The following is a 57,039-nucleotide window of genomic DNA, read 5'->3' on the forward strand; positions in this document are numbered from 1 at the left end:
AAACGTAGCGGCCCTCGTCGAGGCGGTACGGTCCGTATGACAACCGCCCTGGATCCAGCAGGCCAGCTGAAACTGGTCATTTTCGACTGTGACGGCGTTCTCGTGGACAGCGAAGGCCCGTCCTGCCAGGCCACGGCGGAATTCGCCCGATCCAAGGGCATGTCCATCTCCGACGAAGAGGCGCATCAGCGTTTCGCAGGCATGGCCCTCCCGCAGATCGTAACCGAACTCGAACACGAAATCGGTCATCCCCTGCCGGACGAAACGGCAGTCATCCTGCGCGAAAATCTCGTACAGATGATGCAGAAAATCGCAGAACCCGTAGGCGGTGCGCCCGAAATGCTGGCAGGCGTACGGTCTTCGGGACTGCCGGTTCGCGTCGGCTCGAATTCTTCCGTCCGTGAGATGGAAGCCAAGTTCGAAAAAACCGGAATGTCCCAGTATTTCCCCGAAAACCGCGTCCACTCCGCTAACGATATGGGCTGCCCCAAGCCCGCTCCGGACGTCTATCTGTACGCCGCAAAAACCGAAGACGTTCTGCCAGAATGCTGTGTCGTCATCGAAGACAGCGATACTGGAGCAGAAGCTGCCTGGAAGGCTGGCATGGCCTGTGTGCTGCTTCGTCCCGAAGACATGCCCGCACCGCCCTTCTGGCCCGTCGAAGGCTCGGTCCGCATCGCCCATCTGGACGAGCTGGTACCGCTGCTGCGCCGGACGCTTGAAAGCCAGAAACACGCATGACCGACTTTCTCGCGACGTATCAGAGCTGGATCCTGTCGGTGCACATCATGGCGTTCATCGCCTGGATGGCCGGAACGTTCTATCTCCCGCGCCTGTATGTCTATCACTGTCAGGTGGTACCGGGCTCTGCCGAGAGCGAGCGGTTCAAGGTCATGGAGCGCAAGCTTCTGCGTCAGATCATGACGCCCGCCATGATCGTGACATTCCTCGCAGGCGGCGCCCTGGCCTCCATTCCCGGGCTGATCGACTGGAACGCGGGCTGGTGGTGGACGAAGCTGATCTGCGTCCTCGCCCTCGCCGGATTCCACGGCGCCTGCGGAACATGGCGTCGCGGCTTCGCCGAAGACCGCAACCAGCACCCGGAAAAATTTTACCGGATCGCCAATGAAGTCCCCACCATCCTGATGATGGTCATCGTCATCATGATCATCGTTCGCCCCTGAGAAAGATCCCGAACAAAAGTTTTTGGGTGTCGCCTTTTTTCAAAAAGGTGACAGTCTTCGAAGCTTTTTGAAAAAAAGCTTCACCAAAAACTTTTATGACTTTCAGATCAGGCCGTATCTTACGCCGGTCATCTGTTCCGAGACGGTCCACAGACGCGCGGCCAGTTCGGGTACATGCGCCAGAGCCGGCAGCCCCGCGATCCCCGGCACGCCACGACGTTCTCCCGGCCCCTGCGGGCCATAATAGCTGCCGTCATGCGCCTGCGGACTGGCAAGAGCATAGAGCAGCGGCCACGCCCCCTCCTCGACCGTCTGCCCCATGGCATGAAACACCGGCCCGGCGACACTGCGCGCCAGACTGCGCATGAACCGCGCGGCTTTGTTGGCGGACTGGTCCAGACTGCCGTTATTCGCGACAATATCACTCGCCGCCCAGCCCGGATGCGCCGCACGCGAATGGATGGGCCAAGGCGCTTTCGCAGCCCGGCGGTTCAGTTCGAGCGCAAACAGCAGGTTGGACAGCTTGCTCTGACGATACCGCACCATCGGATTGTAGGAATGCCGCGCATTCAGATCACCAAACGGGATCTCACCCTTCAGCGCCGCCAGAGACGCCACTGTCATGACCGTCGCATTCCCCGCCGCCAGCAACGGCAGCAGCCGCCCGGTCAGAGCGAAATGCCCGAGATGGTTGGTACCGAACTGCAATTCGAACCCGTCTTTCGTCGTCAGACGCGTCGCAGGCCCCATGACTCCGGCATTGTTCGCCAGAAGATGGATCGGCTCGCCCCGGCTGCGCATCGCGGACGCAAACGCTTCGATCCCGGCCAGCGACGCCAGATCCAGCAGCTCGAACCGCGATTTGACGAACGGCACGCGCTCATGAAGCCGTGCCAGCGCCGCCTGTCCCTTGTCATGACTGCGGCCGCTCAGCACGATCGCAGCGCCCTGCCTAGCCAGCCCGCAGGCGACCTCGAACCCCAGCCCCCCTGTCGATCCGGTGATGAGCGCTGTCTTTCCGTCCAGACGTTCAAGAGAGTCGGTAGACCACTCGGGAGCGGAGGGCTGTGTCATGACGTCTGTCCTTCCAGTCTGTGTCAGCTCGGTTTCTTGTCCACACGCGATTCCTCGCGCTTTTCGTCTTCCTCGGCCTGCCGGAGTGCCTCATCCGTCAGGCGCTTCTCGTTTTTCTTGAGAAAAACGAGCGCCCCGATCAGGCAGCAGACCCCCACGACCGCCATGGCGATCCCGACCGGCCCGGTGATCTTCTCGATCTGCTTGCCAAGCTCATAGGTCACAAAGGCATAGCCACCGGCCCAGCAGATGCCACCGAGCGCATTGAAGAACAGGAACGAATGCCAGGGCATCCGGTTCGCTCCGGCCAGCAATGCCACGAACACCCGCAGTACCGCGACGAAACGCCCCAGAAACACGACGATCCCGCCATGCCTGCGGAACAGATACCGCCCCAGCATCAGCCGCTCTTCGGTCAGACCGACTTTCTGGCCGTGCTTTTTCAGAATGCCGTAACCAAAGTGATGGCCGATCAGATAGCCGATATTGTCGCCCATGATGGCACCGAGCACGGCGGCCAGCGCGATCCAGCGGATTTCAAGATGATGGGTGCTGCCCGCATAGAGCGAAGCGGCGATGATGACGCTCTCCGCCGGAAGAGGAAGGCCCATGCTCTCGAACATGACGGTGATGCCGACGACGCCATAGCCATACTGCACCAGCATGTGATCGAGAAAATGACTGAGATGAAACAGTGTCCTGGTCCTGTTCAAGCTGTGGCGGAAGAGAGTGCCACCGGCTACGATACTACGGCATCGGAGACAGGATGAAAAATGACGCCCCCTTCCCCCTCATCTTCCGCAGCCTTGTCGGAACACTGGCCGTCCTGGGTCACGCCCGAACTCGTGGCCGGACGCACCCTGTCCTTCTCCGAACTGCGCACTGCTGGGGAGTGGATCATCTGGCTTGAAAGCCGCCCTGACGAACAGGGCCGCTCCGTCATCACGGCCCGCGACCCTGAAGGAACACTCCGCGACCTGATCCCGGCGGAATACTCGGTCGGCACCCGCGTGCATGAATATGGCGGCGGCGCATGGGACGTGCGCCTGAAAGACAACGCCAAAGACAACGCCCCGCAGGTCGTCTTCAGCGATCGCAAACGTGGCGGCGTCTGGTTCAGCGACGGCACCATCTCCACGCAATGGGCTACGGCGGGTGAAAGTCCCGAACACCGCTACGCCGACCTGACGTTCGATCCGGCTGCCGATGCCGTGTTCTGCGTGCGCGAAAGCCACGGCGACGGCGTGCCCGTCGCAACGCTGGTCCATGCGCAGGCTGACGGACGCGAAACCGTGCTGGTCGAAGGCGCGGATTTCTACGCCGCCCCCCGGCCCTCACCCGATGGAAATTTTCTGGCCTGGTTCAGCTGGAACGACCCGGCCATGCCCTGGACCGCCACGACCCTTTTCGTCGCCCCCTTCGACCGCACAACCGGCACACTCGGCCCCGTCACTGACCTGAACGGACCTGAACCGTGCAGCATCATCGAACCCTGCTGGTCCCCAGACGGCACGCTCTACGCCACGTCCGACGCCTCGGGCCGCTGGACCCCCGTCCGCTTTTCCCATGACGAGACAGGCTGGCACCCCCATTTCCTCGACGGTGCCAACGCCGAAATCGGCCTGCCGCACTGGGTTTTCGGACAGCGCAGTATGGCGCCCCTGCCCGGAAACCGTCTGCTGGCCCTCGGCATCCGCCACGGCCTCAACCACGTCCTGCTGGAAGACAACGGACGCTGGACCGAACTTGCGCTCGGCACGCCCGTCAATGTCCCCGAACCTCTCGGAAACGGACAGTTCGCCTGGATCGACGCCCCGGCCGATGCCCCCGCCGCCATCGCCTTCGGCCGCCTCGGCGAAGCCTGCGACCGCTTCCGCATCAGCGTCACCCTCCCGCACGGTGTCACGAAAGCCGATATCGCAACCCCCACCCCCCTGAGCTTCCCAACCGCAAACGGCGCAGAAGCCCACGCCCTGTTCTACGCCCCAGCCAGCAGCACCAGCGCCCTGCGGGAGGGTGAAAACCCCCCGCTCGTCGTCATGGCGCATGGCGGCCCGACCGGCCGCGCCAATCCGTCCTTTGCCTTCAAGGTGCAGTGGTGGACCTCGCGCGGTTTCGCCGTCCTTGACGTCAATTATCGCGGCTCAACCGGCTTCGGCCGCGCCTACCGCGAAGCACTGGACGGACAATGGGGTGTCGCGGATATCGAAGACTGCCTCGCCGGCGTGCAGGCTGTGCTCGACCGCGGCCTCGCCGACCCCGCCCGCTGCGTCATCCGCGGCAGCAGCGCCGGCGGCCTGACCGTCCTCGGCGCTCTCGCACAGTCAGATCTCTTCGCCGCCGGAACGTCCCTCTATGGCGTCACGGATCTGCGTGCCCTCGCCGAAGAAACGCACAAGTTTGAAGCCCGCTATCTGGACGGCCTGATCGGCCCCTATCCCGAAGACGAGGCCGTGTATCTGAAACGTTCCCCCATCACGCAGGCCGAGGGGATTACCGTTCCTGTCCTGTTCCTGCATGGCGGCGCAGATAAGGTCGTCCCCCTGTCACAGGCGGAGTCCATGCGCACAAAACTCGAACATTCCGCCCTGCACGTCTATCCGGAGGAAGCCCACGGCTTCCGCGCCCGCGAGACCATAGAAGACGCCCTGCAACGGGAACTCGCCTTCTATCAGCAGGTCTTCACCCCATAGATCCAGGCAAATCCCGGTTTCAGTCGTCGGCAAGCCCGAACTGGCTGGGATAGGGCATGGCGTTGCGGCTGAGCTTCTTCTTTTTCCAGTCTGCCAGCGCCCTGTCATATTCGACATGCCGCAGCGCGAACTGTAGCGCTTCCACATGCCGCTCGTCGGCCGGGTCCATCATGTTCCGGCGCCAGCCCGCCGCAATCAGCCAGTATTCCCCGGCCAGCCGCCAGTCTCCGGCCTCATGATGCTCCAGCGCCAGCCGCTCAAGCCCATGATACTTGTTCTTCGGATTGGCGAGCGCTTCGGGCGTGAGAATGAAATCATCCTCTTTCCAGAGGAACGTCGATTTCATGTAGGGAAACTGCCGGGTCATCACACCCGGATCTCCGAAATGCTCTTTAATCAGCATCGGAACCAGCCTGTCGTAAGACCGACGCCATTCACACTGCACAGATCGTTTCCCTGAAAATCACATTGAAAGAGTGCGGCCTCTATAACGAACAGGAACACCAGAGTCGATTTCTTCAACCTGCCCCAGCCACGCCCTATTCCGTATTAATAACAATATAAATGTTATTAATAAATAAATTTATGTTACCATCCAATCTATACCGTAATTGTCAAAGAAAATATTCGAAGTCCCGGAAACGGGTTTGAATTTCCATAATACTTCTTCTAAGAAGCCTGACCGCAATTACCGATGCCCTATTCAGGCCCGAACGCTCTGTCATGCGTTCAGAGGGCACAGGGTTATTTTTTCGGCACGATTCCTCCTCTCTCCCGTCAGAGTCCCCGAGCCTTATGGACACCAAAACCCTCTTCTCCGGAATGGCCCTGGCCTTCGGAGCATACTCCGCGTTCGCCATCAGCGACGCCTTTTCCAAACTGCTGGACGGGGGTCTCGATCCCTTCGAGGTTGCGTTTTTCGGCGGGGTGTTCGGGTTCCTCATTCTTCCCTTCATCCGCAAATCAAACGAATCCTACCTCGACATCGTGCGCCCGAAACTTCGCGGCATGTGGCTGCTACGGGCTGTCTGCGTCTTCGTCGCCACGGCTGCCAGCGTCGAAGCTTTCATGCTGCTCTCGATGCCCGAGGCGCTGTCGATCACCTTCCTGATGCCGCTGTTCGTTACGATCCTTTCCGTCTTGCTGCTCAAGGAGAAAGTGACGTTCTGGGCGTGGCTTGCGGTCGCTTTGGGCTTTGCGGGCGTTCTGATCGTGCTGCGTCCGGGAATGCGTCCGCTCAATCTGGGCCATCTCTGTGCGCTTCTGGCAGCCTGCGCCAATGCGGGCAGCGTGATCGCCTACCGGATCGCCAGCAAGGAAACCGTGCGCCTGTCGCTCTTCGGGTCCAGCCTGATGGGCGCACTGGTCGGCAACGGTCTCCTCATGCTCGCCCACGCCACATGGCCCTCCAACACAAAGATCTGGTTCTACCTGTTCGGCTACGGCTCCCTGGCCGCCCTCGGACAGCTCTGCATGATGCTCGCAACCGCCAGAGCACCGGCAAACCGCGTAGCCTTGCCGCAATACAGCCAGATGGCCTGGGGTGTCGCGCTGAGCTACTTCCTGTTCAAACAGCCGCTCGATCGCTGGACCTTCGTCGGCATCGCGGTGCTGACAGCATCAGGCATGCTGAACTGGATCCGTCAGCGCATCCGCTACGAAAAGATGGCGATGAAAGAGCGTCTCGAACGTCTCAAGGCGCGCAAAGTCGCCAAGGGAAACCTCAAAGCCGCCAAGCAGAGCGCGCTCTCCACACGCTGACCCCCCGTTCCGCCGCCCCGGACCAGAACACCGGTCTCCGGGGCCGTGCTGACACGCTGAACGACGCGCGCTGAACGACGAACTCAGGGCCTTACGATATCCGGCTCCAGCTTCCGGATGACCCGAAACGCCGTCACCACGGCCAGACTGCCAAACAGCACCACCCCCAGCGACTGCCCGACCAGAATCCCGATCGGCCCATAAGCAGACCCGATCCAGACGAACGGAATGGTCCCCAGCGTCGCCCGGCCCCAGTTGAAACCCGTGGAATAGAACGGGTGCCCCAGATTGTTGAACGCTGTATTGGCCACAAACAGCAGCCCTACAAACATGTAACTCAGCACCAGCCAGCAGCAGAACAGTCGCACGATGTCCACGCCCACACCCTGAAGCTCGAAAAGCTGGATGATGTAAGTGTGCGCCGCCGCCAGAACCAGCCACGTCGTGCCCACGCAAAGCGCCGTCAGCTTCAGCGCTGCCAGAAGCGCCTCCTGCACGCGATGGATCTGCCGCGCCCCAAGGTTCTGCGCCATGATCGGCCCGACCGAGCCCGTCAGTGCAAAAACGAGCGAAAACGCCACCGGCACGATCCGGTCGATGGTCGCCTGCCCCGAAACGGCATTCAGTCCGAACCGCGCCATCGCATGCGTCACAAACAGCGCGCCCGTCGGCGTCGCCAGATTGGTCGCAATCGCCGGAACCGCAATCCCGCCAATCAGCCGCGTGGACGGCCCGAAAGCGGAACGCTGCGGCCATTCCAGCATGGCATGACCCCGAAGGTTCAGAAATCCGCTCGCCGTAATGGCCAGCCGCGCCAGAACCGTGCTGATCGCAGCACCCTCAAGCCCCAGATGCAGCCCGAAAATCATGATCGGGTCCAGACACGCGGACACAGCCGCCCCGGTCAGTGTCACCCGCATCGAGCGTTTCGCATCCCCGACTGCCCGCAGCAGTGACGACAGCGCCATCCCCAGACACACAAGCGGCAGCGCCGGCGACACGATGTGCAGGAAGGTGGCCGCATGCTCCTGCGCCTCGCCATGCGCGCCCAGAAGCCCGAGCAGAGGCATGGCAAAGGTCGCCGTCAACAGGCCCAGAACGGCCGCAATCGCCACCATGACCACCAGAAATGCCGAGGCCATCCGACGCGCCTCGGCATGCTGACACGCCCCGATCAGCCGCCCCGTGCAGGCCCCGAGCCCGATCGTCATGCCAATGGAAACCGACACCTGCACGTAACTGACCGCCGTCGCAAACGCGATCGCCGCCGTCAGTGTCTTGTCATGCAGATGCGAAATATAACCGTAATTGAGCAGATCCACGGCAAACACGGCCATCAGCCCAATCGCCCCGGTTCCGGCCATGGTCACGACATGACGCATGATGCTGCCATGAACGAATCTGGCCGGTCTTACCGGAGAATCGTCAGGAATACAGGGCTTTTTGGGGTCGTCATCTGGCTCTGGCATGTCACTGTATCATGCCTGTTTCAGGGCCGGAGAACCAGAGGCCGCCAGCGTTTTTTCGCCCCCGTCCCAGCCTTGTCTCCGTTCGTAACAACAGGCGAATCTGCCCTTTTTGCGCTTGTAAGGACTTCTTTAATATCCCCTGTGGAATCCTCGGCAGTGATGCTCGGGCATACGACCCGCAGCCTGTTCCATGTCCGGGAGTATGCCATGTCCTCGATCATCAACGCGGTTCACACCGCCGTCAGCGGCCTGAACTCGCAGTCACACGCCTTCAGCGACCTGTCCAACAACATCGCCAACAGCCAGACCAACGGTTACAAGGCCAGCACCACCAGCTTCGAGGACTATGTCACCAACAACAGCCTCGCCAGTGACGGCGAATCCCTGAGCGACAGCGTCGTCGCCACCACCCGCCAGCACAACGACAACCAGGGCATGGTGACGACCTCGACCAACAGCACGGCCCTCGCCATTTCCGGTAACGGGTTCTTCAACGTCGTGCAGGCCACCGGTCAGAGCAACGACAGCACCCCCGTCCTCGGCACACAGCAGTATTACACCCGCAATGGTGACTTCTCGCAGGACAAGAACGGCTATCTGGTCAACACGTCCGGCTATTACCTCGAAGGCTATAACGTCAACGCCTCCACAGGCACCCTGAGCACTACGCTGAACCCCATTCAGGTGCCCTCCACCATCAAGTTCCAGCCGACCGAGAGCACGAAGCTGACCCTGACCGGCCAGATCGGCAGCACCGCCACTTCCAGCGGCGGAAGCGCCACGACGTCGGCCACAGCCTATGACAGCAAAGGCAACGCCCAGACCGTCTCCCTGAACTGGACGCAGGTCGACGCCACCACCTGGACCGTCAGCAACCCCAATGACGCGACCAACAGCGCGACCGTGAAGTTCGATTCCTCCACCGGCGCCATCGCCTCCGTCAACGGACAGACCCAGGCCTCCGGCTCTACGGCCAGCTTCGAATATGACGGTGCGCCCCAGAACATGACCGTCAGCCTCGGAACCATCGGCGGCACGAGCGGCGTCAGCCTCGCAACGGACGGCTCTACCCCGACGGGCGTCACGGGGGTTTCCGACAGCGTGACCACCGGCACGTTCTCCGGCATTTCCATGCAGACGGACGGCTCGGTCATGGCAACCTTCGACAACGGCTACTCCCAGCTCGTCGCCAAGATCCCGCTGACGACCTTCGCCGACCCCAACAGCCTCTCTCCCCAGAACGGACAGGCCTACACCGCCACCTCACAGTCCGGCACCCCGCAGATCAACGCCGTCAATACCAATGGTGCCGGCACCCTGAGCACGGCCTCGGTCGAAGAATCCACCACCGATCTGACAGGTGATCTCAGCAAGCTGATTGTGGCGCAGCAGGCCTATGGCGCGAACACGAAAGTCGTCTCCACGGCCGACCAGCTTCTTCAAACAACCCTGGCGATGATCCAGTAAGCACGACTGAAGGGACACCGGCTCCATGGGACTGAACAGCGCACTCTCGATTGCAACTTCCGGCCTGAATGTCGTTCAGAATGCCATGGCCGTTGCCTCCAACAACGTTTCCAATGCGGGGACAAGCGGCTACATCAAGGAAAGCGCCAACGTCCAGTCGAGCGTGGCTGGCAACACAGGCAACGGTGTCCGCACCGCCGCCACCACACTCGCGACCAACCAGCAGGTCCAGAAGGCGCTTTACGCTCAGAACACGGACGTTGCGGCCTATACGGCCACCAGCAATTCCCTGTCCAACATCACAGCACTTCAGGGCTCTACCAGCGCCACATCCGGCAGCAGCGGAACGCTTTCGGATGAACTGGGCAATCTTCAGTCCGCCCTGACATCCCTGACCTCCACTCCCGACAGCGCCTCGGCCCAGAGCACGGTCGTCTCCGCCGCGTCCACCTTCGCCCAGTCCGTCAACACGCTGGCTTCGGCCTATCAGACCCAGCGTCAAACGGCCCAGAATGCTGTCGTTTCCTCGGTCTCGGACATCAATACCGACCTCACCACGATCGGCACCCTGTCCACCAAGATCATGAACCTCAAAAGCACCGGTCAGGACACGGCTGCGCTGGAAAACCAGCGCTATACGGCCCTCTCCTCCCTGTCCTCCGAGCTTTCCGTCTCATGGTCCGAGTCCGCAAACGGCGACATGACCATCGCCACGGCCGACGGCATCACCCTGCCTACGCGCGACACTAGCAGTTCCAGTGGCGCAACCGTCTCGTCCACATGGCCGCTCACCACGTCTTCTGCCCAGATTTCGGTCAGCACGACCTATCCTGGCACATCGTCCAGCAACACTATCCCCCCCATCACCCTGAATGGCCGCGATGTCACCACCCACCTGACGGGCGGGACGCTGGGCGCAAACATCACCCTACGCGATACAACGCTCCCCACCATGCAGGCGCAGCTGGACTCCCTGTCTTCGACGGTCGCCACCCGCTTTCAGGCCCAGGGCATGTCCCTGTTCACGACATCGGGCACAAACGGCGTCGTTCCGGGAACTTCCCAGACAGACCTTGTTCCTGCCGGCAGCGTCGGTTTCTCGCAGGACATCAGCGTCTCCAGCACCTATTCCAGCGACCCGTCCCAACTGCTTGACAGCACGACGTCGGGCACCCAGACCATCCAGAACGTCCTGAGCTATACGTTCGGAACAACCTCCGATGCTTCCGGAACCGCCCAGACGGCCGCGCCCAGCAGCAATCTTGGAATGACCGGAACCCTGTCCACGGGATACACGGGCAACCAGAAAATCATTTCCCTTGCGACATCCCTGACCGCCAATCAGGCGGCCACGGCCAGCGATGCAAGCAGTGGTCTCGCTCTGTCGCAGACAACGCAGAGCAGCCTGACGTCCAATCTTTCCGGAACGTCCACCGTCTCCATCGACACGGAAATGGCGAATATCGTCACGCTCCAGAACGCCTACGCTGCCAACGCCAAGGTCGTTTCGACCGTCCAGACAATGTTCAGCGCCCTGCTGAGCGCAATCGGAACCTGATCATGACCGGAACCATCTCCAGCTTCGGCTTCGGGGGAATCTCCAGCCAGCTTCTTCTCGGCGTCCAGAATCTGTCGCAGGCGAAAGACTCCCTCCAGCTTCAGGCCACAACCGGCGTTATGGCCAGCAGCTATGCCGATCTCGGGTCTTCGCGGACACAGGCCCTCGCGCTTCAGCCCGCCATCACGCAGGTTGCCGCCTGGAACAGCAACGTCACGAACGCCCAGACGACACTGACCACAACACAGAGTTCCCTGTCCCAGATTTCCACCATCGCCCAGGACCTGACGAGTTCGCTCTCAACTCTGGGCAGCACGCTGTCCTACTCAACCGTCACGACGGCTGCCTCTGCCGCCCAGTCGGCCCTGGCCTCCCTGGGCAACCTGCTCAACACCCGACAGGGCGACAGCTACGTCTTCGCCGGGCAGCAGAACACGACGGCCCCCGTCAGCACGGATCTGGGCACGTCGGACCTCGCGACCCAGATCGCACAGGCCGTCAGCCAGCTCGGTTCGGACGGAGCGCAGAGCGTGCTCGACACAACGGAAAACCTGGCCAGCAATACGGCTGCCGGACAGCCTTTCTCCGCAACGCTTTCCACATCCCCCGATCAGGCGCAGCAGCAGAACACGCGCGTCGTCGTCGGGCAGTCTGAAACAGTGTCCGTCGGGATGGTCGCCACACAGGGCGCGACATCCACGTCCACTACCTCCCCGATCCGCGATCTCATGCGCAATCTGATGGTGGTCGCCTCCCTCGGCTCGTCTTCAACCAGCACTGCGGACTATGCGAGCCTGATTTCCGGCCTTCAAAGCTCCATGAATACGGTCACGAGCGGCCTCGGCACCATGAGCGGCCTGCTGGGTGTCCAGCAGAACAGCCTGACCAACCAGACCGCCATGCTGACCCAGATGTCCTCGGCTTTGACGACCCAGCTCGGTCAGGTGAAAGACGCTGATCTTGCACAGGTTTCCACGCAGGTGACGGATACCAACAACCAGCTTCAGGCGTCCTATTCCCTTATTGCGGACATGAAAGGCATGACGCTGGCCTCTTACCTCTGATCGGGCCACTGATCCCGGTTGAAAAACCGTTTGTGACATCGCATATCCAGATCACTTTCCTGAACGGAGATTGATGAGATGAGTGAAACGAACAACCAGCAGTCCGCCGAAAAGCATGAATTCAGTGCAGAGGTTGGACGGCTGCTGGACCTTGTGGTCCATGCCCTTTACTCGGATCGTGAAATCTTTCTGCGCGAACTCGTCGCCAATGCGGCGGACGCGACGGACAAGCGCCGTTTCGAAGCCCTGACAGACAGCGCTCTGGCGCTTCCCGAGAATGCGTCCATCCGCATCAATCCGGACAAGAGCCAGAAAGAGCTGACAATCTCTGATGACGGCGTGGGCATGACCCATGACGAACTGGCCCAGAACCTTGGCACGATCGCCCGCTCCGGCACGCGCGCTTTCGGAGAAAAGCTAAATTCGGCAAAGCCCGAAGATCGCCCGAACCTGATCGGTCAGTTCGGCGTCGGCTTCTACGCAGCCTTCATGGTCGCGGACCGTGTGGAGGTCACCTCCCGCAAGGCCGGTTCCGATCAGGCCTGGACTTGGTCTTCGGACGGCAAGGGCGCCTTCACGCTGAGCCCCGCGTCCCGCTCCACGCCGGGCACCGACATCGTCCTGCACATGAAAGACGACGCCGACGAGTTCCTCGACAGCTGGCGCCTGAAATCCATCATCCGCAAATGGGCGGACCATATCTCCTGGCCCATCACCCTGCGTGAAACCAAGGAAGACGGCACCACGGAAGATCAGGCCGCCAATGAAGGTACGGCCCTGTGGAGCAAGCCGAAATCCGAAATCACGCCGGAACAGTATGCCGAATTCTACCGGCACATTTCCCACGCTTTTGACGAACCCTATGCGACGCTGCACTGGCGCGCGGAAGGCGTGACCGAATTCACGGCCCTTCTGTTCCTGCCCAGCGCCCGCCCGTTCGACTTCATGGAACAGTCCCGCGAAAGCCGGATCCATCTCCATGTCCGCCGGATGTTCATCACCGACGAAGCGGAACTGGTTCCGAACTGGATGCGCTTCGTGCAGGGCGTGGTCGATACGGAAGACCTGCCGCTCAACGTTTCGCGCGAAATGCTTCAGGCTACCCCGGTTCTGGCCCGCATCCGCAAAGCCGTCACCAAGCGTGTCCTGACCGAGATCCGCAACCGTGCGAAGGACGCCGAGGGTGGTTTCAACACGTTCTGGGAAAACTTCGGCGCGGTCATCAAGGAAGGTCTGTGGGAAGACGCCGAACACCGGACGGAAATCGCCGGTTTCGCCCGTTTCCATTCCACCCAGGGCGACGACCTCGTCACGCTGGACGACTATATTGCGCGCATGAAGGATGGTCAGGACGCCATCTATTACCTGACCGGCGACAATCTGGACGCACTGAAATCCTCCGCCCAGCTTGAAGGCTTCCGTGCGCGTGGCCTCGAAGTCCTGCTGCTGTCCGATCCGGTTGACGGCTTCTGGCCGGAGCGCCTGTCTTCCTACCAGGACAAGCCGCTGCGTTCCGTCGCCCATTCCCATGGCGATCTGGAAAAGTTTGAATCCACGGATGCCGACACAACCGAAGCCGCGGATATCGAAAAGCTGGTTCCGGCCCTCAAGGACGCCCTTGGCGAACAGGTCAAAGACGTTCGCAGCACGGTGCGCCTAACGGGAAGCGCTGTCGTCATCACATCCGATGGCGGCCCGGACCTGACGATGCAGCGCCTGATGCGCCGCTCAGGTCAGGCCATGCCCCCCATGCCGCCAATTCTCGAAATCAACCCGAAGCATCCGCTCATCAAGGCTCTGGCCGAGCGTGTTGCAAAGGACGAGAGCATCACCGCCTATGCCAGCGTCCTGCTGGATCTGGCGCGCGTGCAGGAAGGCGAACCCCTGCCCGACCCGACCGGTTTCGGCCGCTCGCTCGCCACGCTGCTGGCTGGTCCGGCCGTCGGGTGAACGGGGTCTGAACGCAGCATTCGCTTCGTTCCGGTCCATCAAAGGCGAGGGAGTTCATCCCTCGCCTTTTCTTTTTGCTAAGCTCCTGTGAGATAGGGAGCAATGCGCATGACTGAAGGAGACGCAGGCCGTGATCGACGATTTCCGCTTTGGCCGCATGACGGTCATCGGCGACCTGCTGCTGGATCAGTATATTTCGGGCGGCGTCAGCCGCATTTCCCCTGAAGCCCCCGTTCCGGTCGTCCTGCATGATGGCCTGCGCTGCGTGCCCGGAGGAGCGGCAAATGTTGCGGTCAATGCCGCCGCTCTGGGCGCACAGGTGCATCTTGTCGGCCTTGTCGGCGAAGATGACTCGGCGGAGCGGCTGAAAGAAAGCCTGAACCTCTGGCCAACCATCCAGACGGACGGCATTGTCTCCTCCCCGGACTGGACCACCATTACCAAGACGCGCGTCGTCAGCGGTCGCCAGCAGATCGTGCGCATCGACGTCGAAAAACTGACCCCCCTTTCCGAAACGATCCAAAAGCGCCTTATGGAGGAAGCCCTCCGCGCGATAGACGTCTCGGATGTGCTCGTCTGCTCGGACTATGCCAAGGGCGTTCTGACGGATGAGGTCCTGCGGGTTATCATCGCAGCCGGCCGTGCCAAAGGCATCCCGGTCATCGTCGATCCCAAAAGACGCACGCTGGAAGCCTATGCCGGCGCCACACTCGTGACGCCCAACCGGATCGAGGCGGAACAGGCCAGCGGGCTTCCTGCCCGAACCGACGGCGACGTCCTGAAGGTGGCGGAAACCCTCTCCCGTCAGTTCGGCGGCGACGTTCTTGTCACGCGCTCGGAAGACGGCATGACGCTCTGGCAGCAGGATGCGAAACCGCTGCATGTCGCCAGCCGCAAGTCCGAAGTCTTCGATGTTTCCGGCGCCGGAGATACCGTCGTCGCCACCGTCGCCGCAGTGCTGTCCGCTGGTCAGACGCTGGAAACCGCCGTCGTCATCGCGACCGCCGCCGCTGCCCTGTCCGTTAGCAAGTTCGGCACCGCAACGGTATCCCGCGAAGAACTGTCCCGTGAACTGCTTCAGGAAATGCCCGAAACAGGCGCGCTCGTTCCGGTCGAACAGGCCGCGCGTATCGTGGAAAGCTGGCATCGGCATGGTGCGAAAGTCGTATTCACCAACGGGTGCTTCGATCTGGTCCATCCGGGACATGTCAGTCTGCTTCAGGCTGCCGCCCGCGAAGGAGACCGCCTTATCGTGGCGCTCAATACTGACAACTCCGTCAGCCGCCTCAAGGGACCAACCCGCCCGGTCCAGAAGGAAGATGCCCGCGCCAGAGTGATCGGCGCCCTGCGTTCGGTCGATCTCGTCGTGCTGTTCGACGATGACACCCCCCTCGACGTCATCCGCACCCTGAAGCCCGATATTCTCGTCAAAGGTGCGGATTACACGGAAGACCAGGTGGTCGGCGCCGATGTGGTGAAGGGGTACGGCGGCAAAGTGGTGCTGGTGGACCTCGTGGACGGTCAGTCCACCACACGTCTCGTCAAAGAAATGCAGTCAGCCCCGGCCTGAGGCCAGTGTTCCTGGCCGCATAGACGCACGCTGCCGGATTTCGCGTGGCGACGCACCGAATTTCTGCCTGAAGCGGCGGGAGAAATGCGCGGCATTGCGAAAGCCGTGGTTCAGCGCAATCTGCGCAATCGGAAGCGCATCATGGGACGGATTCGTCAGATCCGAATGAATGCGCTCCAGCCGGCGGTTGAGGATCCACCCCGCGACCGCGCCGGATTCCCCGTCGAAAAGCTGGTAAAGCGCCCGCGTCGAAATCCCGGAAGCCTCCGCAATGCTCTGCGGGGTCAGGTCATGCTCGTGCAGGCGTGATTCAATGTAACGGCGGATCTGTTTCTGCCGGTGCCGCCGACGCCCCGCAACACTGACTTCCAGATCCAGACAGTCCAGGATCGTCGTGATCAGCAGATCCGTAACATGCTGCAAAAGGCGCTGGCGCGTCTGCGGAATGGTCCCGTCCAGAACTCCGGATTCAAGCATGGATGCCGCTGACAGCAGAAAAGCGCCGGGCCCCCGCGCCATGTCGAAAGAAAGTGGCGGCAGACCTGCGAGCATCGGAAGATGCCGCAGCACTGCCTGACGCATGACGGTGAGCAGAAAGACATCGGCCGTAGGTTCAATGCCAAGTGGCCGGGTCAGCGTGGAGAACTGGTGCGGATCCAGATACAGTCTTCCCGTGGACTGCCGTGACAGCACCAGAACCGCGCGCCCCTGATCCAGAAGAGACGCGATTGCGGGTGAGAGCGCCGTGCGCAGACGAACGACAGTCGGGTCCATCCCGCGGGGAGATGCGGCAAGAGTAGCCAGCGGAATGATGCGCTGTGCATTCATACTGCCGTGCGGGATGTCAGTCACGACCGCGCTCTGGAGAAGAATGTTGAGATTCCGTTAAACACCATTTTTGGTAGTAAAGCCAATTGAAACAACCATGACGGGCTGGATATAGGAAGAATCAGCCCAAATGGAAATAGTTGGCCCGTATTTCATACTGTGTCGTCAAACAGGAATCTCAGGGCGACTTAAATTTTGTTTTCGGAACAAGTAAATATTTTTTTATAAAAAAATTATATTTCTATAGAATATGGAATTTCTTTTGAATTATTGATTATATACCCGTGGTGGGTAAAAAACAGAACCTGCGTTTTCTCTGAAAGTTCTGCCAGTATCTTCAGTCCTGCGGCTGTGCGCTCTTCGTCAAACGTCACGAACAGATCATCCGCAAGAAAAGGCAGACGAATGCCCCGCGCCAGAGCCTGCTCGACCGACGCCAGACGCAGCGCCAGATAAAGCTGGTCGCGCGTGCCCTCACTCATGGCCTGAACCGGAACGGGCGTCGTGTTTGCCGGGCGCTGCCCCGCCAGAACCAGCCCGTCCGACCCGCTTTCTTCGGTCATAAGCCCTTCATAACGCCCAAGCGTCAGCCGCGAAAACAGGGCGCCCGCCCGCGACAGCAAGGGCCCATGCGCCTGCTGTCGCCCCTGCTCCACCAGTCGTGACAGCATCAGTTGCTGAAGCCGGAGCGACACATACCGGCTGGCCCGCTCGGCAATTTCCGCTTCCGTCTCCTGAATTTCTTCCGCGACCTCATGCACGCCACGGGCATTTTCCAGTTCCGCCAGCACGCCCCGCGCCCGCAACAGCCGTTCCGTGACTTCCGACCTTCGGGCATCGAGCGCCATCGTTTCAGCTTCGATGTCTTCGAAATCCTGCTCAAGCTGCTCCGGGTCCGTCGCACGCGCCTCCTCCACAAGCACCTCAAGCGACCGGCCATTCCCGGCCTGAAGAATCTGCTCCCGCAACTCGTCGCGCCTGTCGCACAACGCCGCCCGCTCCCGCGCGCGGGACAGCGCATGGCGCAGGTCCTCATCCGCCCCAAGCCCCAAAAGACGACGCACGGGGTCCAGCCCCTGCCCCAGTTCCACGATCCGCAGATCGGCCTGCGCAATCTCGTCCGCCAGAGCCCCATGCTGCTGCAGAACGGATTTCCGTTCCCGCTCGCGCTCCTGCTCCAGACGCAGAAACTGTTCAAGCTCCGCCGCGGATTCCTGCCCGTAGCGCTGAAGAAACGCCGTCAGTTCGGTATGGAACGCCGCGATATCGCGTGTCTCGGAATCCTGCTCCTTCTGCTCGCTGTCCAGGCGCAGCCGGATCGTACGCGCCTCCGTCACATCCCGCAGATCAGCCCGCTCCGCCCGCCCCGGATAGCCGCAGTCCCGGCAGGCGCGTGCCCAGTCTTCTTCCCAGAGCGCCAGCTTCTGCTCCACGCCGGATAGGGCTTCCCGCCCTTTGATCAGGGCCTCCTGCCGCTGAAGACGATCCTTTTTCCGCGCCTCCGCCTGCCGCGCCGCTTCCTCGTCCCGTTCCAGCAAAGACGCGGCCTGCCGGATCTGAACCGCCAGCCGCTCGGACGCACATTCCGCGGCAAAAACCCGCAACCTTCGGCTCATATCGGCCCGGCTGTCCGTCGCGGCCTGAAGCTGCCTCCTTGCGCTCTGCAAAACCTCTTCGGCTGCCAGAGCCTCCTGCCGCCGAACCACCCAGACCTGCAAAGACGCGGGAGGCAGCACCGGCGCTCCGAATGTTTCCAGCAAAGCGCCCCACGCGGTCTGGCGCCGGTCCAGTTCGTCCTGCGCCCGCATCCCCCGCCGACGGGCTTCCTCCGCCCGAACCGCAAGATCCTCCCCCTGCCGCAACAGAGCCGCAAGCTGCGCCGACTGCTCGGCATGCGCATGACGCCGGTCCGCCAGACTGTCCGCATTCTGGATCAGAACCCCGAACGCCTCCCGCGTCACCTGCGCAGGACAGCCGCCAGAGTGAAAATTCTGCTCCATGCTCTGCCAGAGCCGGTCGCGTTCCAGCCGCGCCGCGGAAAGCTGCTCCCACGACACAGCCTGCCCGTCTTCTTCCAGCCGCCGGCACTGCTGCGCCAGACGCGCCTTTTCCGTTTCCGCCGCCTGTTCTTCGTTCCGTGCAACGCGCCGCTGCTCGTCCAGCGCCGCCCAGAGCCGCGCTTCGTCTTCCAGAACCGCCCCGTCCGGCAACGCGATCGCCGTCAGATCCGCCTTGCGATCGGCACCACACGCACGCCAGGGCACCAGCGTCCCATAAGCCGCAGCCGTGGCGTCCTCCTGCCGCGAAACTTCGGCGGCCAGACTGTCGATCCGGTCATCCAGCGCGCCCAGACTGCGGGCCTCATCGAGTTCCAGCCGGAACAGACGCAGCGTTTCGGGAGAGGATTTTTCATCCGACCCCGAAACGGAATCGGGATGCAGGATATTCAGGGCCTGCTCCGTCTCCTGAAGCCGCGCCCGCAGATCCTGTTCCTGCGTGTGCAACAGAGTGCGGGCCTGAAGCCGCTGGTCCAGATCGTCCAGTTCTTCCAGATCGGGCAACACACCGGCCTCACAGCCATGGCGCGCCCAGAACTGTTCCAGCGAAATCGCATCTCGCGTCAGGCGCGCTTTCCGTTCTTCCACCGCCGTTTCAAGACGCGCAATCAGCGCGCCCCGTCCCAGAAGTGTCCTGATGGAGTCCTGTTCCGCAAGGACAGGGCGCGCATCACCAAAATCCCGAATTTGCGCGCATAGCGTCTCGAATTTCTGTCGCGAAACCGAAGCATCATGTTCTTCATTCCGTAACGATTCAAGAATGTTCTCAAAGCGGATGCAATCTTCAATTGTCAGATCCCAACTCGGAAAAGACCTGATTTCCGTTTCGATCTGATTTAGTTTTTGAAAAGGAACGGATGTCATTTTCAGGCGGGAATTGGTTCTACGGCGCGCGCCCAGTTCCTGCATCGCTTCGTCGCAGGTCTGTTTTTCTGTTTCTGACTCAGAAAGTTCCTTATTCGCAACGGACAGTTTTCTGACCGTTGTCGTGTCGCTCCGCAGGGCCGTCTGCAACGCCGTCAGCTTCAGTCTGGCCTGTTGCAGCGCCGAGCGTGCGCGTCCGGATTTCCATTCCGAACCGACATCTTCCTGAAGTGTCGTGCTCAGTTTTCCAACACCTTCAAGTCCCAGCCCGGCCGCCAGAATCTGAAGTCCGGCATCGTCTTTCAGGCGGCGCATCTCCTCGCCCCCCTCACGCAGGCGCGTATGATCCAGCGCCCAGGCTGCCTCAAATCCCTTCGAATCCAGCCCGCCCAGCCAGGTCCGCAATTGCAGATCCTCCAGCGCGGTCCTGTCATCCGCGGCAAACAGCGTCTGCGCCCGCCCCCGGCGCCGCACGCCCTCAAAAACCGTCCCGTCCTCCTCCAGACTGGCCCCGACCCGCAGCAGCGACGCCGCCGTCATCCAGTCCCCGGCGATATGATGCGGAAACCCGAACAGGAAATCCCGGATCGCACAGAGCGTCGTCGATTTTCCGGCTTCATTCGCGCCATAAATGACGTGCAGGTCCCGCGCCCCTTTCGGAAAATTCAGCGTGGTCTCCTGAAATCCGCCATAGCGCAGAAGATCAAGGCGTTCGAACCGCATTATTCCGTCTCCCCCAACAGGCGCGCCCTTAACGCCGCACGCGCCTGTTCAAGGGGAAACTGCCCCTCCGGCATCAGACTGTCGCGCTCCACACAGGCGGGCAGGGCAGAGAAAAATCCTTCAAAAGCGTCGGGCAGGGACGCCAGAAACGCCTCGTCCCGCATCAGCCCGTCCAGCGCCAGATCAAGCTCCCGCGTTTCCGCCACGCCGCTCCGAAGCAGGGGCGCAGACGTCTCGTTACGGATTTTTTCCAGCGCAATCTGCGCCCTTCCGTTGGCGGATTCCTGCGCCATCGACACCGCAATGCCCCGCAGATCGTCCTCCCAGCCCTGCGACGCCCATAACCGGTCATGCAGAACGCTGCGTCCCGTCAGGACGACCCGCGCAATCACCGTCCGTCCTTCCGCTTCGGAAAGGGCGCGTTCCATCTCCCGCCGCGCGGCCCCCCGAACCGCGTCCATGCTCTGCATGTCGCTGATATCCAACTCCAGCCGACACCACCGCACGACATCACAGTCCACGAAACCGACCGACCGAACGATCCCGTCCTCAACGCTAACCAGCGCACAGCCACAGGCCCCGATCTCGCGCGCATGACGCCCCTGAAGCACACCCGGAAACACGATCCATGGATGTTCACAGACGATTTCGCGCGCATGCACATGCCCCAGCGCCCAGTAATCATATCCCTTCGCCGACAGCGTTTCGACGGAGCAGGGCGCATAGGTCTCGTGCTCCCCATACCCCGACAGCGATGTATGCAGCACACCAATATTGAAACACCCCGCGATGGGCGCGGGATAGGCCCGCGTCATGTCATGCGGGACATGACGGTCGCGGAAACTCTGCCCATGCAACGCCACCCCGAGTTCCGGCCAGTGAAATGTCTGCGGGGCCTCATAGGAAAAATGGTCGATCCCGTCCGGTAGCGGCAGTTCCCGCGCAATGACCGACTGCGCATCATGATTGCCCGAAAGCGTTACAACCCGGATGCCCGCCTGAACCAGCCGGCTCAGGGCCTTGAGCATGTAAAGCCCGGTCCCCACGTCCTGCCAGGTCCCGTCATACAGGTCCCCCGCCAGAATAACGAAATCGACTTTTTCACTTAGCGCCGTTTCGACCAGCCGGTCCAGCGCGCGCCGCGTGGATCCACGGATTTCCGCTTCGGGAAGCCCCTCGTAACGGCTCAGCCCCCTCAGGGGGCTGTCGAGGTGAATGTCAGCAGCATGGAGAAAGCGGAAAGAGGACATCCGCGAAGTTTACGCCCTCCACGATGTCTTGCAAGCAGCCCCGCCGGGATCAGGCGGCGGCCAGATACTGCGACACGATGTCCGGCATCAGGCCCGCAAGCGCCTCGGCCGCAGCGGTCTCTTCGTCCTTCAGACATTCCAGCGCCGACGCATCCTGCGCAAAACCCAGCTGCCGCGCCAGCACGATCAGCATCTGAAGAGACGTGATCTGATGCGCCCGGTATCCACTCGTCGCCAGCACGTTCTTCAGAACATCCCGCGCTTCGCCGCCATGCAACAGCCCCGAGACGGTGCTGAGAATGGACGAAACCGTCTCATGCGGAACCGGGGCAGGGTGCCCGTGTCGGGACAGAAGGATCGTGATCTCCCGCGCATGGCTCCGGCCCATCGCCAGATCCTGCTCCATCCGCTGGCACAGCCCCGGATACCGCTCACACACCGGAAGCTCCGAAAGCGCGGTCTCGATGGCCTTGGATTCAATGGACAGATGATCCCGAAGAGCGCCCAGATAGATATCCAGAGCTGACTTGTCCGTCGTTTTCGTTCTGCCCACCGTGGATCCTTCTCGTCTTTGGCGCGCTCTTAAATGGCCATATCGGCGGGTGGAGTGCAAGTGCGCAGAGCCTTCCCGACCGGGCGTTTCCGGTCATGAAAAACCCCATGCCGGAGACCGGCATGGGGCATTCAGGTTCAACAGGATCTGAAAGATCAGAAACCGGCGCTGACGGAGCCCATTGCAGCGAACGGAGCCGCGATCATGTAGGTCGGGGCTGTTCCCTTGATGGAATTGCCGAAGATGCCTGTCTGTGTGGTGGCGTTCACCTTCGGGCTGGTGGGGAAGCCAAGATAGTGGTTGTTCGTGATGTTGGTCAGGTTGAGCTTTACGTTCGGAGCCTGAAGGAAGCCCAGATTCTTGAAGCGATAGCCAACCGTGATGTCCATCTTGACGTAACCGGGGATGCTTTCGTCGTTCATGAACGAAGCATACTGCTTGGCGACATATTTCAGCTTGTAGGCACCGAAGATGTTGCCGTCGTCATAGTCGAGATTGAAGCCGACCTGATATTTTGGCGTTTCGGGCGCGAACTTGCCGTTTGTCGGCATGTAGTCGATTTTGTTGCCGGAGCTTGACAGCAGGTTGCTGGTCGTACGGGCATCAACATATTCGAACGAGGCATACGGACGGATATGGTAGAAGATCGGACGCGTGCCGATTTCCGCATCCACACCGTTCGTGCTCTGGCCACCAGCGTTGATGTTGGTGGACGCATAATTGCTACAGGTTGCATCCAGACACTGGGTGGACTGGAACATGCGGTTCGTGAAGTTGTAGTGGAAGTACGTGACCGAGGCCATGACCGTCGGACCCGTGTAACGCCAGCCGGCTTCTTCGGAAATGGAGATTTCCGGCTGCTGGTTTGTCGAGGCCTGCGTCCCGTAATAATTTCCGGATGCAGTCTTGGACGGCAGATAATACGTGCCAGCGTCATACAGGGAGTAGTTCGTCGGGATACGGAAGTTTGTGGAGCCCGAGACGAAAACCTGCATTTCAGGGTTGATCTGATACCGGATCGAGGCCGTTGGCAGCGGCTGGTAATACGTCTTGTCGATATATGGACCCGTGGACGTGTTCGGCAGGAAGTTGTGAGCGTCGCGTGTGACGATCGCATATTTCAGGCCTGCGTCGATGGTCAGCTTGTTGTGGAACAGCGAAAGGCTGTCGCCGATGAACATGGTGTGCGTGCGGGTCTGCGTCAGGCTTTGGCGATACTGATAGGTCGTGCCGTCACTGAACACATAGTTTGGGCCGCTTCCCCAGATGTTCCATGGCGTTCCGTTCGCAGCGATACCGGTTGCCGGTGCAGTCTGGGACTGCTTGGCATATTCGAACCAGTAACCGACCATCAGACGGTTGACGCCGGTGGTGAGCGTCAACTTCGTGACGGCGCCGGGGCGATAGGTCGTTGTGATTGACGGTTCGTACAGCAGGCTTCCCTTTGCGGGTGTCTTGCCGTCGAGGGTACCGCTCATGGAGGTCTTGCCCCAGTTACCGGGAACGCCGTAAGCGGCACCGCCGCTTCCATCTCCATACCAGAAATACGGGGTCTCGGTCAGGACGAGGTGATCCGTCAGCTTGAAGGTCGACGGAGCACTGGCATAGATGTTGGTGAACGGGTTCTGGTGGAGCTTGTAGTAATTGGCATCACCAGACTTGTACGCGCCGTTATAGACAGTGTTTGAAATCGTGGCGCCGCTGTTGTTCTTGAACGTCGATCCGTTCGGACGGGTACAGGTGCTGCCCGAGTAACAGGACGCGACGTACTGGTCCTTCACACCGAAACCATACGCATCCCAGGACGCCTGGTTCACGCTCGGCGTCAGGTAGTTGTAAAGGCGGTTGCCAACGATCGCTAGGGAGACGCGGTTTCCGTCACCCCAGTCGTTCACAAACTTTGCTTCGGCGTGCAGCTTGCGGTTCGTCGCTTCGGAGTGGATGGCATCTTCGGTTGCGTAGGATCCGGAGAAATACGCACGCAGATTGGTCTGGCCGATCTTGCCGGTGTCCAGACGCAGGAACCCGCGCGTGTAGTCATACGAACCGTAAGTGACGTCGAATGCGCCGCCCTTCTTCATCTTCGGGTCGATCATGTACATGTCGACCACGCCGCCGGTGGCGCTCAGATGCGGGCTGTCGAGATCCGCGGAACCCTGTGCGAGGCTGATCTTGCGCAGGTTCTCGGAGTCCACGATTTCCTGGGAATAGACCGAGAAGGAGCCGATGTCGTTGATCGGGAAACCTTCAAGCGTAAAGCCCATCTGCGACTGGTCGAGACCACGGGCGCTCATGTGGCTTCCCGTCAGGCCTGCCGGATCGGAGGACGTCACGTTCGCACCCGGAAGCAGTGCGATCAGCTGCATCGGATCCTGACCCGGTGCCTGCTTTTCGATATAGTCGCGGGAAATGGCCGAAACGGACTTCGCAGCGTCCTGTTTCTGCATCAGACCACCACCCACATCGCGGCGCGTTACGCCATCGAAATAGGAATGATGACCGCTGACAGAGACATGTTCTTCATGGTCGTCTGTTGGAGCCGTGTTGCCCATCATGGACGGAGCGGCAGCAGCGACTTTCGTAGGGCTCTTCTTTGTAGAAGGAGCCGTGTTGTCTGCGGGTGCGGCAAATGCCGACACCGTACCAAACGCAAACAGGGCCGAAGTCGAAAGCAGGCGAGCAAGGCGCATTGTGTTTTCGGTCTTTCTCGGTCAGGTGAACTTTCAGCCGAGAAGAAGCATGAGTGCAGGCCTCATTTCAATCAGATGTGGCATGATACAATATGACATGAGGGGGGTATGGCAATTTAGTCACATTTCACCATCGGAACGGCGATAAACGGCAGGAAACTCCCTACCGATTGTGACATTTATAAGACATATTCCGTTTTTCTGGAAAAAGTCGTTTCGGAATCCTATCCTGCGGGACGCAGGGCCTCATCCGCGCTGTAGATCTCTCGAATCCTCCTGGCCTGCGTGGGTGTGGCGATCGCATCGTGGCTGTTGCCGTTCAGATGCGGCACGACCCGGCCATGCAGGGCAGGTACCAGATCGGGCAGGGATGAGATCCGGTCCATAGGGAAGAGTTGATCGACTGCAAGCCGGCCTTCCCGATCACAGACATACAGGCTCTGGGGCCGGAACACGTGATCCAGCTCATAGACGGAGGAACAGGATTCCACGTGGTCAATGGCATCATCCAGCGTGTGGAATGAGCGATACAAGCGGCTGACAGAGGGATGGATCCGGACGCGCGCCGTTCCACCGCGCCGCGCAAAAGACCATGCGGATACGAAACGCTTCACCGGATCGCGCCAGATCGCAAAACTGGGCAGCGTCCGGCAGAGCTCTGGCGCCACATGATGATAATAGCGCCATGTCTCGTGGAGCATGATTCCGCCATACAGCAGATCACAAACCGACGTTCCGCCATTTTTGGGAACATGAATGAACAGGGCCCCGGCTTCCCGGATACGCTCAAGTCGCTGAAGGCGTTTTCGACCGAGCGGCAGCCGCAGCCGGAGATCAGCGGCACGGGCATGGACGTCGGGATACTGCTGGACCCGGAACAGTTGACACAACATCCGCTGCGGAAGGCCCGAGCCCTCTGGTCCGCGATCGGCGGGGCCTGCGAGAAGGGCATGGGTCTCGTCAGTCATCCGGACGGCAGAAGGGGGCGTCATGACGTGTCCTGATCCTGTGTCTGTTGTCTGTGAAAGGGACACTGGCGGCGGCAGGAAACCGAGGCAAAGGGTAGATTGTAACGGAATGAAATCCATGTTGCAGGCTTTACTGTGTCAAATCCGTCACGAAGGGTCTTTTGTATTTGACTTGCCCTGCGGGGGGCGCTTCATGACAGCTGACGGTGCCCGTTTGTGCGGGTGAAAAGGGAATGCAGTGTGAAACTGCGGCTGCCCCCGCAACTGTAAATGCTGGCTGCTGCCTCACAAGGCCGGTAGCGCGGTTTCAGGACATGAACCCACTGGCGCAGGCCGGGAAGGGGCCTGAAGACGGAGCATGAGCCAGGAGACCTGCCGTCAGCATGAGTTGTCCGAAGGACGGTCCGGGCGGGGTGCATCGGAACGCCGGGTCAGACCGCGCAATGGCGGGTCTGCCTCCTTCTTGAGGGCGACGCAGAACGACGAGACATCACTATCACCATGCTCCGTATTTCCCGCCTTCTTCTTGCGACGAGTATGCTTGTCGCTGTTCCGGCGCTGGCGTCCGTTCCGGCACAGGAGCCGGTTCAGCCCCAGAAGCCCAAGGCATCTCCTGCTCCGAAAGCCGTTTCTTCGTCCGTCCCCGAGACTGTTACGGTGACGGCAAACCGCATCCCACAGGATCTGAGCAAGGTCGGCTCGCAGGTTACGGTTGTGACCCAGCGTGACATTGAACTTCTCCAGCGACGTGACCTTGCAGACCTTCTGGCTCGCGAGCCGGGCCTGAACATGGTGCGCACGGGTGGTCCTGGGGGTACGGGGTCGATCTTCATGCGCGGCACCAACGCCAATGAAGTGAAGGTGCGGCTGGACGGAATGGACATCAACGATCCGTCCACTCCGGCCGGGGCATTCGATACGGCGCAGTTCCTCACCGACGGTCTGGCCCGCGTGGAAATCCTGCGCGGACCGCAGAGCGGCCTGTACGGTGCGGATGCGATGGGCGGCGTCATCGACATGACGACCAAGCAGGGGGAGGGGCCGCTGCACGGCTTCGTCCGGCTTGAAGGCGGCAGCTATTCCACCAAGAACCAGACGGCCGGGTTCTCGGGCTCGCTTCATCGCTTCCACTATATGGTCGAAGTCTCGCACAACCATGTTGGCGATTATCAGTCTGTGCCGAAAGCCATCCGTGCGCAGGTTCACGGCCATGACGTCGCGTCCAACCGCAACGACAACCGCACGGCCAATGTGCGCCTCGGTTATGACGTGACGGATAATTTCGATCTCGGCTTCACGGCGCATCTGACGCAGGCGGATTACGAATACGTCGCCGACGATTACAGCTCCTATCCGGCGCTGCCCTCAGCCCAGCAGAATGAGAGTGACCTCAAACAGGCTATTCTGCGCGGCACGGCGCATCTGAAATCCTTCAAGGGCGTGTTCGAACAGACGCTGGGCGTCGGTTACGTTACCTATCGCCGGCACGACATTACGGCCGGAGAATCAGACATCGCGTCCAACCGTGGTGACCGGCTGAAAGTGGACTGGCAGGGCCTGACGCATCTCGGCCATAACGGCTCATTCCTCGTCGGATATGATTATATCCGTGAGCGCATCCTGACGCCGATCGACGCCCAGACCACGACGAACGCTGCTTGGGGACAGCTTGAGGGCCACTGGCACGATATTCTCTTCGGTTCGGCCAATATCCGCTACGACAACAATTCGCGTTACGGCAATTACGTGACATGGCGCGTGGCCCCGGCCGTAAAAATCCCCGGAACGGGCCTGACGCTGAAGGCCAGCGGTGGCTCGGGCTTCCACGGACCGTCGCTGAACCAGCTTTTCGTCAGCTACCCAGCCTATTATTTCCTCGCGAACCCGAACCTGCGGGCCGAGCGCCTTCTGGGCTTCGATGCCGGGTTTGAAGAGCGCCTCCTGAACGGAAAGCTGACCTTTGGGGCCGACTATTACGGCAACCATGTCCGGAATCTCATCAACACGGCGCTGTCGGGCTACAACTACACCTATGTCAACGTCGCGCGCGCCCAGACGCATGGTGTTGAGGCCTTCGTCGATTACCGCATCATCAAAAGCGTTGATCTGCGCGGCACCTATACCTGGACGGATGCCACAGACCGCAGCACCGGTGCGGCCCTCGTGCGTCGTCCCCGTCACAAGGCGACGGCCAGCGTCATCTGGACGCCGACCAAGCGCCTGAGCGTCACACCAAGCCTGCTGTATGTCAGCGGCTGGCACGACCTCGACCGCTACACGTCCATGAGCACGATCGGTCATGATTATGTGACGGTGAACATTGCCGCCGAATACAAGCTGGCCAATTTCGTCACCCTGTTCGCGCGTGGCGACAATCTGGGGAACCGGTACTATGAAAACCCGGTCGGCTACCTCCAGCCGGGCCGGTCTTTCTACGGCGGTGTGACGTTTGGCCTTTAAGGCGTTCCTTCACGTCCTTTCAGCTCCGGCGGCAGTGCTTCTGCTGTCGGGCGCTCTCGCCGGATCGGCCTGTGCCGGTCCGGTGCGAACCCGTATCGTCTCGCTTAATCTGTGTACGGACGAACTGCTGCTCGAACTGGCGGACCCCTCTCATATCCTCGGCCTGAGCCCGTTGGCGACGGATTGCGCGGAATCCCTCCGCTGTGAACTGGCACAGACTTATCCCGTGCAGCGCCCTGACGGGGAGAACCTCGTCGCCACTTATCCCGATCTTGTTCTGGACGGGACATGGCACCGCCCGACCGCCGCGCTCGTGACGGACGCCCTGCACGTTCCGTTCGTCCAGCTTCCCTCTATCGCGTCCCTTGCGGATATTCCCGTTCAGATCCGGACCGTCGCCCACGCCATTGGCGAAGAGGCGCGCGGCGAGGAGATGATCCGCTCCTTTGCAGACCGGCTTGAAAACCTCCGTCCCGCCCAGCCGGAAAAAACCCTGACGGCAACGGTTATCGGTGCGAACCTTGCAGGAGAAGAGGGGGGGCTGATCTCCGATCTTCTCAAACGCGCCGGGTTCCGCCTGTCCGCTTCCGAGCGCCCGGATGGCACCATCGCGCTCGAAACTCTGATCGCCCATCCGCCAGACCTTCTGGTAACCGATATGATTTCCGAAAGTTCGTCCCTGGCTGAAAATGTCGTTCACCACCCCGCCTTACAGGGACGATTTACAGGCGCGCATCGTCTGGCGCTCCCCGGTCGTCTGACGATGTGCGGCACGCCCGAAACGCTCGATGCACTGGAGGCGCTGATCGCTGCACATGATCGCCTGACCGCAGCGGAGCCTTTACCATGAGCCGTTACACCCTGACCGTCGCCATTCTCGCCATGCTGGTTTTGGCCCTCGCCATCCTGTCGCTGGCCGCGGGCCCGGCGGGGATCGGCGTCCTTCAGGGGCTGTCCGACATGCTGCAGGGCCGCGAGACGATTGCCGCGACCATTATCGGCCAGATCCGCCTGCCGCGTGTCATTCTTGCCCTGCTGGTTGGCGGTACGCTTGGCCTGTCAGGAGCGGCCCTTCAGGGGCTGGTCCGCAATCCGCTTGCTGATCCGGGTGTGCTCGGCATTTCAGGCTGCGGGGCGCTTGGCGCCGTACTGGTTTTTTATACCGGCGTCTCGGCCGTGTGGGCGCCTGCGCTCCCCCTGGCCGCCCTGTCCGGCGCCGGGCTCGCAACGCTTCTGCTTCTGGCGCTCACGCGCGGCGGGACACTCGTCCTTGTGTTAGCCGGTGCGGCTCTGGGCTCCATGAGCGCCGCCCTTCTGGCCCTGACGCTCAATCTCGTGCCGAGCCCCTATGCGTCCTATGAAATCATGCACTGGCTCATGGGGTCCCTGTCCCGTGCGAGCCTGCATGATGTTCTGATCGCTTTGCCCGGTCTGCTCGTCGGGTCGGCGTTCCTGCTCGGGACCGGACGGTCTCTGGATGCCCTGACCCTTGGCGAGGACGTAGCCCATACGATGGGTTTTTCCCTGCGCGCCGTGCAGTGGCGCGTCGTGATCGGAACGGCACTGGCGGTTGGAAGCGGTGTGGCCGTCGCGGGCGGGATCGGGTTCGTCGGCCTCGTCATGCCGCATCTGCTGCGCCCGCTTGTCGGAGCGCGCCCCTCGCGCCTGCTCCTGCCGTCCGCGCTGGGAGGGGCCGCACTGCTGCTAGCGGCGGACCTGTTCGTGCGCCTGCCAGTCAGCGGCACCGAACTGCAACTCGGCGTCGTCACGTCCCTGATCGGAACGCCGGTCTTTTTCTGGCAGGTCTGGCGCCTGCGCGGACGCCCGGTATGAGGCGCGGATCATGATCCTCCAAACCGACACACTCAGCCTGACCCTTCAGGGGAACAGGCTTCTGCATGACATCACGCTCGACGTCCGCCCCGGCGAAGTCCTCGGCCTGATCGGTCCCAATGGTGCAGGCAAAAGCACACTCCTGCGCGTCATGGCCGGACTGCTCCGCCCGGAGACCGGCCGTGTCCTGCTGGACGGGCAAGACCTGTTCTCCATGCCGCCCGAACAGCGCGGGCGGCATCTGGCCTATCTCCCGCAGGACGCCCCGGCCGCCATCGGCATGAGCGTGCGGGATGTTATTGCGCTCGGCCGTCTGCCCCATCGCCGTACGGCGACGGCGGAACAGGATGCCGCAGCCGTTCAGCAGGCCCTGGAGGTCGTGGGGATGAGTGCGTTTGCGGACCGCTCCTGCGTCAGTCTGTCAGGGGGAGAACGTGCGCGCGTTCTGCTCGCCCGGGCCCTTGCGGTTGAGGCCCCCGTCCTGCTGGCGGATGAACCGGTCGCAGCGCTCGACCCTGCTCAGGCCCTGACGGTCATGGAACTGTTTAACCGGTACGCGGCGCAGGGTCAGGCCGTGGCTGTCATCCTGCATGATCTGGCGCTTGCCGCCCGTTTCTGTACCCGGATCGCCGTACTGTCGGAGGGCGCTCTTGTCAGCATCGGGGCTCCGTCCGACGTTCTGACGGATGCTCTGTTTTCCGAGGTTTACGGTGTGGCGGTACGACGCTGCGGAGAGGTTGTCGTGCCCTGGTCGCTGGTGTCGAGAAAGCGTGTGCTATAACGCCGTGCCAGCAGCGTGCAGGTGAAAAGCTGGATCTGGTGATAGATCATGAGTGGCAGCACGATGATGCCGACCGACGCTGCCGGAAAAATGACGCTCGCCATCGGCACGCCAGACGCCAGAGACTTCTTCGATCCGCAGAACTGAAGCGCGATGCTGTTTGATGTTGTCTGCCCAAGCCCCTTGCCCATCAGGTGCGACAGACCCAGAACCAGCGCCAGCATGGCAGTATCGAGCAATGCAACTTCCAGAAGATGCGCGCCCGAAACGCGATGCCAGATTCCCTCCACAACGGCGGAACTGAACGCGGTATAGACCACAACGACGATAGACCCGCGGTCGGTAAACGAGATCAGGATCTTGTGCTTGCGCACAATCGGCCCGACCCATTTCTGAAGAATTTGTCCCAGCGCGAAGGGTAAGAGAAGCTCCTTGCTCACGTCGAGAATGGAGCCCAATGGCGAATGCTCCGCCCCCACATGCCCGAGCACCAGTCCGGTCAGCAGCGGCGTCATCGCGATGCCGGCAATGTTGGAGACCGTCGCCGCACAGATCGCCGCCGTGACGTTCCCCTTCGCAATGGACGTCAGCGCAATGGAAGACTGTACGGTGGACGGCAAGCAGCACAGGAACAGTACACCCGACCACAGTTCCTCGCCGAACAGCGCATCGGGAAAGACCGCCCGGAACAGCAGATGCAGCCCGACCCCAAGCAAAGGGAACAAGGCAAACGTGCAGAGCAGAACGCTGCCCTGAAGTTTCCAGTCCTTCACGCTGTCCACAATGGCGTGACGCTCGAGTTTCGCGCCCTGAAAGAAGAACATAAACGTGATGAGGATCGTCACGACATGCTGAAGGATATGCTCCACCTGCCCGCGGCAGGGAAGGATGGAGGCCAGCGCAATCGCGCAGATCAGGGACATGAGAAAGGGGTCGAGGCGCTTCATGCCGCACTATGTCCGTATCCACCTCGAACATGCAACGGTCCTGCAGATGGAGAGGCGGGTTTTGATCGGGTCCTGTGTTTCAGTCCTTGTGGCTTGATCTGTCCAAGATCACCTACAATATGGGTGTATTATACTCCTTGGGAGGGCTAACCCTGCGGCATCGCGATCCGTAACAAAACAGGTGCTGGTCCCTCCATTTAATAGATCGGATTCCAGTTGCCTTTCCTGACAGACATGCTTGATATCTGCCGGTACCTAAAAACCGGTTTGGACCTTACAGGCTGCCGGGAACACTTTTATATATACAAGCCAACCCTGAAATCTTTGAAGCAGATCTCATTCGGTGGGACATTGTATCATGACTGATCATGGGGAAGGGCAAAATCTCATACCTGAATCATCAATGGAGGCGTCAGCTACATCTCTTGAGGAAGCAATCCTGAAAGAGTTCTTTGACGAACATTATTATCGACAGCACTATCCGGAGGATGTCCCTCCCGATCAGGATGCTTTCTCGCATTTCATGACAGTGGGATGGCTCGTGGGATACAATCCCTCGGCTGACTTTGACACGCGGTTTTATCTGGACAGCAATCCGGATGTGAGTTCGGCTTCGCTAAATCCGCTTGAGCATTATGCCCTTTCAGGGCGCTCCGAGGGACGGCCAGCTCTGCCACCAGTTCAGGACGATCCGAGTCCGCCCGATGATGCGTTTATCTCTGGTATGGATGTCGTAGCTGCTGATTTTGATCCTGAGTTCTATCGGCGGCACAATCCTGACATCTCGGGAAGTGACGAGGGCCTGCTGCGTCATTTCATGACGTCCGGCTGGAGGGAAAAGCGCGATCCCAGTCCGGATTTTGATGTCGGATATTATCTCTGGGCAAATCCGGATGTTGCTGCGGCAGACATTAACCCTCTGTTGCATTATCGGTTGCATGTGGCCACCGAAATTCGGCCCCGTCTTCAACCTCATGCGATGGAGCGGGCTGTCCTGAGGAACTGTCAGGCGGTGCAGGATAGAGAACCTTTGTGGCAACTTCCGGAACAGGAAAAAGCTGTTGACGAAGAGTACCTGACCTTTTTTCTGGAGCGTGCTCGCAAGGACCAAAATCAGGGTGCGGGGTTGGTCGTCTCAATCAGTCATGATGACTATCGTCTGGCGCCAGCGGGTGTATGGAATTGCGTTCGCGATGAGGCTCAAGCTTTTTCTTTTCATCAATGGGCCTATCTCCATCTTTTCCCATCGTGTGCCATCCCCATGCTTGCTCCTCTGCATCAGGGAGAGTTTGTTGCGTCTTTAAACGGCCAGTATATTGGACGTGTAGCCGTCGATACTCTGTTGAAGGTTCTGGCGGTACAACAGGTTCACTATCCCAGCCGTCATCTGGTCATTCACAACCTTCTAGGAGTAGTGCCAGAATGCATCCCTGTCATTGCGCAGCAAATGCGGGTGCAGAAGAGTATCTTCTGGGTGCATGATTTTTCCACGATCTGTCCGTCTCATACCTTGATGAGAAATGACATCACGTTCTGCGATGCTCCCGCACCCACATCTCCTGCATGTCAGATCTGCGCATACGGCGAGGAGAGAGAAGCGCATCTCCACAGAGTCAGAAAGCTTTTCGAGGCACTGCATCCTGAAGTCATGGCGCCGTCGCGCTACATGCTGTCTTTCTGGCAGGAAAAAACGGATTTACCTATCGCCGGGATATCTGTTCAGGAGCATGCGTTCATCACGGCCAGAGTTCCTGTCGAAAGCCGCTCAACCAGCATTCTGAAGATCGGATTCATGGGCTCCCCCGTCTTCCATAAAGGATGGGATATTTACCAGAAGCTGGCTGCACGGTTTGCTGGGGACCAGCGATATGAATTTTTTTACCTCGGTTCAATGGCCCAGGATGTTGTGAATATTACGTCTCTGTCCGAAACGCTGATGCAGGACGATCGTGATGCCCTGCAGAAATGCATTCTTCGGAACAGGATTGATGTCATCGTAAACTGCTCGCGCTCTCCGGAAGCGTTCTGCCTTGAGGCTTATGAAGCTATCGCTGCGGGAGCTTTTCTTCTTGCGCCACATAGAAGTGGGAATGTTGAAGATCTCCTGACATCTTCAGGGAACACGTTTGGCCACGTTGTCCGCGACGAGAAGGACCTCACAGACCTGTTCAATACAGGCGAAATAGCGTCTCTGGTGGCTGGTTCCTGTAGAGCGACAGGAAGCCTCGTCATTCGTTCCGGTACTTTTTCGTACCTCGTGCCGGAGACTGCGCATTGACGGTTTACTGCTTTACAAGCGCTACTTATTCCTACCTCGGGCGTGCCCGGGTTCTGGCAAAAACTGTGCGCGAACATCATCCGGACTGGGTCTTCTGTCTTTGTCTATGTGATGTTCCACCATCGGCTTTCGATCCGGCCATGGATCGGGAAATGTTTGACGAGGTGGTTTCTGTCACGGAACTGGGCATTCCTGATCTGCCAGCCTGGATGTTCAGACATAATATTGTTGAACTCTCTACGGCGGTGAAGGGAAAAATGCTGTGCAGGCTTCTGGAGAAACCGGATGCTGACAGCGTGGTTTACATCGACCCCGACATCGCCATTTTCAATCCGTTGATGCATGTCATGGATCTGTTGAAAAATCACCCGGTTGTTCTGACGCCACATCAGACCGAGCCAGAGACCCATCCGCAGGGAATAGTCGATAACGAGATCGGGTCTCTCAAGCGTGGAATCTATAATCTGGGTTTCATGGCGATTGCCAATGTGCCGGAAGGACGTCGTATTGCTGAATGGTGGCGTGACAGACTTCTGGCTTATTGTCGGGATGATGCAGAGAACGGGTTGTTCACAGACCAAAAATGGTGCGATCTGATTCCTGCTCTCTTTAAAAATCCTGCAATCCTCAGGAACCCGGGATACAACGTGGCGAGTTGGAATCTGAGTCACAGGCCCATTCGGATTGATGGTCACGGCCAGATTTTTGCTGCTGATGCCCCCCTGAGGTTTTTCCATTTCACAAAGGTGGATACAGCGGGCGAGGTCATGCTGGAGCGGTATGGCAGCGAAAGCATCGCTCTCTTCGAGCTTCTGCGGTGGTATCGGGAAGCCATTCGCAAACAACAGCCTGCTGAAGTCCCGGCCAGGTACTGGTATTATGGTACATACGAAGACGGCACCCCTATCCGTCGTCCGGAGCGTCTGATCTACAGGGACCGAAAAGACTTGCAATTAGCCTTTCCGGACCCTTATCGGTCGGGGCCAGAAAGTTTTCAGAGCTGGTGCACTCTTCACAAGGGTGAACTGTCCGAAAAAGGGATTTAAGGCTCTTTTTTATGCGCGATAGAGCCGCCTGATTTCACAGGAGCAGACGAATCCAAGGGATACCAAAGTCAGGAAAAAGGATTTTCACCAGTCCTGTCCCACGGCATTCACAAGACCACTTCTTCAATAGACACTTTCTCCATCGTTCTGTGCCATATTCGCTCAAAAATACAAATGGAGTGATAGGCATTTTAGTAATAGTCAAAAAAATTTTGAATTTTCCAATGATTGCGTGTGAAATATTTACGACGCACTTTCGTGATGGTATAGTAATTTTAACACATTCGGCTGATTTCAACCCTAAAACATGTGGTTGAAGTTACTACTGGAGCCAGCAGCCCTCTTATGAACACCCTGTCCCTGCCCTCCTCGTCGGGAGCTGAAAAGAGCAAAACATCTTCTCCGCGGATTGCTCTTTTCACAATCTGTTCCAATAATTACATGCCTGCTGCCCGTGTTCTCATGGAATCAGTCGCGAAACTTCATCCAGAATTTGAACTCTTCATTGGTCTGGCGGATAAAGTAGTTGACTGGGATGGTCTTTACGAAGGGCCTGCGTCGATTATTGAAGCGCATACCCTTGATATTCCTGATTTCAAGACATTTTCATTTCAATACGACATCATGGAATTCAATACGGCCATCAAGCCGTTCCTGATGGAGCACCTTCTGGTTGAGCGTGGCTTTGATCGCGTATTCTATTTCGACCCGGATATCCTGCTGCTCAACAGACTGGACCTGCTGCTCCAGCATTTTGATGAAGGCGCCTCCCTTCTGCTGACGCCACATCTGCATAAGCCGGCAGAAGGGATTTCCGATCCCGACGACATCACGATCATGCGGGCGGGCGTTTATAATCTGGGTTTTCTGGGAGCCTCCCGGTCTGCAGAAACTCTGGAGGTGATCCGATGGTGGATGAGACGCCTTCATCGCACCTGTATCAACGCTCAGGAACAGGGGATTTTTGTCGATCAGAAGTTCATGGATCTTGCACCATGCTTTGCCCCTAACGCTCATATCATCCATCACCGCGGGATGAATCTTGCCTACTGGAACCTGGCTCAGGTCGCGTTCCAGCAGGAGGGCAAGACGTGGACTGCCGATGGCGAACCTCTCGTCTTTTTCCATTTCAGTGGTTTCGACCCGCGTGATCCGGATTGTCTGAGCAAGCATTGCCGTCACTTCCGGACGACTATTGCGCCCGCCCTGCGTAATCTTCTCGACAAGTATTCCGAACTGCTTTTTGCGGCAGGATACGGGAAAGTGCCTGCGGCGCTTTATGCTTATGGATTTTTTCATAGCGGCACCCGAATTCCTGAGCACGTGCGGCGTATGTTCAGGGAATTTACTCCCGACTGGCCGTCCGATCCCTTCGAAACCTACGAGGCCTATCTCCATCAGCCAGCGCCGAAAGGCAGTCTGGACAAGGAAAACCTCGTTTTCACCAATTTCCAGCATTACCTCTGGAACTTCTTTGATAATCAGCGCCTTAACCTTGATCCGGAACGGACAGATCACCTCACGAGTCTGACGCACTGGTACGTCAAGAATGCCCGCTCCGAACAGGGCCTGGATCACCGGCTTATTGAGCCTGTAGCGTGCCGTTTCGGGCAGATGAGACCTGCCCGGATGGTTGGTGCAGGTCATAAACCAGCCGCCCGCCCTGATATTTCGGTCGTAGGCTATCTCAAGACGACCAGCGGCGTGGGAACTGTCGCACGACACACTCTTCAGAGTCTGTCGCGGTCAGGCCTCTCCGTTGAAGGGGTGGACGTTGCCTTTGGGGTTGTTTCGGACCGATCGGACTTGAGTTGTGCCTCTCTGCTGAATAATCGGGTTCGAGGACGTATCCAGCTTTACGCTAATATCAATGCAGATCAGCTCCCGGCGGTTTTGGAACATCTCCAGCCCGTTACGGATGATGGTTACAGAATTAGCATGCCGGCGTGGGAACTGGAGGAGTTTCCAGCAGAATGGTTGGCAGCCTTTGATGGAGTTGACGAGATCTGGGCTCAGACTCGCTGGATTCAACGCATGCTTGCAGGACGACTGGATAAACCGGTTGTCTATATGCCGGTTTCGTTAACGCTTGATCTTCCGGTATCGCAGCCACGGACTCGCTATAATCTGCCTAAAGACGCGTTTCTGTTCTACTTCTCGTTCGACTTTCTGTCTTTCATTGAACGAAAGAACCCTGAAGGCATTGTAGCGGCCTTTCGTCGGATGCGACAGGATCATGGCAACCCAAAACGTGCAACGCTCGTCATCAAGACCATGAACGGCGACTTTGCCAAAGATCGTGAAGACGCTTTTCTGGAACTCATTGGTGACGATCCTGATATCATCCTCATCAACGGTGTTCTCTCCAGAGCTGACACTCTTTCGCTGATGACCTGTTGTGACTGTGTCGTGTCTCTTCACCGATGTGAAGGATTGGGATTGGTCGTTGCAGAAGCTATGGCCCTTGGGCTTCCGGTCATTGCAACAGACTACGCCGCTACGACTGATCTGCTTTCCCCGGCCACGGGGTATCCTGTCGGTTATCGCCTTGTTCCTGTCAAAAAAGGCGAATATCCCTTTGGTGAGGGGCAGAAATGGGCGGACCCGGATATTGGACATGCGGCATGGCTGATGCGACACGTGATAAACAATCCCGAAGAAGCACAACAGAAAGCCACTGCAGCCCAGCAGTTCATCCAAACGAATTATAACACCCAGACTATCCTCGCGCGCCAGATGCAACGTTTTACCGAGCTGACAAAAAAGGCCTGAGTTCTCAAGAAGAAAAGAAATTCTTATGTCTACCAGAAACCACACGCAGACTAAAAATGCTCCACGCCCCGAACAGGAAAACAAGACATCCGAGTTATCGGCTTCCCTGAAGGCAGATGCTCTCGAACTGGCGCTGCAAGCTCGATCCCGTGCCGAGCACGAGGCCTCTTTCCTGAAAAACGAAGTGGAAAGACTTCATACGTCGATAGTTCGACTCCAGGAACGCTGTGAAGATTACGCAATGCGCCTTGCGATGTCCCATGGGGGGCGTGAAGAGCTAATCCATTTGCGGAGCCGACTCTTCGACACGTCGCATAAGCTCGATATTCCCAAAGCTCATTCTGAAATCGTGCCTAACAATGTCGCAGACCAGCTACGTCTTCTTGTGTCGGAGCGCGATGATGCCCGGATGTGGCTGGATGCAGTCCGCCGTTCAACCTCTTGGCGTATTACCCGCCCATTCCGCGTTGTCATACGTTTTCTGAAATCCCGCCTGCCAAATTGAAGATAGTGCCTGGAGTGGCTGATTTGAATGAACAGAGAGGGCGTTTGGCCCTCTTTTTCCAAGAAAGCCACGGCAGATGACCGACTGCCTTCTTATTGGTCATCTGCCTTTCTAAAGCCTCAAGGATTTCATCCTGAATCTAATCATTATTGTGAATTTTTGAAAAACATAGTGCTTCATATTTGTTTTTATTAATTGATCCGGGTTTAAGAGGTGAGTTTTCCTTATATATTTCATTAAATTCTTTTATAGAGCATGAAAATATTTTATTTACCTTTCTGGATTCTTTGTATCCATATTCGCTGAAGTGAATTAAAGGTTCTATGGGAGCATTTTGCAAGTCTTCGTGGTTGAGTATATATTCTTTCTCATTAAAATCTATAAAATCATAGGAAATTTTATTTGTATCTGGATATCTGATAAGCATTCCCTTGTGTGTTTGTAGCGAGGTTTTTTTATATTTTTGGTGATTTCCAAAAACAGAATATAAATCAACCCCTAATGCCTCTAACAAAAATGAAAATTCTGGAATAAATATGCTGGCTTTATTGATAAATTTATTCTTATATTCAATTTCTGTCATAAAAAAATACTCAACTAGATGTAATCCTGGTCCAGTATATTCTTTGAGGGTATTTTTATCTTCTGTATTAATATAATATACGAGTTTTTCTTTTGCGGCTTGTAGAACTTCTGAAAATTGTTTGTTATGGAGGTGCATATAGCCCAAGTTTGTGACATGGGTTTCGTCGCTTTTGGATGATTTGGGGTGATGAAACCCGTGATCCAAATGGCCTAAGGTATCTCTCGCAAACATACTTTTTGGGACTACAGCTGGCGTAAAAAATTCAGCGTCATCAGGAATATTTAAAAATAGTTTCTTTATGATAAATGCGTCCTGTATTCCTTTTAATGAATCAAGATATGAATTTAGCTTTTCCCTGCTTACCTCTATTTTTTCTTCACATAAAACAACAAATTCATCGCAGTCTATGGGGATAACGTAGTCATATGGTTCATTATTTGAATCCCATCCACGTATAATATCAGATATTATATCGCCTTTTTTATCAAAATCTTCTTTTTTGTTGTATTCGTAATATACGTTGACACCCGCTTTTTTGTATTTTTCCAATACTTCAAAAACTACGTTTTCATTTGATCCATTATCTAGGATATAGAGGTTTTCAAATCCGAAAAAATAACCGTAGTATTTTATCCATGGCTCTAAAAGTTTGGTTTCATTTTTTTGCATCGTAATGCAGCGGACTTTTGCCATAAAAACCTCTCTAAATTTGGTTCCTGCATTTTAATAGAGAAAAAAAGCCTTTGAAAAGATACAGAGGACTGTCTGGTAAAGTTTATCGCGGACCGATTTCTTGGAAAAGTGGATTGGTAAAAATTTACTGAAGAGATCCAGGCAGTATTATGGTTTTATTTTTGGAAAAACAGCACATGCTGCTGCCTTATATGGTCGTCTGACGCTTATGAGGCGGAGGATATGGCGGAAGTGAATCTGTCGCCAGGCGACGGACCAGGACCGAATTCATTTTCGGTGGTTCTGAAGCATTCATCGTTCGCGCTGACGCATCGCGTTCCAGATCGACGAGAGGCAGTTCACTCAGGCTGTGAGTGTTCGGTTCACGCTTTTTCTTTGGGAATAAATGGTGCCCAAGGGCGGAATCGAACCACCGACACTGCGATTTTCAGTCGCATGCTCTACCAACTGAGCTACTTGGGCACCGAGCTTCAGGACGAACCCCGTTGCGGAGATGGGATTTAGCCTATGATTGCGGTGGGATCAACCCTCTCCGTCGCGATATTCATCCTGTTCTTCGTCATTGTCCTGACGAAAGGACGGAACGCGGTATGTCCCGCTGAACCAGCGGCCCAGATCGACATCCGCGCAGTGACGGGAACAGAAGGGGCGAAACTGGGGATCTGTGGGGCGGTGGCAGATCGGACAGGTGGACTCGCTCATGACAGGCTCCAGCTTGCAGGAGTGGCGTTGGGATCAAGAACGAGATCCAGCGCACGGGCGCGCCGGGACGTAAAATCCGCAAGAGCCTCAGGGTCACTTTCCAGAGCCTTGATGAGGCTGATCGAGGCCGTCAGCGTCTGGCCGGGGCGGTTTTCACGCAGGATGGTCCGCAGGATGGACAGACCCTGCCCCTGTGGGGAGGACAGGAGTTCATACAGTGGCGGGCGGCGGCGCGGGCGTGTCAGTTCCAGCAGACCCGATGGCGTTGCGCCGAGGACGTCTGGCTTGAGAGGGTCTCCGGACAGGCTTTCGCGCAGGAACGGTGCCAGAGCTGCGCGTTTGCGTGTTTTGACGCCTGCCGGGTCGATGAGGATCGTGCCCGAGAGGTTTCGCAGGCGGATCTGCCGGGCAAGGGCCGGAAATGATGCGACATTGCCCTTGAAGTCCGGAGCGCCAGTGCTGTCGAGGTCGATGGCAACCAGGGCAGGGGTCGGGAAAAAGCTGGCGGTCAGCAGGCCCAGATTGGCTTCAGGGCTGCTGAGACTGTCAAAATCCGCCTCAAGCGCGGCATCGAACGCCTGCTGGCACCGCTGAAGGCGTGGACGTAGCCGGACAGGCAGTTTTGCGGCAATGCCCGGATCGTCCACGAAGACCGGCGCATCCGGATAGCGGTCCGCCAGATCGTCCAGCGGGGTGGGGCCGCGTTCGAGCAGTTTGGGGGCGGAGGGCGCGTCCGCAGGCATGTCGGCCCGGCGCAGGCGCAGACCCTTGCCGTTCTGTGCGGAGCGACTGACTCGGGCGGCGGTCAGGGCGCCTTCGATCAGGGCTTCGCGGGTCGAGAGAAAACCGCTCTGGCCATCTTCGAGCAGAACGAATGCACCACCCAGAGCCGGGGCGGCTTTCTGGACGCGGACGACGTGCCAGTCTTCCAGACCATCCGGGCAGCCGGGGCGCCAGATGGCGACGTCCAGCAGCGTATCATGATCCGTGACGGCAATCCGCACTTCGCCCGGAGAACAGGCTGCGCGGATTTCGGTCATGCGATCCAGCCACCTGAAGGTTTACCGACCGGTTGTCCCCGCAGGAGTTGCGCGGTTTCGAACAGGGGTAGACCCACGACGGCGGAGTAGCTGCCGCCGATCTGGCGGATATGGGCGGCAGCAGCGCCTTGAATGGCATAACCGCCCGCCTTGCCCTGCCAGTCGCCCTGCGCGATCAGGGCGTCGATCTGCGCGTCCGTCAGGCGATGGAAAATGACGGAGGTTTCCACCAGCCGCTCACAAGCCGTACCCTCGGGCCATCCTGCGCTCGGGCGCAGGACCACGGCCGTCAGCACCTTGTGGCGGCGGCCGGAGAGCAGCTTCAGACACGCGCGGGCTGTCTTTTCGTCCTTGGCTTTCGGCAGGACGCGTCGGCCGACCGACACCACGGTATCCGCGCCGAGAACCAGTGCGGCATCCGTGCGCTGCGCGGCCACATGCTCCGCTTTTTGGCGGGCGAGGCGCTGCGCAAGCGGACGCGGCAGTTCGCCGGGGCGCGGTTCTTCGTCGATATCGGCGCTCACGACGGCGTCGGGCACGATGCCGATCTGTTCCAGCAGGCTCAGGCGGCGCGGGGAGGCGGAGGCCAGAACGAGCTTCGGACGGTCCAAAAGGCCGGATGACCCTTCTGCGGAAGACGGGGAGGCGGTCATGCGGCGGACTGTCTTACTTGAAGCGGAACGTGATCCGGCCCTTGGAGAGGTCGTAGGGCGTCATTTCGACGTTGACGCGGTCACCGGCCAGAACGCGGATACGGTTCTTGCGCATCTTGCCGCTCGTATGGGCGAGGATGGTGTGCTCGTTGTCGAGCGTGACGCGGAACATGGCGTTGGGGAGCAGTTCCATGACGGTGCCGGTAAACTCGATCAGGTCTTCTTTTGACATGTGAATCCTTGCTTCAGGGACAGGGTAATGATCTGCGCGCGGCAGTGGCTCCGGTGCGGAGCCAGAAAATCCAGCCCGCTATGTGCGGACTGTCAGCCGAAAGGTCAAGCGCGACCGGCCCCTGTCCCGGGATTCTTGCGGTTTTTATGACGGTTGGGCGTGGTTTTCAGGACGCTTTTCCGGCGGCCTGGGCTGCAGCCCGGGCCGCCATCTTTTCTTCTTCGGTCCAGACGCGGCGCTCGCGCGTCTTCTGCGGCTTGACCTGCTTGACCGGACCGCCGCCGAGGACGGGTGGGCGCATGGTCGAGTTCCGGGCCTTTTCGCAGTGCCATTCATGGCTGTCATGAACGTCCAGCGTCCGGCCGATCTCACGCTCCACGGCGTGCAGCCAGGCGCGCTGTTCGGCATCGCACAGCGTAATGGCAAACCCGCTGCGGCCCGCACGGCCCGTGCGGCCGATCCGGTGCACATAGCTCTCCGGCAGGCTCGGCAGATCATGGTTGATGACATGCGTGACCGTATCGACGTCAATGCCGCGCGCTGCGATATCGGTCGCTACCAGAACCTGAACGTCGCCGTCGCGGAACGCATTCAGTGCCCGCTCGCGCTGACCCTGAGACCGGTTGCCGTGCAGGGCCTCGGCTGTGATGCCGGACTCGGTCAGGAAGGTGCAGACTTCGTTGGCGATGTTCTTCTGCAATGTGAAGACAACGGCCTGACCGATGCCCGGCGTCTGGAGCTGGGACAGAAGGGCCGCCTTCTTGTTGGATGCATCCAGGAACATCACCGACTGCGCGATCCGGTCCACAGTGGTGGAGGGCGGGGCGATTTCGACCTTTGCCGGGTCACGCAGGAGGCTCTCGACGAGGGCTGCGATGGATTTCGGCATCGTTGCGGAAAACAGCACCGTGTGCCGGTCTGTGGGGAGCGTTGCGACGATGCGCTCGATCGGCTTGGCAAAGCCCATGTCCAGCATCTGGTCGGCTTCATCCAGAACCAGCGTCTCAAGCTGAGAGAGGTCGCAGAGGCCCTGTTCGATCAGGTCCAGCAGACGGCCTGGTGCGGCGACGATGATGTCTACGCCTTCTTCGAGCGCCTTGACCTGATGAAACTGGCTCACACCGCCGAAAATGGTGGTGACGCGTACCGGCTGGTGGCGGCTGAAATTCTCAAACCCGTCCGCAATCTGGGAAACCAGCTCGCGCGTGGGAGCGAGGACCAGAACGCGTGCGCCGCCCTTGGGGGCAGGGCGGGGCGTTTCGGCAAGCCGGTGCAGCAGGGGGAGCGCGAAAGAGGCCGTCTTGCCCGTGCCGGTCTGGGCCAGACCGAGCAGATCGCGGCCTTCCAGCAGCAGCGGGATGGACTGGGCCTGAATGGGCGTCGGCTTGACGTAGCCTGCGTCGTCCAGAGCGCGCAGGATCGCGGGCGCGAGGGCGAGATCGGCAAAGGTCACGTCAGAAGTCGTAGCGGAAGTCGGGGACATGATGAAGCGGCGCCTCCGGCGCTGAGTAAAGCTGCGCCTGATCGGGCTTCGCGGGTTCAGAAGGCGGGCTTGTACGAATGATGCTTCCCGCCGTCAACGCGGCGCAAAGGCGTGCAGGACCAGTCTGTCAGGACAGTTTGGAAATATCGCGCATAGCGACGACCAGATTCATATGCGACGCCAGAAGCCTCTGCGGCAGGGACGGCAGATAAATCCGGATGGCCTCGAGCCGTTTGGACTCCGGGAGGGCGGCAAACGGCGTGCGTGACCCCGGACCGTCACTGCCCGCGTCATAGCTTTTTGCAATCGCGGCCAGCAGCGTTGCCGGGATGGAAGCCAGAAGCGCTTTCTGCGCCGGGTTCAGAAGACGGTCCCGCAAGGGGCCGGAAAGCGTGCGCTCTTCGGCTATTTTCGGAGCCTCATAGGGTTTGAGCTGGCTCAGCGGGAACTCGACCTCCACGCCATTGGCCTGCTCTACATAGCCGGTGGTGCCGTCGATATCGACCAGCCTGCCGTCATGCGTGCCCTTGAGGTCCGAAACACGGTCACCGATCGACAGGCGGGCCATCAGTTCTTCTCCAGCCGGGCCGACAGGCTGAGGGCGTGGGCGTCCAGCCCCTCGGCGGTCGCCAGCGCCACACCGGCCGGCCCGATCCGGCGCAGACCGGCTGCATCGGTTTCGATGGTGGTGGTGCGCTTGATGAAGTCGAACACTGACAGGCCAGAGGCGAACCGCGCTGTGCGGCTGGTCGGCAGAACGTGGTTCGGACCGCCGACATAATCGCCCACGGCTTCGGGGCAGTTGCGGCCCATGAAGATCGCACCTGCATGGCGGACCATCGCCGAGAAGTCGCGTGGGGCGTCGAGCATGACTTCCAGATGTTCGGGCGCCAGTGCGTTGACGATCTCGGCGGCTTCCTCAAGCGAGCGGACCACGATGATCGCGCCGTGGTCTTCCCAGCTTTTGGACGCGATGGCCGTGCGCGGGAGCGTTTCCAGCTCTGTGTGGACGGCTTCGGCGGCGCGTTCGGCAAAGGTGGCATCGATCGTGATGAGGATGGCCTGGGCCTGCTCGTCATGCTCGGCCTGGGCAAGCAGATCGAGGGCCACAAGACGCGGATCGTTCTGCCCGTCGGCGACGACCACAACTTCGGACGGCCCGGCGATGCTGTCGATGCCGACATGTCCGAAGACCTGCCGCTTGGCTTCTGCGACATACGCATTGCCCGGCCCGACGATGCGGTCCACCGGGGCGATGAGGCCCGTACCGAATGCCATGGCGCCCACGGCCTGCGCGCCACCGATGCGGTAGATTTCCGTCACGCCGCAAAGCTGCGCGGCTGCGAGAACCACGGGGTTCAGCACGCCGTCCGGGGCCGGGACACACATGGCCAGCCGTTTCACGCCGGCCACACGGGCGGGCAGGGCGTTCATCAGCACGGAGGACGGATAGGCTGCCTTGCCACCCGGAACATAAAGGCCGACCGCATCCAGCGGGGTCCAGCGCATGCCGAGGCGGATGCCGTCTTCGTCCGTGAAGTCCAGATCCTGGGGCATCTGGGCCGCATGAAATGTCTCGATCCGGCGGCCGGCGGTGCGCAGGGCATCCATCAGGTCCGCCGGGACGCGCGCGGCTTCGGAGGCGATTTCTTCGGCGCTGATGCGCAGCCTGTCAGCGGGCAGGGTCAGACGATCGAACCGGGCGGTGTAGTCGCACAGGGCGTCGTCGCCCCGGCTGCGGACGTCTGCGAGGATCGCACGGACCGGTTCGGCCACGCTGCGTTCGTCGCTTCCACGGGCGGCGAGCAGCGTGGCGAAGTCTGCGGAAAAACCGGCTGCGGATGTATCGAGGCGTTTCATCAGACCGCACCTTCCGTGGCGAGGGCTGTGCGGAAGCGTTCGATCAGGGCGCTGATTTCTTCAGGCCGGGTCTTGAGCGCGACGCGGTTGACGATCAGGCGGCTCGTGACATGCGCGATGGTCTCGGTTTCCATCAGGCCATTGGCGCGCAGCGTGGATCCGGTATCAACCAGATCGACGATCACGCTCGCCAGATCCAGTGTCGGCGCGAGTTCCATCGCACCGTTCAGATGCACGATCTCGGCATTGATGGCACGGGAGGCGAAATGGCGGCGGGCGATGGTCGGGTATTTCGTGGCGACACGCAGACGGGACTGACCGGTTGCAGGATCTTCGGTCATGGTTTTGGGGCGCGCGACTGCGATGCGGCAGCCCCCGATGCCCAGATCGAGCGGGGCGTAGATGTCCGGATAGTCGAATTCCATCAGCACATCCGCGCCGCACACGCCGATATCGGCGCCGCCATAGGCCACAAAGGTCGCGACATCGAAGGAACGGACCCGCACGACATCCAGATTCGGATCTGACGTGCCAAAGCGCAGGCGGCGGCTGCTTTCGGTCAGGCAGTCCGGGTCGGGCTCAATGCCCGTGCGCGTCAGGACCGGAGCCAGCGCCTTGAGGATGCGGCCTTTCGGAAGGGCGAGGATCAGCGGCGTATGATGATGCGCGGTCGTGTCCGTTCCGTTCCGGGTCATGATCGGGGGGTCGGTCTGGAGCGCTGTCATGCGACGTCTGGTCCTTGGCTGTCCGCAGTCACTGGGAAGGGCAGCGCATATCACGAAGCCGGAGTCTTCCCAAGCCTTGCGCGGTTTCAAACAGCTCTGAGAGGGCTTTGACACGGAATCTTCTTGACGGACGTTTTGAAAGCAGATCACTCTTGTATGCATGTCTGCTGACATAGAAACATTACTCTTCCCCACCCCGCTTTCGGATGCCAGCGCCCTGCCGCTGCGTGTTCAGATCCGCGAGCGCGTGCTGGCCGCTATCGGTTCGGGGCTGCTGAAGCCCGACGACCGACTGCCGACCATGCGCGCGCTCGCCGTTCACCTGAGGGTGGATCTCAACACCGTCCAGCGGGCCTATGCGGAGCTTGAGCGGCTGGGCGCGATCCGGACACTGCGGGCCCGGGGGAGTTTCGTCAGCGACACGCCGCCACACCCGGACGGCGCGCTTAAAGCCGCGGAAGCCCGGGCGCTCGCGGCCTCCACCATCGCCCGCAGTCAGGCCGCGGGTCTTGATCCCGAAGCGGTCGTCATCGCCATGCGCGATCTTCTCGGTCTGCCTCCCACCCCCTCCGAGCCCGAGAGCGGCTCTGCCAAAGGCTGATGTCCATGCCGGATTTCCCCGTCCTTCCTTCCATGTCGCTGGTGCCGTCCATGAAGCGTCAGTTGCCGCTCAATACGATATCCGCCTCGATCGCAGGGGCAGTCATTCTGCTCTCGGCCGGGTTGACGGTCTTGACGCGGCAGCCCGGCTGGGTCATCGGCGGTGTCGTGATGGCCCTGCTCGTGCATATGTCGCTCAAGATGTGCAATTCCTGGCAGCGTGTCCTGGTTTTGCGGGCTGGAAAGATTCAGGGACTGCGAGGTCCGGGCCTGTTCCTGATCGTGCCTTTTCTCGATCAGATTGACGCCGTTGTGGACCAGCGCATCCGCACGGTGCCCGTGCATACGCGTCAGACCCTGACGCGCGATACGACGCCGGTGGATGTGGACGCGGTCGTGTTCTGGATGGTGCATGATCCGCTGCGGGCCATCACGGAGCTGGACAACTACGAGGGTTCGGTCTCGATGGTTGCGCTCACGACGCTGCGCGAGGTTGTCGGCAGTTCGGATCTGGCGACCCTGCTGGAAGACCGCCGCCGCATCGACGGGGAACTACGTGATCTCATCGAAAGCAAGACGCGCGAATGGGGCGTTACGGTTCAGGCTGTCGAGATCCGCGACGTACAACTGCCTGACAGTCTTCAGGACGCCATGAGCCGTCAGGCTCAGGCCGAGCGCGAGCGTGCGGCCCGCGTCACGCTGGCTTCGGCGGAGCGGGAAGTGGCGCACGAATTGGCGCAGGCGGCAAAGACTTACGAGGCCTCGCCGATCGCGCTCCAGATTCTTCAGATCAACCGTATTTTTGAGATGAACAAGAACCGCGGCACCACTATTCTGATGCCGACAACTATGGCGGATGCCATGACCTCCGCAACAGCCTTTGCTGCCGCGATGCAGACCGTTCAGCCGGAGGCAGGGACCCCGGCTGCGACCGGTGAGGTCAGCGGCTGAAGCTGGCCACCATGTCCGGCAGGTTGCGCTGACGTCGCGTAGCCAGCCGCGCGGCTGTCAGCACGGAGCGGGCCTGCGAGATTGCGGTATCGAGGTCCGAATTGATGATCGTGTGATCGAATTCTGACCAGTGGGAAATCTCGTTCAGCGCCGCCTGCATGCGCTTGGCGATTTCTTCGGGATGGTCCGACGCGCGTTTGTTCAGGCGGCGTTCCAGTTCTTCCAGAGACGGCGGCAGAACGAACAGGCTCACCACATCGTCCGGCAGGGCCGCGCGCAGAAGGCGGTGTCCCTGCCAGTCGATATCGAACACCATATCATGTCCGGCATCCAGGGCTTCCTCAACCGGGGCGCGCGGCGTGCCATAGCCCCGGCCGAACACTTCCGCCCATTCCAGAAGCTCGCCCTCCGCAGCCATGCGGCGAAATTCTGCGATATCCCGGAAATGGTAATGCACACCTTCGACTTCTCCCGGACGCGGCCCGCGCGTCGTGACCGAGACGGAGTGGCGCAGTGTGGGTTCCGAAGCGCGCAGGGCGTTGGCAATGGTGGACTTGCCCGCACCAGACGGGGCCGAGATCACCAGACAGACGCCACGGCGGGGCAGTTGGGTCATGGGGTCTCCTTAGGAAGAATGGGCCGGACAGGAATGTTCTGCCGAAGCGTCTAGCGTGAAAGGGGCGGGGCTGGCCAGATATTCAGGGCTCTGCCCTGAAACCCGCCAAAGGCCGGGGGCCTTTGGAAACCGCTTTATTTGGAATCGGGATCAAAGGGGCGAGCCCCTTTGTGGGGCGCGGGGCAAAGCCCCGATCCTCACGGCTCGGACTGAAGCTGCGCAACAATGGCACTACTGATCGTCCGCCTCGTCGGGCCGCCCAGCACATGGCCGAGCGGCGCCAGAACTTCGATATGGTCACAGACGATCTTGAAAACCGCAAGCATTGGCACGGACAGGAAGGCGCCCGAAATGCCCCACATCCAGTCCCAGAACAGCAGTGATCCCATGACGAATACGGGATTGAGCGTGAAGCGCCGGGCCAGCAGCATAGGCGTGATGGTCTCGCCTTCCAGCACATGGATCAGCAGATAGATCGACGGCGGCAGGAGCGCGTAAAGCAGGGACGGAAAACTGAACAGCCCGACCACGAAATAGACGACCACACCCGTGAGCGGCCCGATGATGGGGATGTAGTTCAGCAGGAAGGCCAGCACGCCCCACAGGAGCGGGTTGGGCATGCCGGTCGCCCAGCACTGGATCATGTTCACCAGCCCGACACCCAGATTCATCATCGTGATCGTGACGAGATAGAGCGAGACATTCTGCTCGATCTGCGTCGCCATTTCCACGAGGCGGCGCTTCTTGGCGTAGGTCGGCATGATCTCGACGCAGCGGCGCAGGAGCGTGTCGCCTTCCGTCATGAGGAAGAACAGCATCAGCAGCATCGAGAAGAAGCCGCCTGCAAGCTCCCGCGTTCCGGCCAGAACGGAGGAGCCGAGCCGCGAGAGTGCCGTCTCTCCGCTGATCGGTCCGGTGACGCCATGCGCTGTATGCGTGTTGCCCGAATGGCCGCTGAACATGGCCGACAGGCGCATGTAATCGTGCTGGATCATGTCGATCGGCCCGCTGAGAACGGCCAGCTTGCTCTGTAATGCGGGGAGCGTCTGTGGGGCACGGGTGATCCAGCCGGCGGCCGGAACGGAAATCGTCGTGGCGATTCCGCCCACGATTCCGAACATCATGACAATCAGCAGCAGCCCCGCCAGATGCCGGGGCAGGCGCAGACGCTGGGTCAGGAATCGCATGGGCGCGATCATGAGCAGGTTCAGCACGAGCGCGAAGACGAAGGGAAGCAGGATGGGCGCCGTGAAATACAGCGAATAGAACACGGCAAGAATCGTCAGGATCAGGACGCACATGTCCCGGATATTCAGATGTTCGCGCAGCAGGTTGCGGTCGAGCGTGGGGTCCGGAAAATCGTCGTCCGGCAGCAGTTTCTCGTCGGGTTTTTTTTCCGGTTTTTCAGGGTTTTTTCCTGACATGGACGCAGTGTCGCTACAGGCAGGGTCGGCGGAGGACGCGATGGGACGGCCGGACATGGTTTCTGCCTGAAGCGAAAGACGGGGCACACGGACCACCAGTTGACCCTGACGATCCGTGAAAGGACACAGTTGCGTGTTCTGCCCAAAAAAACCCTTGAACTCCAGTGGCATCAGGTCACTAAATCATGAGGAGCGCCCGTGAATGCGTCTTCAGCCGCATTCACCGGTTTATCGCAGACTCAAGGAGACCAATCATGGCCTGGAACACACCGACAGTTACCGAAATCCCGCTGGGCGCAGAAATCAACTCGTATGTCTGCGGCGAGAAGAAATAAGCCTCTTCCCCGAGGCCCCGTCCTTGAGGAATATGGCACGGCCGCTCCCTTTCGGAGCGGCCGTTTTCATTCATGGGGGCCGCAGGGCACCCGATTCAGACGGTTTGTGAAAAAATGATTGATGTCATCGTGCTTGGCGCGGCGGCAGGGGGCGGTTTTCCGCAGTGGAATTCCGCAGCGCCCGGCTGTGTGGCCGCCCGCACGCGACAGGGCGCGAAAGCCCGGACCCAGGCCTCCATCGCCGTCAGCGCCGACGGAAAACGCTGGTTCATTCTCAACGCCGCGCCCGATCTGCGCCAGCAGATCATCGAGACCCCGGCCTTGCATCATCAGGGCAGCCTGCGCGGAACGCCCATTCAGGGCGTCGTCCTGACCTGCGGCGAAATCGACGCCATCACGGGGCTTCTGACGCTGCGCGAACGCGAACCCTTCAGGTTGATGGGGAGCGACTCGACCCTTCGGCAACTGGCGGACAATCCGATGTTCGGCGCGCTCGACCCTGAGATCGTGCCGCGAATCCCGCTGCTTCTCAACGAACCCATGTCCCTGATGAACAAGGACGGGATTCCCTCGGGTCTGCTGCTCACGGCCTTTGCTGTTCCGGGCAAGGCTCCGCTTTACGCAGAGGCCGCGGGCTCAAAACCCGACGAAACGCTGGGTCTGTCCATCACGGACGGTCTGAAAACGCTGCTCTTCATTCCCGGCTGTGCGCATATCACGCCGGAGATCGTGGAGCGGGTGGCTGCGGCCGATCTCGTTTTCTTCGACGGGACGCTGTGGCGGGACGACGAAATGATCCGCGCCGGGCTGAGTCCCAAGAGCGGCCAGCGGATGGGGCATGTTTCGGTGAATGACGCCGGCGGCCCCGTTGAATGTTTCACGATGTGCGAAAAACCTCGCAAGGTCTTGATTCATATCAACAACTCCAACCCGATTCTGTTCGAAGACAGCCCCGAACGCAAAAGCGTCGAACGCGCCGGCTGGACGGTTGCGGAAGACGGCATGACTTTCAGACTGGACACACCATGACGCTCCTCACCCCTGACCAGCTTGAAGAGAGGCTTCGCCAGATCGGTGCCGAGCGGTATCACAACCGGCATCCGTTTCACCGCAAACTGCATGACGGCAAGCTCGACCGCGCGCAGGTTCAGGCCTGGGCGCTGAACCGCTATTATTATCAGGCCCGCATCCCGGCCAAGGACGCAACCCTTCTCGCACGTCTGCCCACGGCCGAACTGCGCCGGGAATGGCGCCGCCGGATCGAGGATCATGACGGCACGGAGCCCGGAACGGGCGGTGTCGCGCGCTGGCTGATGCTGACGGATGGTCTTGGGCTGGATCGCGACTATGTGGAAAGCCTTGACGGTCTGCTCCCGGCGACGCGCTTTTCGGTTGATGCCTATGTGAATTTTGTGCGGGACCGCTCCATTCTGGCCGCCATCGCGTCGTCGCTGACGGAGCTGTTTTCGCCCACGATCATCAGCGAGCGCGTCTCGGGGATGCTGCGGCATTATGATTTCGTGTCAGAAAAGACGCTGGCCTATTTCACGCCCCGTTTGACGCAGGCTCCCCGGGATTCCGATTTCGCGTTGGCCTATGTCCGCGAAAATGCCCGCACGCCCGAACAGCAGAAAGAGGTTCTGGAGGCTCTGGAGTTCAAATGCTCCGTGCTGTGGACCATGCTGGATGCGCTCGATTATGCCTATGTGGACGGCCACATTCCGCCGGGCGCTTTCGTTCCATGAGGGACCAGTCCTGTGTCGCGGAGGAGACGGTCCTCTCCTTCGCGCGCGGCCATCGGCTCCAGCACGATCGCGTGAGAGACCTGTGGATCGTGCAGGCGCCTGAGAAAGCGTTTGTGATTGAGGGCTCCGCGCCGCATATTCTGCGGCTTCTGGATGGGGAGCGCAGTGTCGGCGACATCATCCAGCAGCTTGCAAACGAGTTTTCCGCCCCGCGTGAGGTCATTGCGAAGGATGTCCTCGCGCTTCTTTCTGAACTGACAGAAAAGAACGTCCTGCACACATGACATTGCCTTCGCCGCCGATGAGCCTTCTGGCTGAACTGACGCATCGTTGCCCGCTTTCCTGCCCCTATTGCTCCAATCCGCTTGAACTTGAACGAAAAGCCGCAGAACTCGATACCGCCGGCTGGCGCTCCGTGCTGGAGCAGGCTGCCGAACTTGGTGTGTTGCAGGTTCATTTTTCCGGTGGCGAGCCGATGGCCCGACCCGATCTCGTCGAGCTGGTAGCCCTTGCACGCAAACTCAACCTGTATTCCAACCTGATCACCTCCGGGGTTCTGCTGGATGAAGCGAAGCTGGAAGCGCTGGACAAGGCCGGGCTGGATCATATCCAGCTATCCTTTCAGGACGTGACGGAAGCGGGCGCCGAGCGGATTGGCGGCCTCAAGGGGGCGCAGGCCCGCAAGATCGCGGCGGCCCGGCTCATCCGGGCGTCCGGCATTCCGATGACGCTCAACTTTGTGGTGCACAGGGAAAATGTCGCCCGCATTCCCGAGATGTTTGCGTTGGCACGGGAACTCGGGGCCGGACGGGTGGAGATCGCGCATACCCAGTATTATGGCTGGGGACTGAAGAACCGCGACGCGCTTTTGCCCAGTCGCGAACAACTCCAGGACGCGACGCGCGCCGTTGAGACAGAACGCGCGAAGGGAGGCCTCTCCATTGACTATGTCACGCCGGATTATCACGCGGACCGGCCAAAACCCTGTATGGGAGGCTGGGGGCAGCGTTTCGTGAATGTCACGCCTTCAGGGCGTGTGCTGCCGTGCCATGCGGCGGAAATCATTCCGGATGTTGCTTTCCCGAATGTTCAGGACAGGACCCTGTCGGATATCTGGAACTGTTCGCCCCTGTTCAACATGTTTCGTGGGACGGACTGGATGCCGGAACCCTGCCGGTCCTGCGCGCGCAAGGAGCAGGACTGGGGCGGCTGCCGCTGTCAGGCTCTGGCGCTGACGGGTAATGCCGCCAACACTGACCCCGTTTGTAGTCTCTCGCCTTTTCACGACCGTGTGGAAAAAGCCGTGGCGGAAGCGTCAGAAAAGCCGGAGCTTGTATACCGGCGTTTCTGACATATGGCTCTTTTCCGCGAGGATCAGGAGTGGGCAGGGACGTTTCGCAGGAATGCGAGGCTTTCGACGCAGGCTGCGGCGGCTTCGCGGCCCTTGTTCTCGGCGTCTTCGCGGGAGCGGTCCACAGCCTGCTGTTCGGTGTAGGTCGTGAGGATGCCAAACGCGATCGGCACTTCGGTGGCAAGCTGGGCCTGCATGATGCCGATGGTGGCGCCCAGCGAGATGAACTCGAAATGCGCGGTGTCGCCCTTGATGACGCAGCCGAGGCAGATCACGCCCTCGTATTGGCCGGATTTCGCCAGACGCTGTGCGAGAAGGGGCAGTTCAAAAGCGCCCGGGGCATCATAGACGTCCACGTCCGTAATGCCGCGTTCTTCAAGCCATTCCAGCGCGCCGTTCTTCAGGCCGCCGGTGATGCTTGTGTTGAAGCGGCTGGAGATGATGGCCACTTTCGGCGCGGGAGAAAGGCGCAGATCGGGGGCTACGGGGATGTGCTTGCTCATGCCGGCTGTTCCTGAAGGAAATGGCCCATCCGCGTGCGTTTGGTCGCAAGATAGGCGCGGTTGAAAGGGTTGGCTTCGATTTCCAGCCGCTCGCTGGATTTTACGTCAAAGCCGAAGCGGACGAGGTTGGATTCCTTGTCCGGATTGTTCGTCAGAAGGCGGAGCGAACTCACACCCAGATGCCGCAGCAGGTCGGCCGCCGCATCCCATTCGCGGGCATCAGCGGGCAGGCCGAGGGCCTCGTTGGCCTCCACTGTGTCCATCCCATGATCCTGAAGCTCATAGGCGCGGATCTTGTTGGCCAGCCCGATCCCGCGACCTTCATGGCCACGCAGATAAACCAGAACGCCGGATTCGGATGCCGAAATCCGCTCCAGCGCCTCGCGGAGCTGCGCGCCGCAGTCGCAGCGCATGGAGCCGAGCGCATCGCCTGTCACACATTCCGAATGCAGGCGCACCAGTGGCACGCCCTTGGACGGATCGCCCTTCACCAGCGCGACATGCTCCACGCCATCGACGGCGCGGAAGGCATGAATGCGCAGATCGTGACCGCCGAAAATGCTGGGGAGGGCAGATTCGGCCACCATTTCGCCCGCAGCCGGAACGGGCGTGCAGATCAGATCGTGGCCCGCGATGGCGCCACGTCCATGCTCGCGGCACCAGTCCTGAAGGTCCGCGATACTGACGATGGGCATGTTGTGGCGGGCGGCATATTTCCGCAGTTCCGGCAAGCGCATCATGCTGCCGTCATCGGCCATGATTTCGCAGATCACGCCAGCGGGCTCCAGCCCGGCCAGACGCGCGATGTCGATCGAGCCTTCCGTATGACCGTTTCGGCCCAGCACGCCTTCGGGATGGGCGCGGAGGGGGAAGATATGTCCGGGCGAAACGAGATCGTCCGCCCTGGCCGCAGGATTGGCGGCGATGACGATCGTGCGGGCGCGGTCGGCGGCGGAAATGCCGGTCGTCACACCTGTTGCCGCTTCGATCGAAACCGTGAAGGCCGTGCCGCGCGGGTCGCGGTTGCGCGCCACCATGGGTGGCAGGGCGAGACGGTCCGCCTGTTCGGCTTCCAGCGGCAGGCAGATCAGCCCGCGCGCCTCGCGGACCATGAAGTTGATGGCTTCCGGCGTGGCGAACTGTGCCGCCATGACCAGATCGCCCTCGTTCTCCCGGTTTTCGTCATCGACCATGACGACCATGCCACCGGCGCGGATGGCCTCGATGGCTGCTTTCAGGGACGGCTTCATGAGGCCACCTTTCCAAGGCTGGGGGAGAACCGCAGCAGGTTCTCGACATATTTGGAAAGCACATCGACCTCCACATCCATCCGGTCCCCGACCGACAGTGTGGAGAGGTTGGTGTGTTCCCAGGTGTGCGGGATGATCGTCAGGCCGACTTCGAAACCGGCCTGATTGCCGCGCGTGATGTCATCATGCAGATCGTTCACCGTCAGGCTGATGCCGTCGAAGGTGATGGAGCCCTTTTCCACGACATACTGGCGCAGTGCCTGCGGGACGAACACGCGGAGGGCATAGGAATCGCCCGCTTTTTCAACACTGGCGAGGGTCGCCACGCCATCCACATGACCCTGCACGATATGGCCTGAAAGACGCGTGCTGGCAGCAACGGCGCGTTCCAGATTGACGCGCGATCCGGCTTTGAGCTGATCCAGTGGTGTGCGGGAGAGCGTCTCGCCGCTGAGATGGAACGTTGCCACGCCCGCTGAATCGAAAGTTTCGACCGTCAGGCACACGCCGTTCACAGCCACGCTTTCGCCGAGTTCCAGATCGGGGAAGCCGGTCTCCACGGTTAGGTCCATGGCCTTGTCGCGGACGGATGCTGAGCGGACTGTGCCCAGACGCTCTATGATTCCAGAGAACATGCGTTTTCCCTCAGCAGTCGCAGCGGGCTCTCGTCCCGCGATTTCAGGTCGATGCGGTCAGCGTCCGCAGTTTTATGAATGGTGAGCCAGTCATCCCACAGCCCGGCTTCGGACACTGAGGCCAGCAGGGCAGGACCAGCCTCAACCATCGCCCAGTTCACACCCCGCTCCGCCAGCATGGCGGGGACCGAGAGCAGATCGGGGCTGGAAATGACGTCGAACCCGGCCTGCGTCATCTCGGCAATCCAGTCTGCCGGAAGACGGCCGTGGCGGTCGCAGACGACGAGCAGGCGGGGTTTGCGGTCCTCATGGTCCGGAACATGTCGGACGGTGAAGCGCGGGCGGTCCGCCAGAACGGTGCCAATCCCGGTGATGATCGCATCCGTTGCCCGGCGCAGGCGATGCGCGAGGACGAGCGAGTCCGGAGATGTGAAGGTTTTCTGCCCCGGCGGCGGCACCATGGAGCCGTGTTCGTCCAGCGCCTGCTTCACGCTGATCCACGGGCGGTGCCGGACAATGCGGCTTGCGAAAGGCGCCAGAAGGGCACGACAGTCCCGTGCCAGATCGGCCATCTCCGGCCGATCCGCCAGCATGACCACGCGCTTTGCCCCCGGCATTTCGCGAAGCCGTGACGCACCACCAGCGGCCTGCGGGTTCGGGTCGGCCGCACCGATCCAGACTTCGCGGACCGGGCTGTTGCGCAGGGCTTCGCTGCAGGGCGGGGTACGTCCGGTGTGGTTGCAGGGCTCCAGCGTCACCAGCGCCACGCGCGCCTGATCCAGCACGTCCGCTGCCCGGGCCTGCGCCAAAGCCATGGCTTCGGCATGGGGCTGGCCAACGCGGGGGTGAACGCCAACCGTCAGGATACGGCCGTCCGCATCCAGCAGCGTACAGCCCACAGACGGGTTGGGAGCGGTAGCGCCAAATATCTCGACAGCCTGCGCGATGGCCGAACGAAAGCCATCGCGGATCGCGGTCAACGAAACTGTGTCGGAAAAGGTGGTCTGCTCAGCCAAGATGCGTCTTCTGGTCCCGTTACAGTCGGGACGCTCGCAAGGCGCACGCCGCCCTCAGCCGGAACGGAAAACAGGCAGGATGGCATGCACCCTGACCTGCCCGTGACCGGACAAGTGCTGCGTTCTCTTCCATCCGGACTCTAACCGTCGGCTCCGGAGTCTCACCGGATCTGCTTGTCCCTTCCTGACCGAAATCCGGAAGGCGCTCGCGGGCTGAGGCGGAGAAATCCGCCAATACCGCCGGTGGGGAATTTCACCCCGCCCTGAGAACGTCTTTGTTCAGATCAAACTATG

Annotated in this window: 51 protein-coding genes, 1 tRNA gene and 2 riboswitches (1 of these 54 running past the window's edge); of the genes, 25 read left to right on the forward strand and 27 right to left on the reverse strand. The window is 60.0% G+C overall.

Translation table 11 applies throughout. From position 1 onward, the window contains the following. The 3 genes in view from hemE to hemJ are tightly spaced (each overlapping or abutting the next) and all read left to right on the forward strand, a layout consistent with a single transcriptional unit that may run on beyond the window. A protein-coding gene (gene hemE, locus HK22_RS00580; protein WP_062032743.1) for a uroporphyrinogen decarboxylase crosses the window boundary here: on the forward strand, nt 1-40 show its end. Its footprint begins 1,022 nt before the window's first position; 40 of the gene's 1,062 nt are visible here — the last part of the coding sequence; its start codon lies beyond the left edge, outside the window; its stop codon occupies nt 38-40. Next, complete coding sequence (locus HK22_RS00585) at nt 37-741, forward strand: HAD family phosphatase (protein ID WP_086647954.1); 705 nt, start codon at nt 37-39, stop codon at nt 739-741. The genes hemE and HK22_RS00585 overlap by 4 nt, the downstream gene beginning before the upstream one ends. After that, nucleotides 738-1,184 (forward strand): protoporphyrinogen oxidase HemJ, encoded by a 447-nt coding sequence (hemJ, locus tag HK22_RS00590; RefSeq protein ID WP_062032749.1) that lies wholly within the window; start codon nt 738-740, stop codon nt 1,182-1,184. Before HK22_RS00585 ends, hemJ begins: the two co-directional genes overlap by 4 nt. Before the next feature lie 102 nt (nt 1,185-1,286). On the opposite strand, the gene HK22_RS00595 is transcribed toward hemJ, so the two are convergent. Together HK22_RS00595 and HK22_RS00600 are read right to left on the reverse strand one after the other, a co-directional pair. Next, nucleotides 1,287-2,258: an SDR family oxidoreductase gene (locus tag HK22_RS00595; RefSeq protein ID WP_086647955.1), complete on the reverse strand. Its 972-nt coding sequence runs from the start codon at nt 2,256-2,258 to the stop codon at nt 1,287-1,289. A 23-nt stretch (nt 2,259-2,281) separates the two neighbouring features. Next, nucleotides 2,282-2,881, reverse strand: a complete 600-nt coding sequence (locus tag HK22_RS00600; protein ID WP_194255517.1) for a DedA family protein — start codon at nt 2,879-2,881, stop codon at nt 2,282-2,284. 150 nt (nt 2,882-3,031) lie between these two features. Here HK22_RS00600 and HK22_RS00605 point away from each other — a divergent pair, with 150 nt between their 5' ends. Further along, nucleotides 3,032-4,951, forward strand: coding sequence for a prolyl oligopeptidase family serine peptidase (locus tag HK22_RS00605; protein ID WP_086647956.1), 1,920 nt, complete (start codon nt 3,032-3,034; stop codon nt 4,949-4,951). Between the two features lie 19 nt (nt 4,952-4,970). Here HK22_RS00605 and HK22_RS00610 read toward each other — a convergent pair whose 3' ends face one another. After that, nucleotides 4,971-5,318, reverse strand: coding sequence for a hypothetical protein (locus tag HK22_RS00610; RefSeq protein ID WP_086647997.1), 348 nt, complete (start codon nt 5,316-5,318; stop codon nt 4,971-4,973). Nucleotides 5,319-5,746: 428 nt separating this feature from the next. Here HK22_RS00610 and HK22_RS00615 point away from each other — a divergent pair, with 428 nt between their 5' ends. Next, entirely contained in the window at nt 5,747-6,712 is a 966-nt protein-coding gene (locus HK22_RS00615; RefSeq protein ID WP_233142292.1) for a DMT family transporter, read from the forward strand. Between the two features lie 83 nt (nt 6,713-6,795). Here the strand turns inward: HK22_RS00615 and HK22_RS00620 are convergent, their stop codons facing one another. After that, the gene (locus HK22_RS00620; protein ID WP_086647999.1) at nt 6,796-8,094 is read right to left on the reverse strand and encodes an MATE family efflux transporter; all 1,299 of its coding nucleotides are present in this window, start codon (nt 8,092-8,094) and stop codon (nt 6,796-6,798) included. A gap of 246 nt (nt 8,095-8,340) precedes the next feature. On the opposite strand from HK22_RS00620, the gene flgE reads away from it, so the two are divergent. The 5 genes from flgE (at nt 8,341) to rfaE1 (ending at nt 15,790) form a co-directional block, all read left to right on the forward strand. Then, entirely contained in the window at nt 8,341-9,648 is a 1,308-nt protein-coding gene (flgE, locus tag HK22_RS00625; protein ID WP_233142295.1) for a flagellar hook protein FlgE, read from the forward strand. A gap of 25 nt (nt 9,649-9,673) precedes the next feature. Next, nucleotides 9,674-11,206 carry a flagellar hook-associated protein FlgK gene (flgK, locus tag HK22_RS00630; protein ID WP_086647957.1) on the forward strand — a complete coding sequence of 511 codons (1,533 nt, stop codon included), beginning with the start codon at nt 9,674-9,676 and terminating at the stop codon, nt 11,204-11,206. A gap of 2 nt (nt 11,207-11,208) precedes the next feature. Next, on the forward strand, nt 11,209-12,270 hold the full coding sequence (locus tag HK22_RS00635; RefSeq protein WP_086647958.1) for a flagellin: 1,062 nt from the start codon (nt 11,209-11,211) through the stop codon (nt 12,268-12,270). Nucleotides 12,271-12,348: 78 nt separating this feature from the next. Then, nucleotides 12,349-14,220 (forward strand): molecular chaperone HtpG, encoded by a 1,872-nt coding sequence (htpG, locus tag HK22_RS00640; protein WP_086647959.1) that lies wholly within the window; start codon nt 12,349-12,351, stop codon nt 14,218-14,220. 130 nt (nt 14,221-14,350) lie between these two features. Next, nucleotides 14,351-15,790, forward strand: a complete 1,440-nt coding sequence (gene rfaE1 / locus HK22_RS00645) for a D-glycero-beta-D-manno-heptose-7-phosphate kinase (protein ID WP_086647960.1) — start codon at nt 14,351-14,353, stop codon at nt 15,788-15,790. On the opposite strand, the gene HK22_RS00650 is transcribed toward rfaE1, so the two are convergent. The 6 genes from HK22_RS00650 to HK22_RS00675 all read right to left on the reverse strand — a co-directional run bounded on the left by HK22_RS00650 (nt 15,776) and on the right by HK22_RS00675 (nt 25,747). Continuing rightward, a complete protein-coding gene (locus HK22_RS00650) occupies nt 15,776-16,642 on the reverse strand; it encodes a helix-turn-helix domain-containing protein (RefSeq protein WP_198945442.1) in 867 nt (288 codons plus the stop codon). The genes rfaE1 and HK22_RS00650 overlap by 15 nt on opposite strands. A 209-nt stretch (nt 16,643-16,851) precedes the next feature. Beyond that, nucleotides 16,852-20,262 (reverse strand): AAA family ATPase, encoded by a 3,411-nt coding sequence (locus HK22_RS00655; RefSeq protein WP_086647962.1) that lies wholly within the window; start codon nt 20,260-20,262, stop codon nt 16,852-16,854. Beyond that, on the reverse strand, nt 20,262-21,512 hold the full coding sequence (locus tag HK22_RS00660) for a DNA repair exonuclease (protein WP_086647963.1): 1,251 nt from the start codon (nt 21,510-21,512) through the stop codon (nt 20,262-20,264). Before HK22_RS00660 ends, HK22_RS00655 begins: the two co-directional genes overlap by 1 nt. Before the next feature lie 49 nt (nt 21,513-21,561). Further along, a complete protein-coding gene (locus tag HK22_RS00665) occupies nt 21,562-22,065 on the reverse strand; it encodes a DUF892 family protein (RefSeq protein ID WP_086647964.1) in 504 nt (167 codons plus the stop codon). 155 nt (nt 22,066-22,220) lie between these two features. Then, entirely contained in the window at nt 22,221-24,755 is a 2,535-nt protein-coding gene (locus tag HK22_RS00670) for a TonB-dependent receptor (protein WP_086647965.1), read from the reverse strand. 224 nt (nt 24,756-24,979) lie between these two features. Beyond that, nucleotides 24,980-25,747: a hypothetical protein gene (locus tag HK22_RS00675; protein ID WP_231877966.1), complete on the reverse strand. Its 768-nt coding sequence runs from the start codon at nt 25,745-25,747 to the stop codon at nt 24,980-24,982. A 163-nt stretch (nt 25,748-25,910) separates the two neighbouring features. Further along, nucleotides 25,911-26,118: riboswitch (cobalamin riboswitch) on the forward strand. A 106-nt stretch (nt 26,119-26,224) separates the two neighbouring features. On the opposite strand from HK22_RS00675, the gene HK22_RS00680 reads away from it, so the two are divergent. The 4 genes from HK22_RS00680 to HK22_RS00695 are packed head-to-tail and all read left to right on the forward strand — an operon-like array spanning nt 26,225 to nt 30,797. Further along, the gene (locus HK22_RS00680; protein WP_198945443.1) at nt 26,225-28,183 is read left to right on the forward strand and encodes a TonB-dependent siderophore receptor; all 1,959 of its coding nucleotides are present in this window, start codon (nt 26,225-26,227) and stop codon (nt 28,181-28,183) included. Beyond that, nucleotides 28,173-29,033 carry an ABC transporter substrate-binding protein gene (locus tag HK22_RS00685; protein ID WP_086647966.1) on the forward strand — a complete coding sequence of 287 codons (861 nt, stop codon included), beginning with the start codon at nt 28,173-28,175 and terminating at the stop codon, nt 29,031-29,033. Before HK22_RS00680 ends, HK22_RS00685 begins: the two co-directional genes overlap by 11 nt. After that, nucleotides 29,030-30,016 carry an iron ABC transporter permease gene (locus HK22_RS00690; protein WP_086647967.1) on the forward strand — a complete coding sequence of 329 codons (987 nt, stop codon included), beginning with the start codon at nt 29,030-29,032 and terminating at the stop codon, nt 30,014-30,016. The genes HK22_RS00685 and HK22_RS00690 overlap by 4 nt, the downstream gene beginning before the upstream one ends. 10 nt (nt 30,017-30,026) lie before the next feature. Beyond that, nucleotides 30,027-30,797, forward strand: coding sequence for an ABC transporter ATP-binding protein (locus HK22_RS00695; protein ID WP_086647968.1), 771 nt, complete (start codon nt 30,027-30,029; stop codon nt 30,795-30,797). Here the strand turns inward: HK22_RS00695 and HK22_RS00700 are convergent. After that, nucleotides 30,722-31,744 carry a bile acid:sodium symporter family protein gene (locus HK22_RS00700; RefSeq protein ID WP_077803584.1) on the reverse strand — a complete coding sequence of 341 codons (1,023 nt, stop codon included), beginning with the start codon at nt 31,742-31,744 and terminating at the stop codon, nt 30,722-30,724. The two genes, HK22_RS00695 and HK22_RS00700, sit on opposite strands and share 76 nt — an antisense overlap. 358 nt (nt 31,745-32,102) lie before the next feature. Between HK22_RS00700 and HK22_RS00705 the strand changes: the two genes are divergently transcribed. The 4 genes from HK22_RS00705 to HK22_RS00720 all read left to right on the forward strand — a co-directional run bounded on the left by HK22_RS00705 (nt 32,103) and on the right by HK22_RS00720 (nt 38,345). Next, complete coding sequence (locus HK22_RS00705) at nt 32,103-34,022, forward strand: hypothetical protein (protein WP_143412352.1); 1,920 nt, start codon at nt 32,103-32,105, stop codon at nt 34,020-34,022. Between the two features lie 152 nt (nt 34,023-34,174). Next, a complete protein-coding gene (locus tag HK22_RS00710; RefSeq protein WP_233142298.1) occupies nt 34,175-35,068 on the forward strand; it encodes a hypothetical protein in 894 nt (297 codons plus the stop codon). Between the two features lie 345 nt (nt 35,069-35,413). After that, nucleotides 35,414-37,840, forward strand: coding sequence for a glycosyltransferase family 4 protein (locus tag HK22_RS00715; protein ID WP_086647971.1), 2,427 nt, complete (start codon nt 35,414-35,416; stop codon nt 37,838-37,840). A gap of 25 nt (nt 37,841-37,865) precedes the next feature. Further along, the gene (locus HK22_RS00720; protein ID WP_062032826.1) at nt 37,866-38,345 is read left to right on the forward strand and encodes a hypothetical protein; all 480 of its coding nucleotides are present in this window, start codon (nt 37,866-37,868) and stop codon (nt 38,343-38,345) included. Between the two features lie 139 nt (nt 38,346-38,484). Here the strand turns inward: HK22_RS00720 and HK22_RS00725 are convergent, their stop codons facing one another. The 10 genes from HK22_RS00725 to hisG form a co-directional block, all read right to left on the reverse strand. Continuing rightward, entirely contained in the window at nt 38,485-39,624 is a 1,140-nt protein-coding gene (locus tag HK22_RS00725) for a glycosyltransferase family 2 protein (RefSeq protein WP_086647972.1), read from the reverse strand. 386 nt (nt 39,625-40,010) lie between these two features. Next, nucleotides 40,011-40,086 (reverse strand) — tRNA-Phe (locus HK22_RS00730). 60 nt (nt 40,087-40,146) lie between these two features. After that, complete coding sequence (locus HK22_RS00735; protein ID WP_062032836.1) at nt 40,147-40,326, reverse strand: DNA gyrase inhibitor YacG; 180 nt, start codon at nt 40,324-40,326, stop codon at nt 40,147-40,149. Further along, nucleotides 40,323-41,366: a ribonuclease E/G gene (locus HK22_RS00740; protein WP_086647973.1), complete on the reverse strand. Its 1,044-nt coding sequence runs from the start codon at nt 41,364-41,366 to the stop codon at nt 40,323-40,325. Before HK22_RS00740 ends, HK22_RS00735 begins: the two co-directional genes overlap by 4 nt. Further along, nucleotides 41,363-42,019 carry a nucleoside triphosphate pyrophosphatase gene (locus tag HK22_RS00745; protein WP_086647974.1) on the reverse strand — a complete coding sequence of 219 codons (657 nt, stop codon included), beginning with the start codon at nt 42,017-42,019 and terminating at the stop codon, nt 41,363-41,365. Before HK22_RS00745 ends, HK22_RS00740 begins: the two co-directional genes overlap by 4 nt. 13 nt (nt 42,020-42,032) lie before the next feature. Beyond that, complete coding sequence (gene infA, locus HK22_RS00750) at nt 42,033-42,251, reverse strand: translation initiation factor IF-1 (protein WP_007282896.1); 219 nt, start codon at nt 42,249-42,251, stop codon at nt 42,033-42,035. A gap of 166 nt (nt 42,252-42,417) precedes the next feature. After that, nucleotides 42,418-43,734, reverse strand: coding sequence for a DEAD/DEAH box helicase (locus tag HK22_RS00755; RefSeq protein WP_086647975.1), 1,317 nt, complete (start codon nt 43,732-43,734; stop codon nt 42,418-42,420). 127 nt (nt 43,735-43,861) lie between these two features. Then, nucleotides 43,862-44,302, reverse strand: coding sequence for a hypothetical protein (locus HK22_RS00760; protein WP_062106501.1), 441 nt, complete (start codon nt 44,300-44,302; stop codon nt 43,862-43,864). Then, nucleotides 44,302-45,594, reverse strand: coding sequence for a histidinol dehydrogenase (gene hisD / locus HK22_RS00765; RefSeq protein WP_062106503.1), 1,293 nt, complete (start codon nt 45,592-45,594; stop codon nt 44,302-44,304). The genes HK22_RS00760 and hisD overlap by 1 nt, the downstream gene beginning before the upstream one ends. After that, nucleotides 45,594-46,289 (reverse strand): ATP phosphoribosyltransferase, encoded by a 696-nt coding sequence (hisG, locus tag HK22_RS00770; RefSeq protein ID WP_062032927.1) that lies wholly within the window; start codon nt 46,287-46,289, stop codon nt 45,594-45,596. Before hisG ends, hisD begins: the two co-directional genes overlap by 1 nt. A gap of 190 nt (nt 46,290-46,479) precedes the next feature. On the opposite strand from hisG, the gene HK22_RS00775 reads away from it, so the two are divergent. Beyond that, entirely contained in the window at nt 46,480-46,920 is a 441-nt protein-coding gene (locus HK22_RS00775) for a GntR family transcriptional regulator (protein ID WP_086647976.1), read from the forward strand. A gap of 5 nt (nt 46,921-46,925) precedes the next feature. After that, a complete protein-coding gene (locus HK22_RS00780; RefSeq protein WP_233142300.1) occupies nt 46,926-47,870 on the forward strand; it encodes a slipin family protein in 945 nt (314 codons plus the stop codon). Here the strand turns inward: HK22_RS00780 and gmk are convergent. Further along, entirely contained in the window at nt 47,860-48,486 is a 627-nt protein-coding gene (gene gmk / locus HK22_RS00785; protein WP_086647977.1) for a guanylate kinase, read from the reverse strand. The genes HK22_RS00780 and gmk overlap by 11 nt on opposite strands. A gap of 197 nt (nt 48,487-48,683) precedes the next feature. Beyond that, complete coding sequence (locus HK22_RS00790) at nt 48,684-49,967, reverse strand: AI-2E family transporter (RefSeq protein ID WP_143412353.1); 1,284 nt, start codon at nt 49,965-49,967, stop codon at nt 48,684-48,686. Nucleotides 49,968-50,164: 197 nt separating this feature from the next. Between HK22_RS00790 and pqqA the strand changes: the two genes are divergently transcribed. The 5 genes from pqqA (at nt 50,165) to pqqE (ending at nt 53,341) form a co-directional block, all read left to right on the forward strand. Beyond that, nucleotides 50,165-50,245 (forward strand): pyrroloquinoline quinone precursor peptide PqqA, encoded by an 81-nt coding sequence (gene pqqA / locus HK22_RS00795; RefSeq protein WP_086647978.1) that lies wholly within the window; start codon nt 50,165-50,167, stop codon nt 50,243-50,245. Nucleotides 50,246-50,359: 114 nt separating this feature from the next. Further along, nucleotides 50,360-51,274 (forward strand): pyrroloquinoline quinone biosynthesis protein PqqB, encoded by a 915-nt coding sequence (pqqB, locus tag HK22_RS00800; protein ID WP_077803979.1) that lies wholly within the window; start codon nt 50,360-50,362, stop codon nt 51,272-51,274. After that, nucleotides 51,271-51,990, forward strand: a complete 720-nt coding sequence (gene pqqC / locus HK22_RS00805) for a pyrroloquinoline-quinone synthase PqqC (RefSeq protein WP_062027332.1) — start codon at nt 51,271-51,273, stop codon at nt 51,988-51,990. The genes pqqB and pqqC overlap by 4 nt, the downstream gene beginning before the upstream one ends. Continuing rightward, a complete protein-coding gene (gene pqqD, locus HK22_RS00810; RefSeq protein WP_077803575.1) occupies nt 51,987-52,274 on the forward strand; it encodes a pyrroloquinoline quinone biosynthesis peptide chaperone PqqD in 288 nt (95 codons plus the stop codon). The genes pqqC and pqqD overlap by 4 nt, the downstream gene beginning before the upstream one ends. After that, on the forward strand, nt 52,271-53,341 hold the full coding sequence (gene pqqE / locus HK22_RS00815) for a pyrroloquinoline quinone biosynthesis protein PqqE (protein WP_062027328.1): 1,071 nt from the start codon (nt 52,271-52,273) through the stop codon (nt 53,339-53,341). Before pqqD ends, pqqE begins: the two co-directional genes overlap by 4 nt. A gap of 23 nt (nt 53,342-53,364) precedes the next feature. On the opposite strand, the gene ribH is transcribed toward pqqE, so the two are convergent. Genes ribH through ribD form a run of 4 tightly spaced genes read right to left on the reverse strand, consistent with a single transcriptional unit; the run spans nt 53,365 to nt 56,745 of the window. Next, on the reverse strand, nt 53,365-53,844 hold the full coding sequence (gene ribH, locus HK22_RS00820) for a 6,7-dimethyl-8-ribityllumazine synthase (protein ID WP_086647979.1): 480 nt from the start codon (nt 53,842-53,844) through the stop codon (nt 53,365-53,367). Next, entirely contained in the window at nt 53,841-55,094 is a 1,254-nt protein-coding gene (ribB, locus tag HK22_RS00825) for a 3,4-dihydroxy-2-butanone-4-phosphate synthase (protein ID WP_086647980.1), read from the reverse strand. The genes ribH and ribB overlap by 4 nt, the downstream gene beginning before the upstream one ends. Then, nucleotides 55,091-55,729, reverse strand: coding sequence for a riboflavin synthase (locus HK22_RS00830; RefSeq protein ID WP_062027322.1), 639 nt, complete (start codon nt 55,727-55,729; stop codon nt 55,091-55,093). The genes ribB and HK22_RS00830 overlap by 4 nt, the downstream gene beginning before the upstream one ends. Continuing rightward, complete coding sequence (gene ribD / locus HK22_RS00835; RefSeq protein WP_086647981.1) at nt 55,711-56,745, reverse strand: bifunctional diaminohydroxyphosphoribosylaminopyrimidine deaminase/5-amino-6-(5-phosphoribosylamino)uracil reductase RibD; 1,035 nt, start codon at nt 56,743-56,745, stop codon at nt 55,711-55,713. Before ribD ends, HK22_RS00830 begins: the two co-directional genes overlap by 19 nt. A 117-nt stretch (nt 56,746-56,862) precedes the next feature. After that, nucleotides 56,863-57,020, reverse strand: a riboswitch (FMN riboswitch). Nucleotides 57,021-57,039: the final 19 nt, after the last annotated feature.

Source organism: Gluconobacter sp. DsW_056 (assembly GCF_002153595.1).
GTDB classification, from domain to species: Bacteria; Pseudomonadota; Alphaproteobacteria; order Acetobacterales; family Acetobacteraceae; genus Gluconobacter; species Gluconobacter albidus.

Bases quoted from the DNA above. Each gene is read 5' to 3' on its own strand.
- HK22_RS00830 (WP_062027322.1), bottom strand. From the start codon at position 55,729: ATGTTCTCTGGAATCATAGAGCGTCTGGGCACAGTCCGCTCAGCATCC.
- HK22_RS00715 (WP_086647971.1), top strand. From the start codon at position 35,414: ATGAACACCCTGTCCCTGCCCTCCTCGTCGGGAGCTGAAAAGAGCAAA.
- HK22_RS00695 (WP_086647968.1), top strand. From the start codon at position 30,027: ATGATCCTCCAAACCGACACACTCAGCCTGACCCTTCAGGGGAACAGG.
- HK22_RS00720 (WP_062032826.1), top strand. From the start codon at position 37,866: ATGTCTACCAGAAACCACACGCAGACTAAAAATGCTCCACGCCCCGAA.
- HK22_RS00745 (WP_086647974.1), bottom strand. From the start codon at position 42,019: ATGACCGCCTCCCCGTCTTCCGCAGAAGGGTCATCCGGCCTTTTGGAC.
- HK22_RS00595 (WP_086647955.1), bottom strand. From the start codon at position 2,258: ATGACACAGCCCTCCGCTCCCGAGTGGTCTACCGACTCTCTTGAACGT.
- hisD (WP_062106503.1), bottom strand. From the start codon at position 45,594: ATGAAACGCCTCGATACATCCGCAGCCGGTTTTTCCGCAGACTTCGCC.
- HK22_RS00790 (WP_143412353.1), bottom strand. From the start codon at position 49,967: ATGTCCGGCCGTCCCATCGCGTCCTCCGCCGACCCTGCCTGTAGCGAC.
- HK22_RS00710 (WP_233142298.1), top strand. From the start codon at position 34,175: ATGTTTGACGAGGTGGTTTCTGTCACGGAACTGGGCATTCCTGATCTG.
- htpG (WP_086647959.1), top strand. From the start codon at position 12,349: ATGAGTGAAACGAACAACCAGCAGTCCGCCGAAAAGCATGAATTCAGT.
- HK22_RS00780 (WP_233142300.1), top strand. From the start codon at position 46,926: ATGCCGGATTTCCCCGTCCTTCCTTCCATGTCGCTGGTGCCGTCCATG.
- HK22_RS00740 (WP_086647973.1), bottom strand. From the start codon at position 41,366: ATGACCGAAATCCGCGCAGCCTGTTCTCCGGGCGAAGTGCGGATTGCC.
- hisG (WP_062032927.1), bottom strand. From the start codon at position 46,289: ATGACCCGGAACGGAACGGACACGACCGCGCATCATCATACGCCGCTG.
- HK22_RS00635 (WP_086647958.1), top strand. From the start codon at position 11,209: ATGACCGGAACCATCTCCAGCTTCGGCTTCGGGGGAATCTCCAGCCAG.
- HK22_RS00760 (WP_062106501.1), bottom strand. From the start codon at position 44,302: ATGGCCCGCCTGTCGATCGGTGACCGTGTTTCGGACCTCAAGGGCACG.
- flgK (WP_086647957.1), top strand. From the start codon at position 9,674: ATGGGACTGAACAGCGCACTCTCGATTGCAACTTCCGGCCTGAATGTC.
- HK22_RS00655 (WP_086647962.1), bottom strand. From the start codon at position 20,262: ATGCGGTTCGAACGCCTTGATCTTCTGCGCTATGGCGGATTTCAGGAG.
- HK22_RS00690 (WP_086647967.1), top strand. From the start codon at position 29,030: ATGAGCCGTTACACCCTGACCGTCGCCATTCTCGCCATGCTGGTTTTG.
- HK22_RS00700 (WP_077803584.1), bottom strand. From the start codon at position 31,744: ATGAAGCGCCTCGACCCCTTTCTCATGTCCCTGATCTGCGCGATTGCG.
- HK22_RS00735 (WP_062032836.1), bottom strand. From the start codon at position 40,326: ATGAGCGAGTCCACCTGTCCGATCTGCCACCGCCCCACAGATCCCCAG.
- infA (WP_007282896.1), bottom strand. From the start codon at position 42,251: ATGTCAAAAGAAGACCTGATCGAGTTTACCGGCACCGTCATGGAACTG.
- HK22_RS00610 (WP_086647997.1), bottom strand. From the start codon at position 5,318: ATGACCCGGCAGTTTCCCTACATGAAATCGACGTTCCTCTGGAAAGAG.
- HK22_RS00620 (WP_086647999.1), bottom strand. From the start codon at position 8,094: ATGCGTCATGTCGTGACCATGGCCGGAACCGGGGCGATTGGGCTGATG.
- HK22_RS00705 (WP_143412352.1), top strand. From the start codon at position 32,103: ATGACTGATCATGGGGAAGGGCAAAATCTCATACCTGAATCATCAATG.
- HK22_RS00680 (WP_198945443.1), top strand. From the start codon at position 26,225: ATGCTCCGTATTTCCCGCCTTCTTCTTGCGACGAGTATGCTTGTCGCT.
- pqqB (WP_077803979.1), top strand. From the start codon at position 50,360: ATGATTGATGTCATCGTGCTTGGCGCGGCGGCAGGGGGCGGTTTTCCG.
- pqqE (WP_062027328.1), top strand. From the start codon at position 52,271: ATGACATTGCCTTCGCCGCCGATGAGCCTTCTGGCTGAACTGACGCAT.
- HK22_RS00725 (WP_086647972.1), bottom strand. From the start codon at position 39,624: ATGGCAAAAGTCCGCTGCATTACGATGCAAAAAAATGAAACCAAACTT.
- HK22_RS00600 (WP_194255517.1), bottom strand. From the start codon at position 2,881: ATGTTCGAGAGCATGGGCCTTCCTCTTCCGGCGGAGAGCGTCATCATC.
- HK22_RS00585 (WP_086647954.1), top strand. From the start codon at position 37: ATGACAACCGCCCTGGATCCAGCAGGCCAGCTGAAACTGGTCATTTTC.
- HK22_RS00670 (WP_086647965.1), bottom strand. From the start codon at position 24,755: ATGCGCCTTGCTCGCCTGCTTTCGACTTCGGCCCTGTTTGCGTTTGGT.
- HK22_RS00660 (WP_086647963.1), bottom strand. From the start codon at position 21,512: ATGTCCTCTTTCCGCTTTCTCCATGCTGCTGACATTCACCTCGACAGC.
- pqqC (WP_062027332.1), top strand. From the start codon at position 51,271: ATGACGCTCCTCACCCCTGACCAGCTTGAAGAGAGGCTTCGCCAGATC.
- flgE (WP_233142295.1), top strand. From the start codon at position 8,341: ATGCTCGGGCATACGACCCGCAGCCTGTTCCATGTCCGGGAGTATGCC.
- hemJ (WP_062032749.1), top strand. From the start codon at position 738: ATGACCGACTTTCTCGCGACGTATCAGAGCTGGATCCTGTCGGTGCAC.
- ribB (WP_086647980.1), bottom strand. From the start codon at position 55,094: ATGAAGCCGTCCCTGAAAGCAGCCATCGAGGCCATCCGCGCCGGTGGC.
- HK22_RS00675 (WP_231877966.1), bottom strand. From the start codon at position 25,747: ATGACGCCCCCTTCTGCCGTCCGGATGACTGACGAGACCCATGCCCTT.
- pqqD (WP_077803575.1), top strand. From the start codon at position 51,987: ATGAGGGACCAGTCCTGTGTCGCGGAGGAGACGGTCCTCTCCTTCGCG.
- gmk (WP_086647977.1), bottom strand. From the start codon at position 48,486: ATGACCCAACTGCCCCGCCGTGGCGTCTGTCTGGTGATCTCGGCCCCG.
- HK22_RS00605 (WP_086647956.1), top strand. From the start codon at position 3,032: ATGACGCCCCCTTCCCCCTCATCTTCCGCAGCCTTGTCGGAACACTGG.
- HK22_RS00615 (WP_233142292.1), top strand. From the start codon at position 5,747: ATGGACACCAAAACCCTCTTCTCCGGAATGGCCCTGGCCTTCGGAGCA.
- ribH (WP_086647979.1), bottom strand. From the start codon at position 53,844: ATGAGCAAGCACATCCCCGTAGCCCCCGATCTGCGCCTTTCTCCCGCG.
- pqqA (WP_086647978.1), top strand. From the start codon at position 50,165: ATGGCCTGGAACACACCGACAGTTACCGAAATCCCGCTGGGCGCAGAA.
- HK22_RS00755 (WP_086647975.1), bottom strand. From the start codon at position 43,734: ATGTCCCCGACTTCCGCTACGACTTCTGACGTGACCTTTGCCGATCTC.
- HK22_RS00775 (WP_086647976.1), top strand. From the start codon at position 46,480: ATGTCTGCTGACATAGAAACATTACTCTTCCCCACCCCGCTTTCGGAT.